The sequence below is a fragment of the Flavobacterium segetis genome (assembly GCF_900129575.1).
In the GTDB taxonomy this organism is placed as follows: Bacteria; Bacteroidota; Bacteroidia; order Flavobacteriales; family Flavobacteriaceae; genus Flavobacterium; species Flavobacterium segetis.
The window spans coordinates 57672-115342 of record NZ_FQWE01000007.1; the positions used below are offsets into that span (position 1 = coordinate 57672).

Here is a 57671-nt window from a genome sequence, read left to right on the forward strand (position 1 = left end):
TTAATACCTCTTCACTATCGATTTGCTTTTTAAAAAGTTCAAAAAATTTCTTAACAAAGACTCGAAAGAGAAATAGTAAAACAAATGTTATGACAAAATTGATAATTAAACCCGGAACAAGATATATTTTTTTTCCAAAAATTAAATAACTAGAGTAATTAAAAACGACTAAAACTAAAATGGAAGATGTTGTAGCCAGCAACAATTTTATCACATCAATGAAAGAAGAATGACGAATAATTCCGGAATAAGTTTTAAAGATTAAAAAAAAGACTGTATTGACAATGATAATTATTCCAAACCTTACTGGAACAGATAAAGTACTGTAAAACTCAACTTGCAAGTTTTTTACAATTGTGTAAGTAATAGTATTTGCCAAAATTAAAATTACTACATCAATACAGAAAATTATCCATCTGGGAAGATATTCAAGACTAAGAATGTATTTTTCTAAAAATTTTCTGCCAATAAAATCTGTAGCATTATTCATTGTAGCATTTTTTTTTATTTTGGGTTGATTTGCTTTCATGAATAGAATTGAAATGCTTTGTACTAATTTTTATCGTTTGCAAATATAATTCAATTTATTAAAAGTACGATAGCTGCTTGATTTTACTTACGATTTATATTAAATTTATTACTATTTTACGCCTTCCATAAGAATTTAATAAAAATAATTTTTGTCGTTGATTTTACAATACTCTGAAACACAAATTAGTCAACGTAAGTTTTTAAATAAATGTATAAAGATAAATTGCTATCATTTATCCTAATGGCTTTCATTGTAGTTTGTAGACTTATAATCGTCCATCTACCCTATCTCCTAGAACACCTTTCACATCATATAAAATACTGTTTGGATTTTGCAATTGACCCATATCAAGTTCAAAAAATGCAGTATGAGCAACACCTAATACAACTGCATCAAATTTTTGATTGGGAAGTTCTTGAGTGGTTTCTAATTTATATTCTCGCTGTACAGCAGCAGGATCTGCTAATGGATCATAAATTGTAACTTTTATACTGTAATCAGCCAAAGCTGTTATAACATCGATAATTTTAGTATTGCGAACATCAGGACAATTTTCTTTAAAAGTGATTCCAAGCATTAATAAAGTTGCTCCATTAACAACAACACCTTTTCGGATCATTAGTTTGACAATTTGAGAGGCCACGTATTCTCCCATACTGTCATTTAAACGTCGGCCTGCTAAAATGATTTCAGGATGATAACCCAATTCCTGCGCTTTTTGTGCTAAGTAATAGGGATCAACTCCTATACAGTGACCACCAACCAAACCAGGTTTGAAAGGAAGGAAATTCCATTTCGTGGCAGCTGCTTGTAATACGGCATGTGTATCAATATTCATCAAATTGAATATTTTAGCTAATTCATTGACAAAAGCAATATTGATATCACGTTGCGAGTTTTCTATCACTTTTGCCGCTTCTGCCACTTTTATTGATGGTGCTAAATAGGTTCCAGCAGTAATAACAGATTGGTACAAGTCATCTATTTTCCTTCCTGCTTTAGGGGTAGAACCGGAAGTCACTTTTAATATTTTATCTACGGTATGTTCTTTATCTCCCGGATTTATTCGCTCCGGAGAATAACCTACATAAAAATCAATATTGAATTTCAATCCTGAAATGCGCTCTAAAACAGGAACACATTCCTCCTCAGTCACTCCTGGATAGACCGTTGATTCATAAATGACAATGTCACCTCTTTTTAAAACTATACCAACAGTTTCACTAGATTTATATAATGGCGTTAAATCAGGGCGGTTATTTTTATCTACCGGTGTGGGTACAGTTACCACATAGTAATTACATTCTCGAATATCATCAATGCTTGTGGTACAATACAAACCATTAGAAATTACGGGTTCGTCTACTAAAACATTTTTAAGCGTATCCGAATCAATTTCTTGAGTAGTGTCTATTCCTTGTTTTAGTTCAGCAACCCTGTTATGATTAATGTCAAACCCTACAACAGCATGCTTGGTAGCAAATAATCGCGCTAAAGGCAAACCAACATATCCAAGACCAACAACTGCTATTTTTATTTTTGATTCCATGTATTTTAAGGTCTAAATGATCTTGTATTCGTAATTTTTTCAGCGAACTAATCAAAATAAGTTATTAGTTATCAGCCGCTTTGATGCAATAAGTGTATACTATTTCCAAACAAGTAATAAGTTGACAATAATCATCAATCAATAAAAGACTCTGAAAATAATACACTTTAATGAGTCGTTTACAACTATTAAAAAGTATCTTTTTTCTTCATTTTTAAAACGCATCCTAGAGATTCTAAAACTAGAACATAATGTGTTTTATTTATTTCTTGTACAATTGCTTTTTGTTTAGAAAATGGTCCTGATTCTAATTGTATTGTATCACCAATTTTAATCGATTCTACTAAAACATCATTCCCATCAGCACCTTCTAGCCATTTTTTAATAACGCTAATTTCTTCATCTTTAACAATAGCAGGTTTACCCAACCAGAATAAGTAACGCACTACACCAGAGGACTGGAATACTAAATTACGTTGTGCTTCTTGCAGTTGAACAAACACATAGGAATTAAAAAGAGGCACTTGTACCTTTTTCTTTCGGTCCGTCCATTGACGCACTTGTGTGATAATTGGACAATAGCACTCAATTCCACTTTTCAACAATTGCTCTGCTACTTTCTTTTCCCATTTGGGTTTTGTATACACTACGTACCAGTTCATAGGATTATTTTTTATTGTTTTCTGTTTTCGGTTGTCTGTTTTCTGTTTTCAGTTGTCGGTTTTCTGTTGTCGGTTGTCTGTTTTCTGTTATCGGTTTTCTGTTGTCTGTTTTCTGTTTTCTGTTTTCTGTTTTCTGTTATCCGTTATCGGTTGTCTGTTGTCTGTTTTCTGTTATCCGTTATCGGTTGTCTGTTGTCGGTTTTCTGTTGTCTGTTGTCTGTTTTCGGTTATCGGTTATCGGTTCTCTGTTTTCTGTTATCCGTTATCGGTTCTCTATTGTCGGTTCTCTAATGCCCGTTTTCGGTTGTCTGTTTTCGGTTGTCTGTTTTCGGTTGTCCGTTCTTTAATGCCGTTTTTAGAATGTTGTTGAGAAAGTACATTTACCCGGTTAATAATATTTACGGATAACAGATAACTCATAACTGATAACCGTTTTCTGTTGTCGGTTCTCTGTTGTCGGTTCTTTAATGCCGTTTTTAGACTGTTGTTTTTAGACTGTTCTTGAGAAAGTCCATTTACCCGATTAATAATATTTACGGATAACAGATAACTGATAACCGTTCTCTGTTTTCTGTTCTCTGTTTTCTGTTGTCTGTTGTCTGTTATCGGTTCTCTGTTGTCGGTTCTTTAATGCCGTTTTTAGACTGTTGTTTTTAGACTGTTCTTGAGAAAGTCCATTTACCCGGTTAATGCTATTTACGGATAACTCATAACTGATAACCGTTGTCTGTTGTCTGTTTAAATTTACGTATGGTGACACTTAATTTAGTTGTTAGAGAAACACAAATCGTAATTTCAGAATACTCAAAACAGAAAACCCATAACCCATAACTCATAACTCATAACTCAGAACCGATAACTCTTTACTCAAATTTATTCCAGTTATTTTCAACATAACGCAAAAAAGAAAATAATTTAGCTCCCAGAATATCATATTCTTTTTGAAGTAGATTTAATTCAATCGCTAAATCCGGATAAAGAAATGCTAATTTTTCTAAGTGACAAATTGTTTCTAAATTACTAGCATGCGAATAAGTAAGAAACTTAATAAAGTCCATTTTATATCTTTTTCTGCCGTATCCCTCCACTATATTAGTAGCCACCGAATCCGCCGATCTTCTTATTTGACTTCCTAATTCATATAATTCATGTTTTGGCAACTTTAATGAAAACCCATGAGTTCGATAGAATAAAGACAACGATAAATTATAGATATCTAAATCTTTGTAGCTTTTCATATTTTTACTGTTTTGCTTTATTTTCTGTTGTCGGTTCTCTGTTGTCGGTTCTCTGTTGTCCGTTGTCTGTTCTCTGTTTTCTGTTTTCTGTTGTCTGTTTTCTGTTGTCTGTTTTCTGTTGTCTGTTGTCTGTTGTCCGTTGTCTGTTGTCCGTTGTCTGTTCTCTGTTGTCTGTTTTCGGTTGTCTGTTTTCTGTTGTCGGTTCTCTGTTGTCGGTTCTTTAATGCCGTTTTTAGAATGTTGTTGAGAAAGTCCATTTACCCGGTTAATGCTATTTACGGATAACAGATAACTCATAACCGTTGTCTGTTGTCTGTTTAAATTTACGTATGGCGACACTTAATTTAGTTGTTAGAGAAACACAAATCGTAATTTCAGAATACTCAAAACAGAAAACCCATAACCGATAACTCATAACCGATAACTCATAACCGATAACTCATAACCGATAACCGATAACTCATAACCGATAACAGACAACTTCTACCTCAAATTATCCCAGTACCATTTTACTGCTTCTTCTAATCCTTCTTGCATTGAAAATCTTGGATGGTAACCCAACAAATTTTTCGCCTTCTCTATACTTGCTAATGAATGCGGAATATCACCAGCTCTATTGGGTCCATATTCTATTTTTACGTTTGCTATATTTGGATCATAAACTGCTAAATATTCCTTGAGATAGTCGAGTAAATTATTCAATGTATTTCTATCACCAAAAGCAGTGTTATAAACAGTATTAATGGCTTCAAGATTAGATGTTGCCATTGCGAGCTCATTCATCTGGATTACATTATCGATGTAGGTAAAATCTCGAGAATAATTACCGTCACCATTTATTTTTGGACTTTCATGTTTCATTAATTGCATCACAAACTTCGGGATAACCGCAGCATAAGCACCATTAGGATCTTGTTTCCGACCAAAAACATTAAAGTATCGCAGTCCAATAGTCTCTAAACCATAGGTTTTACTGAAAATTTCAGCGTAGAGTTCGTTTACATATTTAGTTATAGCATAAGGCGAAAGTGGCTTTCCTATAACTTCTTCCACTTTTGGTAATAACTCAGAATCTCCGTAAGTAGAAGAACTTGCAGCATAAATAAAGCGTTTCACTTTCTCATCTCTTGCCGCTACTAACATATTTAAAAATCCCGATACATTAACATCATTTGTAGTTACAGGATCCTTCAAGGATCTTGGTACGGATCCTAAAGCAGCTTGATGCAAAACATAATCGACACCTTTTACAGCCGTTTCACAATCAGCAGCGCTTCGAATATCCCCTTCAATCAAAGTGAAATTAGGATTTTTTATGTATTCAGCAATATTGTGCCTATGACCCGTAGCAAAATTATCTAGGCACACTACTTTATTTCCTTTTGATAAAAAATATTCGCATAAGTTAGAACCTATAAATCCAGCTCCTCCAGTTATTAATATTACGTTTTGTTTCCCTAGTTCCATCTGCTTTTTTTTAAAAAATCTATCAAAATAAACTTACTTTTTTACTATTTTTTTTACGATCTTATGATATAAATTTTCTTTTTTATCCTCTTCATAATATCCATTTGCATAGGATCCGTAGCCATATCCTGTGCCGTATTTTGCCTTATTTTCTAAGCCATTCAAAATAATGCTGGTATTATTTAACTCACCGCGCTTCACACGATTATTCAATAGCGTAATCATATCTTTTTTAGTGAAATTTTGTCTAACAATATAAAGTGTAACATCACTATATTGCACAAGTTCAAGCGCATCAGATACTAATCCAACAGGAGGTGTGTCTAAAATTATATAATCATATTTTTTCTTTAATTCCTCGATTAGCTCTTTCATTCGCTCACTGATAATCATTTCAGAAGGATTAGGCGGCACAGGACCTGATAAAATCACATCTAGAAAGGGAATGTGCGTTTTATTTATAATTTCATCAACTGTTTTTTGCTTAATTAAGTAATTCACTACTCCAACTTCTTTGGATAAATTAAATTCGGCAGCCAGTTTAGGCTTTCTTAAGTCAAGTCCTATAATTACTGTTTTTTTCTCGCTCAAGGCAAAAACGGTAGCGATGTTTATAGAACAAAATGTTTTTCCCTCACCACTTATAGAAGAAGTTATCATTAAAGTTTTAGCGCCATCAACATTTTGCTGTTTGTATAGAAATTGCAAAGAAGATCGAATTGCCCGAAATGATTCTGACAATGCTGATTTTGGTTTTTCAAAAACTGCTAAATCGGTACTTTCTTTATTCACACCAACAACTCCTATCAAAGGAATTTTTGTCATCTTGCTAATATCCTCAACATTTTGAACTGAATTATTAATAAAGAAAATAGCGAACACAAATAGCAACGGAACCAGTATTCCTAAAAATAAAGCTAAGACATAATTAACTGATGTTTTTGGACCAATTAGTCCGCCACCTACATCTTTTGCAGGGTCGATAAAATGAACATCTGATAAGTTTGCCGCCTTTACAATATCTGCCTCGCTTCTTTTTTGAAGAAAAGTACTATAAATATTATCACTTAAATCATATTTCCTCTTAATCTTTATTAATTCCTGCTGATCCTCCGGAAGCTGCTTTATTGTACTTTCTGTTTCATTTATTTTGCTACTAACCAATGCTAAATCGTATTGCAGCGATGATTTTGCAGTAGCAATATTTTCTAGAAGCACATTTTTAATCGCTTCCATTTGGTTATCAAAATCTTTAAAAATCTTTTCGCTTTTTACCGCATAAGCCATTTCTGAACGCTCCGTTGAAAGCGCAATCAGTTTTGAAACATTTACAACAATATTTGGATCTTCTATTCCAGCAACAGAAGGTGCAGGAAGTTTTGTATAATTTACACTGTTTTTGAGATAGACTTTTAACGAATTATAATACGCCATTTTGCGATTTACTTCGTCTTTTTTAACATCAAATTCCAAAATTTGATCAGAAAATTTAGCACCACCGTCCTCTACGTCGTAAATATTTTTTCCTTTTCTAAAAGTTTTTAACTCGTTCCCAGTTTCCTTTAATTGGGATTCCATCGCTATTAATGTACTGTCAATAAAAGCAATTGTATTTGTTGCAAATTGGTTTTTACTATCCAATTGTCGCTTAATAAGCATTTTCACCGTCGAGTTTAAGTATTCGACCATGCGTGCTTTATTAGTTCCCTGCATTCCGAGCGTAATAATGGATCCGCCTTTATCATCTCCACGAACATTTATTCCCTTATAACTAGAGACCGTTCCGTCAAAATCACTAAAACTTACGAAATACTCATTTCCTTTATAGAATCCAGGATTATCATTGATTTGTAATTGCCAATTTAAAAAAGGAAGTGCTACTTTTTCTCCTACTTTATATCTTTTTACAAATTCACCTATTGCAACAGCGGTATTATTGTAAGTATTGTTAGAATAAGTAACTGTGGAAACGCTAGGATTTTCAAACGGAATCCTGATTTCATACTCATTTTCGCTTAGGAATTTAATCCCTATAAGTGCACCTGCGAGTTGTGCTTTGGATTTATCGATAGTAACATAAAAAGGAACAGTTCCGTAACCATCTACTAAATTATATTCTCCTTGAACAAGATAATTGATATAATACTGTAATTTATCAACTACTAACTCGTTGTGTGAGCGCGATTGTAAAGTCGTAGAAATTGATTGAACTTGATCAGACGTTCCGCCCCAATTGAAAACTAAACTTGTATTTGAAGTAAAAAGCGGATTGCTTTCCTCTTTAACTGCAATCAAAGTTTCCATACCATAGATTTTTTCCTTGCGTATGTTAACTTGATACGCAATTGTAAAAGCAATTAATAAACTAAGTAAAAACCACTTCCAATAGCTGGCAATTTTAATTAAAAATCCTTTGAAGTCGAAGCTAACCTGATTTTCAAAAATAGAAAAATCTTTTATATCTAACATTTTAATACTTCAGTTTTAATTTCTTAATAGTAAAAAAGTTGTAGTAGCTAGAGACAGTAAAGTAATAATTGTCCCAAGTGATTCAATACCTGTTTTTCCAGTTCCCCACGTTTTTTGTTTTAATGGTTTGATATAAATATAGTCATTAGGCTGCAAATAGAAATAAGGTGATTTCATTACATTTATATCCGTCAAATCAAGATCATGCATTTCAACTCCAGTTGGTGTTTTTCGCATTATTGTTACTGCTTTTCTATTTCCTGTGATTGTGATATCTCCCGCATTTGCTATAGCTTCCATAATAGTTACATGCTCTTGAAATAAACTTTTTGTACCAGCAGCACCTATTTCTCCATTGATTGTGTAGCGAAAACCAGCTAATTTAACCGTAACAAAAATATTCGCTTCCTTGTTGAAATATTCTGCTAGTAATTGCTTTTCAATACGCAATCGCACTTCATCAAGTGTGTATCCTATTACGTTTAATTCTCCTAAAACTGGAATTCGAATAGTACCATGATCATCAACTGTAAAACCATCAAAATACAATCCAGATTCCGACTTACCGCCAGTGGCATCGCTTGTAGTTGAAAAAATACTGACTAATTTTGGATCAATTGCTTTAATGGTAATACTTAAAACATCATTAGTTTGCAATCGGTAAGGCTTTGCTCCAACTGCGGCAATAGCAGCATCAGGGAATGAACCTTCCTTTTTTTGAAGATAAATTAAGTCATTTGTGGAAATACAAGAAGTAGATAACGCACTCATCACCATCAACAAATAGAGTCCAAATCTGCTCATCTTTACTATTTTATAATAACAAATATAGCTTTTCAATTGTAAAATAAAAGCACCGTTATTCTTAATTTTTTTTTAATTGTTTTTGAATCCTTTTTCAAACGGAATTCTGTGTAAAATGCTTCTACCAAGCGTAACTTCATCCGCAAATTCTAACTCGTCTCCCACAGCAATTCCTCTTGCAATTGTAGAGATTATTATTTCACTATCAGTAATTTGTTTATAAATATAAAAATTAGTGGTGTCCCCTTCCATAGTTGAACTTAATGCAAAAATTATCTCACTTATATTCCCTGATTTTACTTTCTCTACTAAGGATATTATGTTTAGTTGGCTTGGGCCAATGCCATCAATAGGAGAAATTTTACCACCTAACACATGATAAATCCCTCTAAACTGTCCAGTGTTTTCAATTGCCATTACATCGCGAATATCCTCTACAACGCATATTATCTGATGATTTCGATTTTTGTTTGCACAAATCTCACACATTACACTATCAGAAATATTATGGCAGCTTGCACAGTACTTAATATCTTCACGCATTGCTACTAAGGCTTGCGCTAAAAAACCGGTTTGTTCCTTAGGTTGTTTTAATAAATGTAAAACCAATCGCAATGCTGTACGCTTCCCTATTCCGGGCAATTGCGACATCTCATTCACTGCTTTCTCTATTAATTTTGAAGAAAATTCCATAACTGCAAAAGTAGTCAATTTGGAAATTAGATATTTTTAAAAAAAGTAAAGATTTTAAAAATACTGTGGATATTTAAAAAAAGATTTAGAAGTTAGATTTTGAATTATAAATACAGGTTTTACTGATCAAGAACATAAAAAAATAATTCAAGAATGTATTTACTTGAACAAAAATTAATCAGAAAAAAAAGACTAGAAAAAAAAAAAACAGTTTGTTGATTCAAAAAATAAATAAAATCATATGATAGGATATTGCTTTCAAAAAAATAATGAAAAGCCTCGTTTTAAAATATGACTGTCACTATTTTTTACTTCAAATTCAAGACAAATTTTTTAGATAACTAAGTCGGTGCATAAAACAATAAAAATTTAATTGGAATAGTACGTATCGAAATTAGTACAGTTACACACTATTCAAAGTAATCTTACGTTTCATTACTAATAAAACATTAAAAAAAAAATTATCAGAAGTGATTAACAAACGGTTGCATTTCATGATACAAACAGCTCTTTATCACAATCCAATCGTTATACCAAATCACCAATAATTTTCTCGTCTAGAGTTAAATAATTTTGTACAAACTATTAGATTATAAATAAAAAATCAATAAAACTCTTCTCTCCTAATACTGATTTGTGCTTAATAAAACCAAAGTACAAGCAACTTCAACCTTAATATCATTTAGTTTCAATAACTGATAAAATTCTGGGTTTTCTGTACCAGGATTAAAAATAACTCGCTTCGGTTTAGTTTCTACTATATAGTTGTAATAATCGCGCTGGCGAGTAGGATTTAAATATAAAGTTACGGTATCTATGTTTTTTAGCGGAAACGCTTTTGTCTGGATTTTGATTCCAGCAACCTCACCAGCATTTTGACCTAATGCAAGTACCGAGTGTCCTTTATCAACTAACATATTGATTGCCTTAAAAGCATATCTTTCAGGTTTAGTTGTCGCGCCTAGGACTAATGTCTTTTTATTCTTTATCATTTTTTTTCAATTGTGTTTTACAAAAGTAAGCAAAAAGGATAATCTTTTCTTCATTTACGATGGTAGTTGTGGCAGTAATAAAAACAGTAGCGTAACACTCAAAATTAAAAAAAGAGTATTTTTGCAGTATTAAAATGAAAATATGGATTTATTTATTTATTTATTTGTTGCTCTTTTTTCAGTTTTAAATCCTATTGGAACTGTGCCAATATTTGTTGGACTTACTCAAAATGACACCAAGAAAGAGCGTTCTAGAATTTCATTGTGGACAGCAATTAATGTATTTATTATCCTAATTGTGTCCTTTTTTATAGGGCAATATGTTTTAATTTTCTTTGGAATTAGTATTGATGCGCTCAGAATTGCTGGAGGAATAATTATCGTAAACTCAGGATTTTCATTGCTTTCAGGTAAATTCACTAAAAAGCGTGGAATTAGTAAAAAAGCTGAAACTGATGCTCAAAAAAGAAATGACATTGCTCTAACTCCACTTGCAATTCCTATGCTTGCAGGACCTGGTTCCATTTCTTTATTGATCGCTTTTTATCAAGAGCACAATGAAACTATGGAAATTATAATATCTTCATTTGCAATACTTGCCATTGCATTTACTATTTTCATCATTCTTAGAAGTGCTCATTATTTAGCGAAAATTCTAGGTGCTTCCGGAATTGTTGCAATTTCTAGAATTGTAGGATTTATTGTAATCGCAATTGGAATACAGTATATTGTAAGTGCTATAATTAATATTATAAAAACTAATTTATAATAAAAAAAACTCTAATAAGAATTTAATTCCTGTCAGAGCTTTTTAGTTTAGTTTTTTGGTAAGAAAATTTCAGCCATCATGCATCGAGCACTTCCGCCGCCGCAGGCCTCTACTGTGTCTAAGCTTGAACTTAATATTTCAGCATGTTTTTCTAATTGTTCAATCTGTTTTGGCGTTAAGCTCTGATGGGCTGCAGCGCTCATAATTACATATCGTTTATCATTTGCCCCAAGTACTTCAAGCATATTTCCCGCAAAATTATTCATTTGAGCTTCAGTGATGATAATTATCTCTTTGCTATTTTCTTTTAAATTGTCAAGAACCATTTTACGTTCCTTCTTATCATCAATGCAATCCGAACAAATTACAGCAAAGGTCTCACCCAAACACATCATCACATTTGTATGATAGATCAGTTTACGTTCACCATCAACTGTCTGAAAGGCTTCAAAAATCACTGGCGCATAATCAAAATCCTCACAAAATTCAATAAATAATTCTTCATCAGCTCTTGGCGATAATGCACAATATGCTTTACTATTCCCACGATCTAAAAGCAGACTTCCGGTTCCTTCGAGAAAAAATCCGTCTTCTTCGGCTGAAGTATAATCAACAATATTTTGAATTACAAATCCTTTCTCTTCTAAAAGATCAAGAATTTCCTCACGTCGTTCCTGCCGACGGTTTTCAGCAAACATAGGATATAAAGCCACATCACCATTTTGATGGAATGAAATCCAGTTATTTGGAAAAATGCTGTCTGGTGTGCTTGGTTCTAAAGTATCATCTACTACAGTTACATCGATCCCTACAGCTCTTAACTTTTGGACGAACGTGTCAAATTCTTGCTGCGCCTTTGCATTTACGGTTGCTGGTAAAAGTCCGTCCAATACTTTTTGATAATAATTATTAATGGCCGTTTGCTCATTCATTCTAAAAGCAACTGGCCGAATCATTAAAATTGAATTTGTTGTTTGTTTCATATCTTTTACCCAAGTAAGGGAATTATTTATTGTTACTTTATTATTCTTTTATAACTGGATGTTGCTTAATCTTCTCTAATTAAAGGAAGAGTAGAGCATCTCAGCAAACCTTCCTGCTTAGCAATTTCCGAATATGGTATTTCTTCTACGAAAAAATCATTTTCACGTAGCCAAGAATTGAGTCTACTGAAATTCTTTTCGGAGACGACAACATTAGAATCGATTGAAAAAATATTTGAATTCATATTATACATCTCGTCTCTTGTAATCTCAAAAATGTTTTCCTTTCCAAAAAGATTAATTAAAAATAAATAATCTAATTCCTCCCGAAATCCACCTTTGTAAATTATGGCTTTATCTTTTCCCACTGGCTGAAAACAACAGTCTAAATGCAATGCATTATCACGAGCTTCTATTTTAGATTTCACAAGATCAAAATCTTTAACAATCTTATCCGGAAATAAATTTTTAATATATTGAACTCCTTCCTTATTCGTTCTTGCCGTAATATAGTCTTTATAATCACTTCCTTTATAAGTTCCAATAAAAATATACTCATTCCACAACATTACATCGCCGCCTTCAATATGCACCTCCACCGGCGGACGAACTACTTTTTTAGGATTTATCTGGTCAACCACATATTGAATTGCATCTAATTCTCGCTCACGATCAGGTAAAATATTTGATTTCACAAAAATGTCACCAATCACGAAACCTATATCTCTGGCAAATATTTGATTGCACTTTACTATGTTTTTCGGTCGAAAAACTTTTACATCATACTTTTCCAAAACTTTAATAAAAGCCTCCATTTCGTTTACCATGTCAATTTCTAGAGGATATGTACCTGCTAAGATATGTTCCAGAGATTTTGGATCATAAGCTTCAGCTACTTTTGGAGTTGGCCCGCAATCAGTAGCTGAACCTAGGACGACAACTTTTAACTTGGATGTTTCATCACTCACATTTAACTCTAACATACTTTTAGCTTTTTGCTTTAAACAAATATAAAAAAAGCTCCACAATTTTGTGAAGCTTTCAAATTTGAATTTATCTATTCTCAGATACTTTAAAATCTCTTAATGGATGTCCTGTGTAAATTTGTCTTGGTCTTCCAATTGGTTCTTTGTTTTCACGCATTTCTTTCCATTGTGCTATCCAACCTGGCAAACGACCAATAGCGAACATTACGGTAAACATATCAGTCGGAATTCCTAAAGCTCTATAAATTATTCCAGAATAGAAATCGACGTTTGGATATAATTTTCTTGAAACGAAGTACTCATCTACAAGAGCTGATTCTTCTAATTTCTTAGCAATAGCAAGAATGGGATCGTTAACTCCTAAAGTTGATAAAACTTCATCCGCAGCTTTTTTAATAATTTTTGCTCTTGGATCGAAATTTTTATAAACTCTATGACCAAAGCCCATTAGTCGGAATGGATCATTTTTATCTTTGGCTTTAGCCAAATATTTATCAGCATCACCACCCGTTTTATGAATTTCTTCTAACATTTCAAGAACTGCTTGATTTGCTCCTCCATGTAATGGTCCCCAAAGTGCAGAAACGCCTGCTGAAATCGAAGCAAATAAACCCGCATGTGATGATCCTACCATTCTAACAGTAGATGTAGAACAATTTTGTTCGTGATCAGCATGAAGAATGAACAATTTATCTATAGCGTCAATCACTATTGGATTTGGAGTATAAGGCTCTGTTGGCAATTCAAACATTAAGCGCATAAAATTTTCTACATATCCTTTCGTATTATCGTAATAGTTCAAAGGATAACCCATACTTTTTCGATATGTCCAAGTAGCAATCACTAAAAACTTAGCCATTGTTTTGCAAACGGCATCGTACATTTCTTTCTCATTCTCAACATTTACTGATTTAGGATTAAATGCAGTTAATGCACTAGTTAATGCAGCTAAAACTCCCATTGGGTGTGCTGTTTTAGGAAAACCATCAATGATGCTTTTCATTTCCTCATTAACTAAAGTGTGTCTTGTGATGTCTTTTTCGAATTGATTTAATTGAGTTGCAGTTGGTAGTTCACCAAAAATTACTAAATAGGAAACTTCAAGGAAGTGACCCTTTTCAGCTAAATCTTCAATTGAATATCCTCTGTACCGTAAAATCCCTAATTCTCCATCTAAGAAAGTTATTTCGCTAGTACATGAACCTGAATTTTTGTAACCTGGATCGAGAGTTATCATTCCTGATAAATCACGTAATTTGCTAATATCGATACCAACTTCTTTTTCACTTCCTATAACTACAGGAAGTTCAAATTTCTGACTATCAACCTCTAATATTGCTGTTTTTGACATAGTATAATTGAAATAAACTTTAAAAATAATAATTTAACAAATCTAAGGAATTAAAGAACAAATAAAAAGAGAATAGCGCAATGATTGTGTTAAATATAATAAAAAAAACCGTTCTTTTTGAGAACGGTTTTTTTACTGTAATTCAAAAACTTATTTTATTTTGAATGCTTTTTTTCCAGGAAAGTAAGCGGTGTCACCAAGTTCCTCTTCAATACGTAAAAGTTGATTGTATTTAGCCATTCGATCAGAGCGGGAAGCAGAACCTGTTTTTATTTGTCCACAGTTTAGTGCTACTGCTAAATCAGCAATTGTATTATCTTCTGTTTCTCCTGAACGATGAGACATTACACAAGTATATCCAGCATTTTTGGCCATATTTACAGCCGCTATTGTTTCCGTTAATGTACCAATTTGGTTTACCTTAATAAGGATTGAATTTGCAATACCTTTATCAATTCCAGTTGCAAGACGCTCCACATTGGTAACAAATAAATCATCTCCAACTAATTGTACCTTATCACCAATTTTCTCAGTCAACAATTTCCATCCATCCCAGTCATTTTCGTCCATTCCATCTTCAACCGATATAATAGGATACTTAGCAACTAATTCAGCTAAATATTCAACTTGCTCCGCAGATGACCTGATTTTTCCTGTCTCCCCTTCAAATTTAGTATAATCATATTTTCCATCAACATAAAATTCTGCTGCTGCACAATCTAATGCAATCATTATTTCATCTCCAAAAGTATAACCAGCATTTTCAACGGCTTGTTTAATTGTATCAAGAGCATCCTCAGTTCCTCCAGCAAGATTTGGTGCAAACCCGCCTTCATCACCTACAGCTGTAGATAATCCTCTATCATGAAGTACTTTTTTCAAACTATGAAAAATTTCAGTTCCCATTTGCATTGCTTGCGTAAAGGAAGTTGCTTTTACTGGAAAAATCATAAATTCCTGAAAAGAGATTGGCGCATCAGAATGCGAACCACCGTTAATGATATTCATCATCGGAACTGGTAACGTATTAGCTGAAACACCACCTACATAGCGGTATAAAGGTAAACCTAATTCGTTAGCAGCAGCTTTTGCGACCGCAAGAGAAACTCCTAAAATAGCATTAGCACCTAAATTTGACTTATTTGGAGTACCATCTAAATCGATCATCATTTGATCAATTAAATTTTGTTCAAAAACAGAAACTCCTAAAAGTTCCTCAGCTATATGAGTATTAACATTTTTTACCGCATTTAAAACTCCTTTTCCTAAATAGGCTTTTCCTCCGTCACGCAACTCAACTGCTTCATGTTCGCCAGTTGAAGCACCAGAAGGTACTGCTGCTCTACCTAAAATACCATTGTCAGTAATTACGTCTACTTCAATAGTAGGATTTCCTCTGGAATCAAAGATTTGTCTTGCGTGAATTTTAATAATTATACTCATAATGCTAGTTTTTTAAATTTAAAATACAAATATATCCTATCTTTTTGAATCATTTTATGAAAACAATATATCTTATTAACGAAAACGTTGTAATTGTATTTAAAATTATTTTATAGATCGGAAAGATAAATTGAAATAAAAATCAATTAGCAACCGGTTTCTGTAAGTTACATAATAAAAAGGGATGACTTTGAAAAAAAGTCATCCCAAAAATGATAAGATTAATAAATTAAAAATCTAATTTATTGATTTTATATTCTCAATAAATTGATCGAATAAATAGGAAGAATCGTGAGGTCCAGGACTAGCTTCCGGATGGTATTGAACTGAAAAACAATTTTTATTTTTCATACGCATGCCGGCTACAGTACCATCATTAAGATGTAAATGCGTTATTTCTAACTCCGAATTTTTTTCAAGTTCTTCTTTGTTTACAGCAAATCCATGGTTTTGAGAAGTGATTTCGCCATTACCAGTAATAATATTTTTAACGGGATGATTGATTCCTCGATGACCATTAAACATTTTGTAAGTCGAAATTCCATTTGCTAAACCGATAACTTGATGCCCAAGGCAAATTCCGAATAAAGGATTGTTTTTTTCCAAAATGTCTTTAGCAACTTGAATTGCTCCAGCAAGTGGCTCAGGATCTCCCGGTCCATTAGATAAGAAATAACCATCTGGACTAAAGGATGCTAAATCTTGATAAGTCGAATTATAAGGAAACACTTTTATGTAACAATCTCTTTTAGCTAAATTCCGTAAAATATTCATTTTAATACCTAAATCAAGAGCAGAGATTTTATAAGCCGCATTTTCATCTCCGTAAAAATATGGGCTTTTTGTAGATACTTTTGAGGCAAGCTCTAAACCATTCATGTCTGGAACTTTAGCTAACGCTTCTTTCAACTGTTCAACTGAACTACCGTCAGTACAAATTACTGCATTCATCGCACCATTATCTCGAATATAACTCACTAACGCTCTAGTATCAACATCAGAGATACAAATAAGATTCTGCTTTATGAAGTAATTCTCTAAGCTTCCTGAGGAATCTGTTCGTGAATCGTTAAAACTAAAATTTTTACATATTAATCCTGAAATTTTAATACTGTCTGATTCGACTTCTGAATCATTAACGCCATAATTACCAATATGTGCATTAGTAGCAACCATAAGTTGACCATAATAAGAAGGGTCTGTAAAAATTTCTTGATACCCTGTCATTCCAGTATTGAAGCATACTTCACCAAAAGTAGTCCCACTTATTCCAATAGATTTACCATGAAAAATTGTTCCATCACTCAGTAAGAGTATTGCACTTTGTCTTGTTGTGTATTTCATTTGTGTAGTTGTAAATGTTGAGGGATTTAACAAAACTCGACCTGCGAGCTTCAGTTGTAGTTAATTGTGATACAAATTTAATTGATAAAAATAGCGAAAGCAAAAAAAAAAAATATAATTGAATACAATAGTGCAATAAGATGAAGTACAAATAAAGCGCATCTAACATCAGGAATGTTTTTCACCTGAAATAGCTACCTATACTCCTAAAAAAAAATCAAAAAAAAAGGATAAACTATAAATAGCTTATCCTTAAATTTATTGAATGATTATCTTCATAACTATTCAGCTGTGTCCGTACTTGTTTCAGTTTCAGCAGCTGGAGCTTCAGTAGCTTCATCTGCCTTTTTAGATTTAGCACCACGACGGCTTTTCGCTTTCTTAACTTCTTTTTTTCCTCCATTATAAAGTTCATTGAAATCAACTAATTCGATCATTGCCATATCAGCATTATCTCCTAAACGATTTCCAACTTTAATGATACGTGTGTATCCACCTGGACGATCACCTACCTTAGCAGCTACATCTCTAAACAAGTCAGTTACAGCATACTTGCTACGTAAATAAGCAAAACAAATACGACGATTGTGTGTGGTATCTTGCTTTGATTTAGTTATTAACGGCTCAACAAATTGTTTAAGCGCTTTTGCTTTAGCAACAGTAGTGTTAATACGTTTGTGCTCAATTAGAGAACAAGCCATATTAGCTAACATAGCTTTCCTATGTGAAGTCTGTCTGCTTAAGTGATTGAATTTTTTTCCGTGTCTCATGACGTGTTTTTTAATACTTTCATCTTGATACTATCCATTCTGGAGATCAAAATATGAAGTAATTTATTCTTTATCTAATTTGTATTTTGCTAAATCCATACCGAAATTTAAATTTTTAACTGCTACAAGTTCATCAAGCTCAGTTAAAGATTTTTTACCAAAATTACGGAATTTCATTAAGTCATTTTTATTGAACGATACTAAATCACCAAGTGTATCAACTTCAGCCGCTTTCAAGCAATTTAATGCTCTAACAGAAAGGTCCATATCAACAAGCTTAGTTTTAAGCAATTGTCTCATGTGCAATGATTCTTCATCATACGATTCTGTTTGTGCAATTTCGTCAGCCTCAAGTGTAATTCTTTCGTCAGAAAACAACATGAAATGATGAATAAGAACTTTTGCAGCTTCTGTAAGGGCGTCTTTTGGATTGATAGAACCATCAGTTTTAATCTCAAAAACTAATTTCTCATAATCTGTTTTTTGCTCTACACGAAAGTTTTCAATCGTGTATTTTACATTTTTTACAGGAGTAAAAATTGAGTCTGTAAATATAGTTCCAATTGCAGCATTTTGTTTTTTATTCTCTTCAGCAGGAACGTAACCTCTACCTTTTTCAATTGTTAAATCGAAATTAAGTTTGATTTTACTATCTAAATTACAAATTACTAATTCTGGATTCAAAACTTGAAAACCTGAAATAAATTTTTGAAAATCACCAGCTGTTAATTGATCTTTACCTGAAACAGAAATAGTAACTGATTCATTGTCTATATCTTCAATTTGACGTTTGAAACGTACTTGTTTAAGATTAAGAATAATTTCGGTAACGTCTTCAACAACTCCTGCTATAGTAGAAAACTCATGATCTACACCTTCTATACGAACCGATGTAATTGCATAACCTTCTAGTGCTGAAAGCAAAACTCTTCTAAGTGCATTACCAACAGTCAATCCATAACCAGGTTCTAAAGGTCTAAACTCAAATTTACCTTCAAAATCGGTTGAATCGATCATGATAACTTTATCGGGCTTCTGAAAATTAAATATTGCCATAAATTTCGACTAAGTCAATTATTATTTGTTGTACAACTCTACGATTAACTGTTCTTTAATATTTTCTGGGATTTGAAGTCTAGCAGGTACAGTAACGAAAGTACCTTCTTTAACGTCGTTATTCCAAGTAATCCACTCATAAACATGACTAGAATTAGATAAAGAACGCTCGATAGCATCTAAAGATTTAGATTTTTCACGAACAGCAACTTTATCACCTGGTTTCAAGTGATAAGAAGCGATATTAACTACATCACCGTTAACAGTAATGTGTCTGTGCGATACCAATTGTCTAGCACCTCTTCTAGAAGGAGCAATACCCATTCTAAAAACTACGTTGTCTAGTCTCGCTTCACATAATTGTAAAAGAACTTCACCAGTAACACCTTTAGTTGCAGATGCTTTTTTAAACAAACCTCTAAATTGCTTTTCCAATATTCCATAAGAATATTTAGCTTTTTGCTTCTCCATCAACTGGATAGCATATTCAGATTTTTTTCCTCTTTTTTTAGCCATCCCGTGTTGTCCAGGTGGATAACTTCTTCTTTCGAATGCTTTGTCATCTCCGAATATTGCTTCGCCAAATTTGCGAGCAATTCTAGTTTTTGGACCAGTATATCTTGCCATTTCTAAAATTATTAAGGTAGAGATTATGAATTCAGGTCATATCCTTCGATAATCGTGTATTCTACCTAGTTATACTTAAATATATTATTAAACTCTACGTCTCTTTGGAGGACGACATCCGTTGTGAGGCATTGGAGTAACATCGATAATCTCTGTAACTTCAATTCCACCGTTATGCAAAGAACGAATCGCAGACTCACGTCCGTTTCCTGGTCCCTTAACATAAACCTTAACTTTTTTCAATCCAGCTTCAAGAGCTACTTTACTACAATCTTCTGCTGCCATTTGGGCTGCGTATGGAGTGTTCTTTTTAGAACCCCTAAAACCCATTTTTCCAGCTGAAGACCAAGAAATAACTTCGCCTTTTTTATTTGTCAAAGAAATAATGATATTGTTAAAAGTAGCAGAAATATGAGCTTCTCCCGTTGATTCAACGATAACTTTACGCTTTTTTGCAGTTGCTTTAGCCATATTACTTATTATTTAGTTGCTTTTTTCTTGTTAGCAACAGTTTTTCTTTTACCTTTTCTTGTTCTAGAGTTGTTTTTAGTTCTTTGTCCTCTTAACGGAAGACCAGATCTATGACGGATACCTCTGTAACATCCAATATCCATTAAACGTTTGATGTTTAAAGAAACTTCAGAACGCAATTCTCCTTCAATTTTGAAAACACCAACAGCTTCACGAATTGCTCCGATCTCGTCATCATTCCAATCTTGAACTTTTTTGTCTTGGCTAACTTGAGCTTTTTCTAAAATCTCAATAGCTCTACTTTTTCCTAATCCAAAGATGTAGGTAAGTGCTATAACACCTCTCTTATTTTTTGGGATATCTACCCCTGCTATTCTTGCCATAATTATCCTTGTCTTTGTTTAAATCTAGGATTCTTTTTGTTTATTACGTACAATCTCCCTTTTCTTCGCACAATTTTGCACTCGGGACTTCTCTTTTTTACTGAAGCTCTAACTTTCATTTTGAATATCCTTTAATATCTATAAGTAATTCTTGCTTTTGACAAATCGTAAGGGCTCATTTCTAGTTTCACTTTATCACCAGGTAATAATTTGATGTAATCCATACGCATTTTTCCAGATATATGTGCTATTACAATATGTCCATTCTCTAATTCTACACGGAACATGGCATTTGATAATGCTTCAATGATCGATCCGTCTTGTTCTATTGCTGATTGTTTTGCCATAAAGTTAAGCTACTGCCTTTCTATTTTTACCACTCTTCATTAAACCATCATAATGTCTATTTAACAGATATGAATTGATTTGCTGCATTGTATCTATGGCAACACCAACCATAATTATTAGTGACGTACCTCCAAAAAACATTGCCCAAGACTGCTGAACATCCATAATACTTACAATGATCGCTGGAAATACAGCAATTAAAGCTAGAAATAAAGATCCTGGAAAAGTTATCAAAGACATCACTTTGTCAAGATAATCAGACGTTTCAACCCCTGGTCTAATACCAGGAATAAAACCACCGCTTCTCTTTAAGTCATCTGACATTTTGTTTGTAGGAACAGTAATGGCTGTGTAAAAGAAAGTAAATACAACTATTAAAGTTGCGAAAACCAAATTATACCAAAAACCAAACATGTTACTAAAAGCACCCACGACAGACTGTGATGCATCTGATTTAGATAATCCTGCTAAAGCAGCCGGAATAAACATAATTGCTTGCGCAAAAATAATTGGCATTACACCTGAAGCATTAAGCTTTAATGGAATCCATTGTCTATTTCCATTTAACATGTCTTGTTCAAAATCACCTGATGTAGTGCGACGAGCATATTGAACAGGAATTTTCCTAACCGCCATAACTAATAAAACACAACAAATAATAACTAACAACCAAACAATTATTTCAATAACTAATAACATTGGACCACCATTATTATTGGTAACTCTTGTTGTAAATTCTTGAATAAAAGCCTGTGGCAGTCTAGCCAATATCCCAACCATAATCAACAATGATATACCATTACCAATTCCCTTATCAGTAATTTTCTCTCCTAACCACATGGCAAAAATCGTACCTGTCACTAAGATAATAACTGAAGAAAATAAGAATTCAAAAGAATTGAATCCCAATAAAAATGCATTACTAGGTAATGTTCTATATAAATTATAGATGTAAGTTGGACCTTGGACTAAAGTAATTCCTATTGTCAACCAACGAGTGATTTGATTAATCTTTTTTCTACCGCTTTCTCCATCACTTTGCAATTTTTGTAAATAAGGAACCGCAATTCCCATCAACTGAACCACAATCGAGGCAGAAATATATGGCATAATTCCAAGAGCGAAAACTGACGCTTGTGAAAATGCACCTCCAGTAAACATGTCAAGAATTGAACCAATTCCTTCTTTGGTTTGCCCAGCTAAATTACCTAACTGTGTAGCATCAATACCCGGAAGGGTTACTTGAGCACCAAAACGATAAACTAAAAGTAAACCTAATGTTATTAAGATTCTATTTTTTAATTCTTCAATTTTCCAAACATTACTTATTGATTCAATAAATTTCTTCATATTAATAGAAAAATTACATTGTTACAGCTTCTCCACCAGCAGCTTCAATAGCGGCTTTTGCAGTAGCAGTAAATTTGTGAGCGGTTACTTTTAATTTTGCTTTCAGTTCACCTCTACCTAAAATCTTAACGATTTCATTTTTAGTAGCTAAACGATTAGCAACGTAAACTGTCATATCAACAGTATCTTTAATAACACCATTATCAACTAAAAGTTGAAGTGTATCAAGATTTACACCTTCGTAATCTTTACGATTGATGTTTGTAAAACCAAACTTCGGTACACGTCTTTGAAGTGGCATTTGCCCACCTTCAAAACCAATCTTTTTAGAATAACCAGAACGAGATTTTGCTCCTTTGTGTCCTCTTGCAGAAGTACCACCTTTTCCAGAACCTTCTCCTCTACCTAACCTTTTATTTTGATTGTGTGTAGAACCTTCAGCAGGTTGTAAGTTACTTAAATTCATAACAGTATTTGTTATTTAGCTTCTTCAACAGAAACTAAGTGTTTAACTTTATTTATCATCCCAAGGATTGTAGGGTTTGAATCATGCTCTACAACTTGTCCCATTTTACGTAGACCTAAAGCTTCTAATCCTCTTTTTTGAGTAAGTGGACAATTGATTTTGCTTCTAACTTGTTTTACTAATAATTTAGCCATAATTTCCTTGAATTAACCTTTAAAAACTTTTTCTAAAGAAATACCTCTTTGTTTTGCAACAGCATAAGCACTTCTCATTTGTAATAAAGCATCAAAAGTTGCTTTCACTACGTTGTGAGGATTTGAAGATCCTTGTGATTTAGATAATACATCATGAATTCCTACTGATTCAAGAACTGAACGAACAGCTCCACCAGCAATAACTCCGGTACCATGAGAGGCAGGAATTAAGAATACACGTGCACCACCAAATTTACCTTTTTGTTCGTGAGGAACTGAAAGACCATTTAAAGGAATTTTTACTAGATTTTTCTTAGCATCTTCTACTGCTTTCGCAATTGCTTCAGAAACATCTTTAGATTTACCTAAACCATGTCCAACCACTCCATTTTCATCACCTACAACTACAATAGCAGAAAAACCAAAAGCTCTACCACCCTTTGTAACCTTAGTAACACGATTTACACTTACCAAACGATCTTTTAATTCAAGACCACTTGGCTTTACTAACTCTACATTCTTGTACTTACTATTAGACATACTATATTAGAATTTAAGTCCAGCCGCTCTTGCGCCTTCCGCTAATGATTTAATACGACCGTGATATAAATAACCTCCTCTATCGAAAGTTACTACATCAATACCAGCTTTTAAAGCTTTCTCAGCAACTAGTTTTCCAACTGCTGTAGCCACTTCAATATTCGTACCGTTACCTATTTCTTTTTCTCTTGAAGAAGCTGCTAGTAAAGTAACACCGTTTACGTCATCAATAAGTTGAGCGTAAATTTCTTTGTTACTTCTAAATACAGATAGCCTTGGATTTGTAGCAGTACCACTAATCGTCTTTCTAATTCTGAATCTAATTCTTTGTCTTCTTTCAGGTTTTGTTAATGACATAATCTTATTTTTTAAGCTGATTTACCTGCTTTTCTTCTTAATACTTCACCTACGAATTTAACACCTTTTCCTTTGTACGGCTCTGGCTTACGGAAACCTCTGATTTTCGCAGCTACTTGACCTAAAAGTTGTTTGTCAAATGATGTTAATTTAACTATAGGGTTCTTACCTTTTTCAGATATTGTTTCTAAAGTAACTTCAGGAGCAATTTCTAAAACAATATTGTGAGAGAATCCAAGTGCTAAATCTAATTTCTGTCCTTGATTTGAAGCTCTATAACCAACTCCTACCAATTCTAAAGACTTAGTAAAACCGTCTGTCACACCTATAATCATATTATTGATTAACGATCTGTATAATCCGTGTTTTGCTCTTTGGTCTTTGTGATCCGACGATCTTTCAACTTGAACTTGATCGCCTTCAACTGTAACAGTAACGTCCGAAAACTCCTGATTTAGTTGACCATTTTTTCCTTTTACTGTAATAATACCATTAGCAACTTCAACAGTTACTCCAGCTGGTATTGTTACCGGGCTTTTACCTATTCTTGACATCTTTATATAGTCTTTAAATTAGTATACGTAACAAATTACTTCACCACCTACGTTTAATTGTTTTGCTTTCTTTCCAGTCATTAACCCTCTAGAGGTTGACACGATAGCAATACCTAATCCGTTAAGAATTCTTGGGATAGATGAAGAACTTGAATATTTACGTAAACCTGGTTTACTAATTCTTTGGATATCTTTAATTACTGACTCTTTAGTATCTTTATCATACTTTAAAGCGATCTTGATTGAACCCTGAACAGCGTTGTCTTCAAATTTGTAACTCAAGATATAACCTTGATCAAATAAGATCTTAGTTATTTCTTTTTTTAGATTAGATGCAGGAATTTCAACAACTTTGTGGTTTGCAGCCACAGCGTTACGAACTCTTGTCAAATAATCGGCAATAGGATCTGTATACATTTGTATTAATTTGCGGTTTTGGTTTTCTTTAAGACGATCTTATTGAACCTTAAACCAATTTATAAATATTAATGATACAGACAAAACGTGAGTTAAGTCTGTATCAGCACGTAATAAAATTACGTCTTACCAAGATGCCTTTTTAACACCTGGAATCAATCCGTTATTTGCCATCTCACGAAATGTAACACGTGAAAGACCGAACTGACGCATATAACCTCTTGGTCTACCTGTTAATTTACAACGATTGTGCAAACGAACTGGTGAAGCATTTTTCGGTAACTTTTGCAAACCTACGAAATCTCCAGCTTCTAACAAAGCTTTTCTTTTCTCAGCATACTTAGCTACTGTTTTTTCTCTCTTAACCTCGCGGGCTTTCATTGATTCTTTAGCCATGTCTTAATTCTTTTTAAAAGGTAATCCTAATTCTGTTAATAGAGACTTTGCTTCTTTATCCGTTTTTGCAGATGTTACAAAAGTGATATCCATTCCTGATATTTTGTTTACTTTGTCAATATCAATTTCTGGGAAAATGATTTGCTCCAAAACACCAAGATTATAATTACCTCTCCCATCAAAACCAGTAGCTTTAATACCACTGAAATCTCTAACACGTGGTAGTGCAGAAGTAACAAGTCTATCTAAAAACTCATACATTCTTTCACCACGTAAAGTAACTTTTGCTCCAATCGGCATCCCTTTTCTCAATTTGAACGACGCAACGTCTTTCTTAGAGATAGTAGATACTGCTTTCTGTCCAGTGATCTTCGTTAACTCATCAACTGCATAGTCAATTAGTTTTTTATCAGATACAGCTGCACCAACTCCTTTACTTAAAACGATTTTTTCCAATTTTGGAACTTGCATTACGTTTATGTATCCGAATTCCTCTTTAAGAGAAGCGATTACTCTGCTCTTATATTCTTCTTTTAGTCTAGGTATATACGCCATTACTACAATACTTGATTAGATTTTTTTGAAAATCTTACTTTCTTATCTCCCTCTACTCTAATACCAACTCTAGTTGTTTCCTTAGTTTTAGGATCAATTAAAGAGATATTAGATATTTGTATAGAAGCTTCTTTCTTTACAATACCACCTTGAGGGCTTTTCGCACTTGGTTTAGTATGTTTACTAACCATGTTTACACCTTCAACAATTGCTTTGTTTTTGTCTTTGTACACACGTAACACTTTACCTTCAGCACCTTTATGGTCTCCAGCAATTACTCTTACGATGTCACCTGATTTTATTTTTAGCTTTATCATCTTAAAAACGAATTAAAGCACTTCTGGTGCTAATGATACAATTTTCATGAATTGTTTTTCACGAAGTTCTCTTGCTACTGGCCCAAAAACACGAGTTCCTCTCATTTCCCCTGCAGCGTTCAAAAGAACACATGCATTGTCATCGAAACGAATATAAGAACCATCAGCTCTTCTCACCTCTTTTTTGGTACGTACAACAACTGCAGTTGAAACAGCTCCTTTTTTAACGCTTCCGTTAGGTGCCGTATCTTTGATAGAAACTACAATTTTGTCACCAACAGAGGCATACCTTCTTTTGGTACCTCCTAAAACACGGATAGTTAAAACTTCTTTTGCTCCCGTATTATCTGCTACTTTTAATCTTGACTCTTGTTGTACCATAATTATTTAGCTCTTTCTAAGATTTCAACTAACCTCCAACATTTAGTTTTACTTAAGGGACGCGTTTCGCTAATCCTTACGGTATCTCCAATGTTACAGTCGTTCATTTCGTCGTGTGCGTGATACTTTTTAGTTTTCAACACGAACTTACCGTATAATGGGTGTTTTACTTTACGTACTTCAGCAACAACAATAGACTTATCCATTTTGTCTGAAGTAACAACACCAATTCTCTCTTTTCTTAAATTTCTTTTTTCTTCCATCTTTCAGCAGACTACAGTTATTGTAACTCTCTTTTAGTAAGTTCTGTAGCTAATCTTGCAACCACTCTTCTAGCACTTCTAATTTGAAGCGGATTTTCGATTGGTGAAATAGCGTGAGCCATTTTTAGATCAGCGTATGTTTTCTTAGACAAGCTAAGCTTTTCTTGCAACTCTGCTGCAGAAAGATCTTTTATTTCTGATTGTTTCATAATATAATATAGATTATGCTTCGAAATCTCTAGCAACAACGAACTTGGTTTTTACTGGAAGCTTTTGAGCCGCAAGACGTAACGCCTCTTTTGCAACTGACAAAGGTACTCCTCCAACTTCAAACATAATTCTTCCGGGTTTAACAACAGCAGCCCAATATTCAACGGCTCCTTTTCCTTTACCCATACGTACCTCAAGAGGTTTCTTAGTAATTGGTTTGTCTGGAAATATTTTGATCCATAATTGTCCTTCTCTTTTCATAAAACGAGTTGCAGCGATACGCGCAGCCTCAATTTGACGAGAGGTTAAGAACATTCCATCTTCATGTACAGATTTAATACCAAACATTCCATTAGAAAGTTCATGCCCTCTTTGAGAGTTTCCTTTCATTTTACCTTTTTGTACCTTACGGTATTTTGTTCTTTTAGGCTGTAACATTTTTCTTTAATTTAAAAATTTACTTTCGTTTACGAGCATCTGGTTTACCACCTTTGTTAAAAGGTTTTCTATCTCCTCTAGGAGAATCGCCACCTTTACCACCACCAGTACCAGATTGTTTTTTGTCCATTCCAGCAAGTGGAGAAAGATCTCTCTTTCCATAAACTTCACCTTTCATGATCCATACTTTGATACCCATTCTACCGTAAGTAGTGTGAGCTTCAGCCAAAGCATAATCAATATCAGCTCTGAAAGTTGATAGAGGAACTCTTCCCTCTTTGAAACCCTCTGAACGAGCCATCTCTGCACCATTCAAACGACCAGAAATCAAAACTTTGATACCTTCAGCGTTCATACGCATAGAAGCAGCAATAGCCATTTTGATCGCACGTCTGTAAGAAATACGGCTTTCGATTTGACGACAGATGCTTGTAGCAACTAGATACGCGTCAAGTTCAGGTCTTTTAATTTCAAAGATGTTAATTTGAACCTCTTTGTCAGTAATTTTTTTAAGTTCTTCTTTCAACTTGTCTACCTCTTGTCCACCTTTACCGATAATGATACCAGGTCTAGCAGTAGTGATAGTAACGGTTACAAGTTTTAAAGTTCTCTCAATTATTACTTTTGATACACTAGCTTTTGATAAACGAGCATGGATATACTTTCTGATTTTATAATCTTCGGCAAGTTTATCACCATAATCATTTCCACCATACCAGTTTGAGTCCCATCCTCTGATGATACCAAGTCTATTTCCAATTGGATTTGTCTTTTGTCCCATCTTGTATTAAATTGCTTGTGTGTTATTAATAGATCCAAGCACGATTGTTACGTGGTTAGAACGTTTTCTAATTCTGTGAGCACGACCTTGTGGAGCTGGACGAAGTCTTTTCAACATCATTCCACCATCAACTGTTATCGTTTTAACAAATAAACCAGCTTCTTCCATATTAGCTTCAGGGTTTTTAGCTTGCCAATTGGCAATTACAGATAAAACCAATTTTTCTAATTTTCTTGAAGCTTCTTTAGAACTAAATCTTAAGATGTTCAATGCTCTCTCTACCTTCTGACCTCTTACCAAGTCCGCTACTAAGCGCATTTTTCTAGGTGAAGTAGGGCAGTTATTCAATTTCGCGAAAGCAATAGACTTATTAGCCTCTTTTCTCGCATCTGCTGTTTCTCTTTTACGAACTCCCATTGCTTCTTATTTTTTACCTTTATTTTTTGCTCCAGCATGACCTCTAAAAGATCTAGTTGGTGAAAATTCTCCTAATTTGTGACCTACCATATTTTCTGTTACGTAAACTGGTACAAATTGACGACCGTTATGAACTGCGATAGTCTGTCCAACAAAGTCTGGAGTAATCATAGAAGCTCTAGACCAAGTCTTTACCACTCCTTTATTTCCACCAGCTATGTTTTCTTGAACTTTCTTGTCTAACTTATAATGAACAAAAGGTCCTTTTTTTAATGAACGTGCCATATCTTATTATTTCTTTCTACGTTCTACGATATACTTGTTACTCGGGTTTTTCTTAGAACGAGTTCTATAACCTTTTGCTGGTATTCCATTTCTTGAACGTGGATGTCCACCAGAAGAACGTCCTTCACCACCACCCATTGGGTGATCGACAGGGTTCATTGCTACAGGTCTTGTTCTCGGTCTTCTTCCTAACCATCTAGATCTACCAGCTTTTCCTGATACAACTAATTGATGATCTGAATTAGATACTGCTCCAATTGTAGCCGAACAAGTCAACAAGATTAATCTTGTTTCACCAGAAGGCATTTTGATTGTAGCATATTTTCCATCTCTTGCCATTAATTGAGCAAATGTTCCAGCAGAACGAGCAATTACTGCCCCTTGTCCTGGTCTCAATTCGATACAAGAAATTACAGTTCCTAATGGAACTTTGCTTAAAGGTAAAGTATTACCAATTTCAGGTTGAGATTCTGGACCAGAAACTAATTTCTGACCTACTTTCAATCCGTTTTGAGCAATAACATACGTTTTCTCACCATCAGCATATGCCAATAATGCGATAAATGCAGTACGATTTGGATCATACTCAATAGATTTCACTGTAGCTGGAATTCCTTCTTTTGTACGTTTGAAATCAATGATACGATATCTCTGCTTGTGACCACCACCCGTATAACGCATGGTCATCTTTCCTTGACTATTTCTACCACCAGAGTTTTTTATCGGCGCTATCAAAGAGCGTTCCGGCTTATCAGTTGTAATGGCGTCATAACCATTCACAACTCTAAATCGCTGACCTGGGGTAATAGGTTTTAATTTTCTTACTGACATTTTTCTATCTTAGATATTGTTGTAAAAATCAATTGTTTCTCCTTCTTGTACTTGAACTATTGCTTTCTTAATTGCATTAGTCTTTCCACTGATTAGACCACTTTTAGTGTATTTTGTAGTTCTATCCGGTCTTACGTTCATCGTGTTAACACTCAAAATCGTTACACCATAAGCAGCTTCAATAGCCTTCTTAATTTGTACTTTATTTGCTTTTTTGTCAACAACGAATCCGAAGCGGTTTAAAACTTCACTTTCTTTGGTTACTTTTTCCGTTACTATAGGCTTAATTATAATACTCATGTCCTATTATTTACTTAAATTTTCTTCAATTATTTCTAAAGAACTCTCTAAAAGCACTAAATTATTAGCGTTTAATATAGCGTAAGTGCTTAATTCCAAGCTACTTACAACACTAGAGCCCTTTAAATTCCGTGAGGACAAATATACATTTTTATTGGTATCACCCAATACAAATAGAGACTTTTTATTTTCTAACTCTAAAGCTTTCAAAACGTTAATGAAATTTTTAGTGTTTGGCGCTTCAAAACTAAAATCTTCTAGTACAATTATGTTAGACTCTTTTGCTTTGATTGAGAAAGCAGATTTTCTAGCCAAACGTTTCAAGTTTTTATTCAATTTAAATGAATAACTTCTAGGTCTAGGTCCAAAAACAGTTCCACCACCTTTAAACAATGGGTTTTTAGCAGATCCTGCACGAGCAGTTCCCGTCCCTTTTTGTTTTTTAATCTTACGAGTAGATCCAGCAACTTCAGCTCTTTCTTTAGCCTTGTGCGTTCCTTGACGTTGATTAGCAAGATATTGCTTTACATCAAGATATACTGCGTGATTGTTTGGCTCTATACCAAATACTGAGTCAGAAAGTTGAACTTTTCTTCCAGTATCTTTTCCGTTGAAATCTAATACTTTTGCTTCCATTACTTCTGAATGATTACATAAGAGTTGTTATGACCAGGAACACATCCTTTTATAACAAGTAGGTTCTTTTCAGCCACTACTTTTAAAACTCTAAGGTTTTGAACTTTTACATTGTCTCCTCCCATTCTTCCAGCCATACGCATTCCTTTGAATACTCTAGATGGATAAGAAGAAGCTCCTACAGAACCTGGTGCTCTTAAACGGTTGTGCTGACCGTGAGTTGCTTGTCCAACACCACCAAAACCGTGACGCTTAACAACCCCTTGAAAACCTTTACCTTTAGATACACCTTGTACATCTACAAACTCTCCTTCAGCAAAAATAGAAACATCAATAAGATCTCCTAATTTTTGTTCAGTTGCAAAATCTTGAAATTCAACGACTTTTTTCTTAGCTACAGTTCCAGCTTTTTTAAAGTGACCTAAGGCCGCTTTAGTGGAATGTTTCTCGTTTTTGTCATCGAAACCAAGTTGCAACGCTTCATACCCGTCAACACCTTTGGTTCTGACTTGGGTAACAACACATGGACCAGCTTCGATCACGGTACAAGGAATATTTTTCCCGTTCTCGTCGAAAATGCTAGTCATGCCGATTTTTCTACCAATTAACCCAGACATAAATATTAATTAATGATTACTAAAATTCCCTTCAATTTAAAAACTACAGTTGTTTTCAAACAGGGAGTGCAAAAGTAGAGATTAAAATTGGATATACCAAACAGTTACAAAAATTAAATAGTTCATTATCATAATTCAGCAGATTGAACATTAAATTAGTTTATAAAATTCTTTGTTAAAAGACACTGAACCGACAACTTTAGAAAAATATATTATTAAAATCCTAAGCTTAAAATAACTACCACAAGCGCAGCGCATAACGCAACTTATAAATTCCTCCCTTGATATAATTGTGCTAAATATTGCATCACTACCAAAAAAAAAGCGAAACATTAATGTCTCGCTTTTTTAATTAAATTTATATTTAATTATACTTTGATCTCTACTTCAACTCCGCTTGGCAATTCAAGCTTCATTAATGCATCAATAGTTTTTGATGAAGAGGAATAAATGTCGATCAATCTCTTGTATGACATTACTTCAAATTGCTCTCTCGCTTTCTTGTTAACGTGTGGAGAACGCAATACTGTGAAAAGTTTTTTGTGAGTTGGCAAAGGAATTGGTCCCGTTACTACTGCACCTGTACTTTTAACCGTTTTTACAATCTTCTCAGCAGACTTGTCTACCAACATGTGATCGTAAGATTTCAATTTTATTCTGATTTTTTGACTCATTTTCTTAAAGATTAAGCGTTTCCTTTTGCTTTTTTGATTACTGCTTCTGAAATATTAGAAGGTGTTTCAGCGTAATGCGAAAATTCCATTGTAGAAGTAGCTCTTCCAGAAGATAATGTTCTTAATGTTGTTACATATCCAAACATTTCTGATAAAGGCACATCTGCTTTTATAGTTTTTGCTCCATTTCTATCGCCCATGTCATTAACCTGACCTCTACGACGGTTGATATCACCTACGATATCACCCATGTTTTCTTCTGGTGTAATAACTTCCATTTTCATGATTGGCTCAAGAATTACAGCTCCCGCAGCTTTAGCGACTTCTCTGTATCCCATTCTCGCTGCTAATTCAAATGACAACGCATCTGAATCGACAGGGTGGAACGATCCATCCGTCAAAGTTACTTTTAAACTATCCACTTGATATCCTGCTAAAGGACCTGTTTTCATAGCTTCTCTGAAACCTTTTTCTACTGAAGGAATATACTCTTTAGGAACGTTACCACCTTTTACAGCATTCACGAATTGTAACCCATTAGGTATCTTTCCATCAACTTCATCAGCCGGCTCTAGTTTAAATACGATATCACCGAATTTACCACGACCACCTGATTGTTTTTTATATGTTTCTCTATGTACAGCAGATTTTGTAAAAGCTTCTTTGTATTCAACTTGAGGCTCACCTTGATTTACTTCAACTTTAAATTCGCGTCTCATTCTATCTACTAAGATATCCAAGTGAAGTTCACCCATACCAGAAATAATGGTTTGACCCGAAGCCTCATCTGTTCTAACTGTAAATGTAGGATCCTCTTCAGCTAACTTCGCTAAAGCCATACCCATTTTATCAACGTCAGCTTTAGTTTTAGGCTCAATTGCAATACCAATAACTGGTGCAGGGAATTTCATCGACTCTAAAATAATTGGGTGTTTTTCATCACACAATGTATCTCCAGTTTTGATATCTTTAAATCCAACAGCAGCTCCAATATCCCCAGCTTCGATAAAATCGATAGGATTTTGCTTGTTAGCGTGCATTTGATAAATACGCGAAATTCTTTCTTTATTTCCTGAACGTGTGTTCAAAACGTAAGAACCTGCATCTAAACGTCCTGAATAGGCACGGAAAAAAGCTAAACGACCTACAAATGGGTCAGTTGCTATCTTAAATGCTAAAGCAGCAAAAGGTTCAGCAACAGATGGCTTGCGTAGAATTTTCGTTTGATCTTCTTCTAGCAATTCAGCATCATCAGGATGAATTCCTTCGATACCTTCTTTGTCCATAGGAGATGGTAAATATTTACATACTGCATCCAACATGAATTGAACTCCTTTATTTTTGAAAGAAGAACCAGCAACCATAGGAATGATAGCCATATCCATAGTAGCAGCTCTTAAAGCAGTGTTGATTTCCTCTTCTGTAATAGAATCAGGATTCTCCATATACTTATCAAGCAAATTCTCATCATAATCAGCTACCGCTTCGATAAGGATATCTCTGTATTCTTTAACTTCGTCAATCATATCAGCAGGGATCTCTACAACTTCATAAGTTGCTCCCATTCCTGCATCATCCCAAACGATAGCTTGGTTTTTAACTAAATCCACTACTCCCTTGAAATCATTTTCCTCACCAATTGGCAAAGTGATCGCAACAGCATTAGATTTCAACATATCTCTTACTTGTTGACAAACGTTCAAAAAGTTAGCCCCTTGTCTGTCCATTTTATTAACGAAACCAATACGTGGCACTCTATACTGATCTGCAAGTCTCCAGTTCGTTTCTGATTGTGGTTCAACACCATCAACAGCACTAAATAAGAAAACTAAACCATCAAGAACACGTAAAGATCGATTTACTTCAACAGTAAAATCTACGTGACCTGGAGTATCAATAATATTAAAGTGATACGGTATAGATTCAGGCAAAAGCTTTCCTTGTGTAGTTGGAAAATTCCATTCACAAGTAGTAGCAGCAGAAGTAATTGTAATACCTCTCTCCGCCTCTTGCTCCATCCAGTCCATTGTTGAAGCTCCATTATGTACTTCACCAATTTTATGTGTTTTTCCTGTATAGAAAAGTATACGCTCTGTTGTTGTTGTTTTACCAGCATCAATGTGCGCAGCGATTCCAATATTTCTTGTATATCTTAAGTCTCTAGCCATTTCTTAGAAATTAAAATCTAAAGTGAGAGAAAGCTTTGTTAGCTTCTGCCATTTTGTGAGTATCCATTCTTTTCTTAACAGCAGCACCTTCTTCTTTAGCCGCAGCTAAACATTCTGAAGCTAATCTTTGAGCCATAGATTTTTCATTTCTTCTTCTTGAATAAAGTATTAACCACTTCATTGCCATCGAAATTTTTCTATCTGGTCTAATTTGCATCGGAATTTGGAATGTAGCTCCACCCACTCTACGACTACGTACTTCTACGTGAGGCATAACGTTAGTTAAAGCATCTTTCCATATTTCTAATGACGGTTTTTCTGCATCTTGTTTTTTAGACTCAATGATGTCAATAGCATCATAAAATACTTTAAACGCTGTCGATTTTTTTCCATCCCACATTAAGTTGTTCACAAAACGTGTTACCAGTTGATCATTAAATCTTGGATCTGGTAAAAGTGGTCTTTTCTTTGCCGCTCTTTTTCTCATGTCTTTTTGTTTAAAAAAAGTCGAAATGCCATAACGTCCAAAAGTCTTAAAGCTTCAATAAATGATCTTTTGACTTTCGACTTTTGACTTTTGACTAATTAATTACTTCTTTGCTTCTTTTGGGCGTTTAGCTCCGTACTTAGATCTTCTTTGCGTTCTTCCTGCTACTCCTGATGTATCAAGCGCACCACGAACGATGTGATATCTAACTCCCGGTAAATCTTTTACCCTTCCACCCCTAACTAATACTATCGAGTGCTCTTGTAGATTGTGTCCTTCACCTGGGATGTAAGCATTCACTTCATTACCATTTGTCAAACGTACACGCGCTACTTTACGCATTGCAGAGTTTGGTTTTTTAGGTGTTGTAGTGTAAACACGCGTACAAACCCCTCTTCTTTGAGGACAAGAATCTAAAGCAACCGATTTACTCTTCTTAGTTATCTGAGTTCTTCCTGTTCTTACTAATTGTTGAATTGTTGGCATAATTAATACTAAAAATTTCTTATTATATTAAATTCCCGCTTTTTACGGGGTTGCAAATGTAGAAAATAATTTTTACTTGACAAACGTTACAACAGGAATTTTTTTTGAACTAATAATTTGTTTTACAATAGAATATTGAAAAATAACTAAAATTATTACAAATTTGACTTAATACTTACATAATTTAGTGACTAATTAGCTTATTATGTAGTTTGATAATTGCATTAAACCACGGATATTTGCGTTAGAATTTAATATAAGTCACAAATTTGAAAACAATTATTCTCCTCCTTTATTTTTTAATGTTCACCTGGAATATGTCCGCACAAGATTATCGATTGCAGATAAGTGGAAAAAGCACAGCAGAAACTAAAGTAATTGATGCTCTCTTCTACACGAAACGACACCTAGACATTAAGTCAATTAACACCGAAGTGACTAACTTATCGTTTAGACTTTCTAAGATGGGATACATAGATGTAAAAATAAATCCTTTACAAAGAGCCACTGATTCACTTTTTGTGACCGCATTGTCTTTAGGACAAAAAATTGATTCTATCTCTATAAACGTTAGCGATGATCAGTTAAGTTTTTTAGGAATGAAAAAAAAAAATGATGTGCCATATTCCCTAGTAGATAATTTCCTAAAAGAAATAATTCAAAAATTAGAATTCAAAGGATATGCTTTAGCAAGCATTAAATTAATTAATGTAGAGCGAATTAACAACAAATTACGTGCAGACCTAAAATTAGAAGTTGACAAAAAAAGAATTCTTAACAATATCACAATTCGTTATCCCGAAAATAATTACAACTCGAAATTTCCCGTTGGTCATTTTAAACAAATAAAAAAAAAATACAATAATGCACTCTTTAATAAAAAGACACTTGCCACCATATATGATGATTTTGAAAAATTTAGTTTTGTTAATCAAATAAAATATCCTGAAATATTATTTACTAAGGACACTACGACAGTATACGTTTATTTAGAAACAAAAAATTCGAATACATTTGACGGTTTTCTTGGATTTTCCAATAATGAAAATAAGAAAATAACTTTAACTGGATATTTAGATGTCACTTTAGAAAATAGTATCGGAAATGGCGAACAAATTTCTATTTATTGGAAAAGCGACGGAAATAATCAAAAAACTTTTAAAGCAAGCCTCGAGCTCCCCTACCTATTTAAAAGTCCCATTGGTTTTAAAGGCGAAATTAATATTTTTCGACAAGATTCAACTTTTCAAAACACTAACACTGCAATTGACTTAAGTTATTACGTTAACTATTCATCTCGATTCTATTTGGGTTACCTGACCACTCAGTCAAGCGATATTCAAAATTCAGTAGATGTTTCAATAAGCGATTTTAATAATTCGTTTTTACGCACCACTTTCGAATTTACTAAGTTAGACAACGATCACACTCTGTTTCCAATAAAAACGAAATTTCATGGGCGCTTCGGCATTGGGAAAAGAAAAATCAATAATTCTTTACAAGATAATGAAAACACACAAATAGCAATCAACATTAATGCGATTCACAATTTTTATTTAAACAAAAGCAACTCTATATATATTAGCACCCAAAATAATTATTTGAAAAGTAATCGTTACATTTTTAATGAATTATTTAGATTTGGAGGTTTCAACAGCGTCCGTGGTTTCGCAGAAAACAGTTTACAAGGCTTCTTGTCATCAACTATACAAACAGAGTATCGCTATTTGATTGCACCAAGTCTATATGTTCATAGTATAGTAGATTATTGTGTGTTCCAAAATAAAACAGAATTCGAAAATACTAGAACGACAGAAAAATTATTAGGCTTAGGTTTAGGAATTGGAATTCAAACTAAGAATGGCTTACTTAAATTAGCAATAGCAAATGGCCGAGCTAAAAAGCAAGAATTTACACTTTTGAACGCAATTGTACATATAAGTTATCAGCTTAAATTTTAGAAATATATCAAAAATAGCTTTCGGTTATTAGGAAAGTTAACAAATTATTAAGAAGTTTGTAATATAAAATCAAAACATACTAAAATGAAATTAAAATTAAATGGATTCTTAATGCTTTTGTTAGCATTAGTAGCGCAAATTACATTTGCGCAGGAGAGAACCGTTTCAGGTGTTGTTTCTGATAACGCTGGTCTACCTCTTCCGGGGGTTAGTGTATTAGTAAAAGGAACGCAATCTGGAGCGCAAACAGATTTTGATGGAAAATTTTCCATTAAAGCTTCACCTAATCAGGTGTTAATATTTAGCTATATTGGCATGAAAACACAAGAGTTAACTGCAACATCAACTAAAATTAATGTTAAATTACTCAATGAGTCAGTTGAACTTGAAGGTGTAGTAGTAACGGCATTAGGCATTAAAAAGCAAGAAAGAGCATTAGGTTATGCCACTTCTGTCGTTAATACTGATGAAATTATTAAAGGTGGAAATCAAAATTTCGTGAATGCACTTGGTGGAAAAGTAGCTGGTTTGCAAGTAATTGCATCTGGTGGAGCACCTGGTCAAGCAAGTAGACTAGTTATTAGGGGTGGTAATAAATCACTAACTAACTCAAATGAGCCACTTTACGTAATAGATGGTGTGCCAATTTCGAACTCAAATGACGGTAATGGAAACACAGTTACTGGTTTTGCAAGTCCAAACAGAGCTTCTGATATTAATCCTAATGACATTGAATCTGTAACAGTTTTAAAAGGTTCTGCAGGCGCTGTACTTTATGGAAATAGAGGTTCTAATGGAGTAATTTTAATAACTACTAAATCAGGAAAGAACAATAGTGGAGAACCAGTTATCGAATTTACTAGCCAAGTTGCTGTAGATGAGGCTTTAGTTTTACCTGATTATCAAACAGAATTTGCTCAAGGTAATAATGGTGTAACTTATGCTGAAGGCGGATCTCGTTCTTTTGGACCAAGAATAACTGGACAGACAGTTAATAGTGCAGGAGCAGGAGCGGCGAGAGGATTAGGTCCTCAGTCAATTCAGTTAAAAGCTTTCAATCCTAGAAAAGATTTTTTAAACACTGGGTTTACAAACAATAACAATATATCATTGTCTAATTCGTCTGATAAATATAGTATGTTTGTTTCATTAGGAAACTCTAATCAAACATCCATCATACCTAATCAGGGCTTTAATAAAATTAACGCTCGTTTCAATGGTAATTATAAATTTAATGACAAATTTTCTGCAGGAATAAATGTCTCATATAATATTTCAAACGGAGATTTACCATTTACAGGTCAAGATGGAAACAATCCAATCTTTGCATTATTTCACACTCCAGTATCATGGAACTTGTCAGGATACGGGTATGAAAGACCAGATGGTAGACAAATCAATTCACGTGGTGGATCTTTTGACAACCCTTTTTGGACGGTAAATAAGAATTCTGCAGTTACAGATAGTAGAAGATACATAATGAGTGTTAACCTTGCCTATGACGTTGCAAGCTGGATGAAGATTAATTATCGCTTAGGTAATGATAACTTAATTGATAACAGAAAAATATTTAGAGATAAAAATAGTGGAAGTGCTCCTCAGGGTTTCTTATCATTTGATGATGTAACAAGAAATGAAATTACATCAACATTGACTTCAACATTTAACAAAAAATTTGCTGATAAATTTGAGGCGACTTTGTTAGTTGGTCAAGACATTAATACAAGAACATTTAGACAAAGCATAATTACAGGATCTCAATTAGTTTTACCAGGTATTCAAAACACTAATAATATACAAACTTTCGATCCAGCTTTCAATCAAACAACTAAACGTAATTTAATTGGTGCATTTGGAAACTTAACGTTAAGTTACAACAATTATTTATTCTTGGATGTAGTTGGACGTAATGAATGGAGTTCGACTTTACCTCAGGAAAATAGAAGTTTCTTTTATCCAGGAGCGAGTGCATCATTTATATTTTCTGACGCTTTAGACCTAAAAAGCGATTTATTAAACTATGGTAAAATAAGAGTTGGTGCATCCAAAACTGCAAGAGATGCTGGCGTTTATTTAACGCAACAAACATTTCAGTTAGGGCAATTTGCTGATGGTTTTACAGATGGTATTACTTTTCCATTTAATGGACTACCTGGCTACACAGTTGATAACTTAATAGCAAATGCAAAACTTAAACCGGAATTCACAACAGAATATGAAGTAGGTATCGAATTAAAGATGTTTAAAAATAGACTTGGTTTAGACGCATCTTTTTTTAAAAATGTTAATACAGGTGGAATTATACCGCTTGATATTTCACCAGCAACTGGTGCTCAAAACACAATAATCAATAGTGGAGAAACTAATTCTAGAGGTGTAGAATTATCTTTACGTGGAACCCCAATTGAAATAAAAGATTTCAGATGGGACATCAATGTAAACTTTAGTAAAATTAAATCAAAAGTAGATCAAACATTCCCTGGAATTGATAAAATATTTTTAGGAGGATTTGCAGGAAATCCAGCAATATTTGCTGTGAAAGATGAAAGATACGGAAGTATTATTGGCTCAGGCTATGCAAGAAATACAAATGGTGCTATACTTACAGATGATGATGGATATCCATTATTTGAAGATGGTAAAAATCTTGGTTATGTAGAACCAGATTGGACTGGAGGAGTTACTAATACTTTTACTTATAAAAATCTTTATGTTTCAGCGCAGATTGACACACGCCAAGGTGGTTACATTTATAGCGGTACTGAGGAATTATTAGATTTCTATGGCGTAACTGCCAAAACAGCAAGCAGACAAGAAGATTACACATTTCCTGGAGTAAATGAAACAACAGGAAGTGCCAATAACGTAGTTGTAAAGCGTGATGCTGTATGGTACGGTAGCGCATACCCTAACGAAGAATATGTCTATGAAAACAATTGGGTAAAATTAAGAGAAGCTTCAATAGGTTACACATTTAAACTTAAAGACAAACGTATAAAAGCTTTAGACGTAAGTTTTTATGGACGTAATTTAGCTTTGTGGACAAAAATACCACACATAGATCCAGAATCTAGTTCTTTTGGAACTGGCAATGCTCAAGGTGTATCCCGATTTGCTTTTCCAACAACAAGAACTATCGGTTTTAATCTAAGAGTTCAATTTTAAAAATTAATACTATGAAAAAAATAAAAATGTTTAATGAATTGATTCAAACAAAAAAAATCTTTGTTGGAATTCTTTCAGGAATGTTATTTCTATCCTCATGTACTAGTGAACTAGATATAAATAAGGATCCCAATAATCCAACTGAGGTACCAAATTCAACTTTACTAGCCTCAGCAGAAGTTAACTTAGGTTATATTATCGGGGGCGAGGCAACACGTATGCCATCAAATATTGTTCAATATTATGCTGGACATAGAGGCCAACCAAACGAATATGCACGTTATGATATTACTCCTTCGTCTACAGACGGTTTATGGACTAATATGTACAATGTATTAATTGACTTAAAAGCAATTGAAGATAATACAACCGTTACAAACGATAAGTTGTATTTAGGAATTTCACAATTACTTCAAGCATATTCATTTAGTGTGTTAACCGATGCTTTTGGTGATATTCCTTACTCAAATGCATTGAAATTATCATTAAATCTTACTCCGTCTTACGATAAGCAGGAGAATATTTATGATGGTTTATTATTAACTATAGATAAAGGAATTGCTAACGTAACATCTAATTCTGGAGCTAATCCCGGAGCAGCCGATGTAATATATGGAGGCTCAGCAACAAAATGGATTGCATTTGGTAACTCTTTAAAATTAAGATTATTAAACCACCTCAGTTTAAGAAGACCAGCAGTTGCGCTAACATTTTTACAGACTAATCCAACTGTAATATCGTCATCTACTAATGATGCTAAAGTTGTATTTGGAATAAGTGCATCAAACGCTAATCCTATTTACCAGTTTGATATCTTATCAGGAAGAAAAGATAATGCAGTTGCTAACACAATTGTTAATAAAATGAAAGCTTTATCAGATCCAAGGATACCTGTCTATTTTAGACCATTAGGAGCTCTAAGTCCATTCGCGGGACAGTACCTAGGTAATACGCCAGGTGATGATACTGATGATGCTGGTGAAAATTTATTTTCAAGAACTGGGTCAGCGTATGCTTCAACAAATTCACCTGTTATATTAATTAGTGCAGCAGAGGTTAACTTTATTAAATCTGAGATATATTTTAGAGCAAGTGACGCCATTAACGCCGCAACAAATTATAACAGTGCTATTACGCAAGATTTAACTTCATTAGGACTTGCAACAACCGCAACGACATATCTAGCTAACCCTTTAGTGACCTATAACAATACTTTGCAAAGGATCATGGAGCAAAAATGGATAACAATGTTCCAAGGAGCATACGAGTCTTTTGTTGATTATAGAAGAACAGGATTTCCAGTTCTTACTCCTTCGATTAATAATAGAACTAGTAATGCAATTCCAGTAAGATTATCTTACCCACAAATAGAAATTAATGTCAATACAGCTTCACTTCAAGCGGGACCTGGCATACCATTACCGTATGTCTCATTAAGTAATAAAGTTTGGTGGGATCTTTAATTAGCCATCAAATTCAAAAACCATCAGCAATGCTGATGGTTTTTTTTTTAAATGATATTAACTCACTTTCATTAAAATTTTCGATTTTTAATGACATCATTAAAGCGCACAAATCCTAATTATATTTTTCCATCCTAAAATATGTATTTATTCTGTTAATTTTGATTACCATGACTCTACATTTAGTTTAGAAATAGATAGATGTATAACCGTAAATGTAACAATTAAAACAAAATAGATTCTGATTATTGCCAAAGCAACTGAATTTCTTAAATTTCGATTATGATGATATCAGCAAAAACCTTCTTCAAAAAAATCGTTGATAATACCTTTCTACTACATAACTTATAAATAATTATATATATAAAAAGCATAATTTTCTATCATAAAATTGACTAATACACAAAAAAAGTAACAATTTGTGTAAATAAAAATGAGTAAAGCACTCAAATTTGCTAAAAAATGTTAAAACAACAATAAAATTAGGGAAATTAACAAATTATTATGAAGTTTGTCAAACTAATTCAAAATATTATAAAATGAAATTAAAATTAAATGGATTCTTAATGCTATTACTAGCATTAGTAGCGCAAATTACTTTTGCGCAGGAAAGAACCGTTTCAGGAACTGTTTCTGACAATGCAGGTTTACCTCTACCTGGGGTAAGTGTATTAGTAAAAGGAACTCAATCTGGAGCACAAACTGATTTTGATGGAAAATTTTCCATCAAGGCATCGCCTAATCAAGTATTGATATTTAGCTATATCGGTATGAAAAGTAAAGAAGTAGCAGCAACGTCTTCGAATGTTAATGTTAAACTGCAAAACAACGCAATTGAACTAGAAGGAGTAGTAATAGTTGGAGCTTTAGGGATTAAAAGAACTAAAAATTCATTAACGTCTTCTACACAAATAGTAGCTAGCGAAGAACTTACTCAAGCTGCTAACCCTAACGTGGTGCAGTCTTTAGTTGGTAAAGTATCTGGTCTTCAAATTAACAAATCATCAAGTGGCGTTAATGGAACAAATAGAATAGTATTAAGAGGTTCAAGATCTATTACCGGAAACAATGAAGCTTTAATAGTTATTGACAACGCAATATCTTCGTCAAATGTTTTGCAACAATTACCTCCTGAATTAATTGAAAGCGTCAACGTTATAAAAGGAATGCAAGGAGCTGCACTTTACGGTGAACAAGGAGTTAACGGAGTAATTATAGTTACTACCGTAAAAGGAAAAGAACAAGGGAAAATTACAGTGAATGTAAATTCAGCTATCGATTTTGAGACAATAGCTTTTATGCCAAAAACTCAAAGAAAATATGGTCAAGGATGGGACGGAGTTCACTATCCCGAAGAAAACGGATCTTGGGGACTGCCTTTTGATGGCGTGTTGCGACCTACAGGTTTACCGCAAGCGGACGGACTTGAATTTCAAAGACCCTACTCTTTCGTAAAAGACAATGTTAAGAACTTCTACCAAACAGGTACTACCTACCAAAATGGATTTTCTATAAACGCAGGAACTTCAGACTCCTACGCTTTATTTTCTGCAAACAAAGTAAAGACAGAATTTGTTGTAAACGGAGATGTACTTGAAAGAAATAGTTTTTTATTCAAAGCAGGAAAAAAAATAGGAAAACTAAGCATTGATGGTAACGTTAACTATAATTATCAAAAATCTAGCGAAACTTCTTCAGATTTACTTGACGATTTAATTCAGACTGCTGGAAATGTTGATGTAAGTTTGTTTAAAAAATCTGGAAATGAAGGTAATTACACAATATACTTTAAAAATCCATATTGGACAACAGATAATAATCGTAATGACTCTAGAAGAACATTTATAAATACCATCGCTGCTTTAAAGTACGATATTAATAATAACATAAATGTTACTTACACAGGAAATTTACAGTTCACCAATAGAGATACACAATCTCACATCAATCAGTATAGAGAAACTGCAGCTTTAACAGGAGCAGGAGCTAATAGAAATCAAACTTCTGAATATTTTGCTAGTCAATCCTCTTTAAGAACTTATTATGGAGATTTGTTAGTGAATTTTGACTATGACTTGACGGATGATTTGAGTTTAAAAGCCAATATTGGAAGTAACATGCAAGATCGTAATTACAGAATTACTTCACAAGGAGGACAAAATTTAGATATACCAGGATGGTATCACATTAATAATGTACTGAGTCCAGCAAATCCATCTAATTTAGATAATAGATCTCAAAAATCAAATCGTGCTTCTGTTTTAGCCAATGTTGATTTAGGATATAAAAACTACTTATTTTTAAATCTTACTGGCAGAAACGATTGGACTTCTGTTTTATCAAGTGCGAATAACAACTTTTTTTATCCAAGTGCTGGGGTATCTTTTATACCAACTTTAGCTTTTGAAGGATTAAAAAGCGAAACTTTTAATTATTTAAAGGTATCTGCTAACATTGTTAAAGTAGGAAATTCATCTTCTATTCAACCTTACGCAACCTCTGAAATTGGTGTATTCCCAACAGGATTTCCTTACGGACAATTAGGATCATACATCATCAACCAAAGACCGACTGATAAAAACATCAAACCTGAATTTGTAACTACAAAAGAAGTTAATATCAGCATTGGATTATTCAACAATAGAATTACAATTGACGGATCAGCTTATTTATCAGATACGAAAGATTTGATCACAGCGGCTACTGCCTCTTCTGCATCAGGATTGGCTACTTCTCAAAGTAATATTGGAGATATGACTACAAAAGGTCTAGAAATTGACTTAGGTTTTGTACCTATAAAAACTGAGAATTTTAAATGGGACATGAGAACAAGTTATTCTACGAATAAATCAGTTATCAATTCACTTGCCGCTGGAGCAAATGAAATTAACCTATTATCTGACGCTGCAACAGGAACTGGAATTTTTGCTCAGGTAGGAGAAGAATTTCCTTTAATTAAAGGAACTACATTTTTAAGAGATGACAATGGAAGTATTATTGTAAACCAGTTTGGACTTCCAACAAGATCATCTTCAAACTCAATTTTAGGGAAGTCAACTCCTGATTATATTTTAGGTTTATCAACCTCATTTGAATTCAAGGGAATCAGATTATCCGCAGTTATGGATTATAGAACAGGTCACCAGATCATTTCTGGAACTAAATACGATTTAACTTGGCCAGGACGTTTAGTAGAGTCAGCTGATTTTGATAGAGAAGTTGGTTTTATTTTACCAAATTCTGTAGTTGAAACTGGATCAGGATCTGGAATATACACTCCTAACACTTCTGTTTTTTCAGCAGCTGGTTATGATCCAAACGGAATTATTGATTATTATGGAACTTTGAGTAGAGCTGGAGAGCACAACGTTATTAACGCTACCGCTTTCAAAGTGAGAGAACTTGCTTTAAGTTATTCTATACCAACTACTGTAATTGAGAAAATTGGACTAACTTCACTAAGATTTGGTATAAATGCAAGAAACCCATTTACTGTTTTAGCAAAAAGCAATAAGGGTTATACTGACCCAGAAGCATCTGATAGTACTGCCAACAATGGTAACGGTCTAGGATATTCAGGAACAGGACAGTATCCAAATACAAGAACTTTTGGTGGAAGCATCAATTTAACATTCTAAATTAAAAAGTATGAAAAAAATATTTTTATTAATAGCAGTAGCAGCGGTATCACTTACATCATGTAGTGACTACTTAGCAGACAACACCAATGTAAATAGTCCATTAGAAGAAGCACTTCCGCCAAGACTTATTTTACCTGGTGCGCAATCACAAGCATTCAGAACACAAGCTATAAACATGAATCGTTTAGGTAGTGTAATGACAAATGCATGGGGAGGTAATATTTACCAATTTACAAATCCATTACAAGTAGAATATTCTTACAACTTTGACAACAACACCTACGCAGCAGTATGGGATGGATTGTACAGAAGTGTAAATAACTTTCAAAAGATAATTGAAACTCCATTAGAGAATCAAGGCAACTTTATCGCTATATCGAAGATCATGAAAGCACACTATATGCAATATATTGTCGATTTATATGGAGATTCACCTTACTTTGAAGCGTTCAAAGGACAAGCTAACCTAACACCAGCTTATACAGATGACGCAATAATTTACAAAGAATTAGTTAAAGAATTAGAAGAAGCACGCGCTCTTATTCAAAACCCGTCTTCTACAGCAGAAGGTGTCGCTACTGATGTTGTTTTCAACGGAGATATGAGTAAATGGCTTAAACTTGCAAACACTATCGAGTTAAGAATTCTATTAAGACAAAGCAAATTAACTGACGCTACAACTACAAATTATTTAAATAGTAAATATGCAACTTTACAAGCTTTGAATAACTTTGTTGATGCTGATGTATTGATTAATCCTGGATATTCATCTAGTAATGATGCTAAGCAAAGTCCTTTCTTTAGCTCATTCGTTAGAGATGCAGCAGGTGCCACTACTAACACTACATATACCCTATTTACTTCATCAAAACATTTTGCAGACGTATTAAATGGTGAAACTGGTGGTCCCACGGCTGGAATTGTTGACCCTAGAAGATCTAGACTTTGGACTCTAGTGGCAGGAAAAGTAGTAGGTACAGACCAAGGCCAAAAACCAGTTCCTGGTCAAAATAACACATCAAATCCTACTTCTCGATTTGGAGTAGGTTTAACTAATTATGTCGGAGCAAATACCGCAGAGAGAACCGCAGCAGGATCAGCAAAAGCAGGGGTATTAATGTTACTTTCTGAAAGTAAATTTCTTCAAGCAGAAGCAGTTCAAAGAGGATTCTTAACGACTGGTATAGCTCAAATTTTATTCAACGAAGGAATTCAAGCTTCATTTACTTACTTGGGAGCTAACATTGGAACTTATGCATTGCAAATAGAAGCAGCTCCTGGTTTTGGGTGGTCAGCATCGACAAATAAAATTCAAGCAATTTTAACACAAAAATGGATCGCATTGAGCGGAATTCACGGCATCGAAAATTACATTAATTATACAAGAACTGGATTTCCAGTAATTCCTGGCTCAATTAATGGTTTCAACTTACAACCAACTAGACCAAAAAGACTGATTTATCCATTGTCAGAGTACAATGCAAATTCAGGTAATGTACCTGTCTTGACATCTGCTCAAATTACGACGCAAGGACCTTTCTGGTATGTCCCATAATTAATGTGATAATTTAGTTACTAAGAAGCTGTTCCATTGTGGACAGCTTTTTTTTGAATAAACTTTATGTTAAAAAATAAAATATAAAGTATCATTTACAATCGTGAAACCTGAAAATCCGTATCGGTTAACATTAGAATTCCTCTACAAATAAAAATATGCAGACCTGGGCAGAGATATAGTAACAAATTAAATCTTTAAAACCATCAGCACTCGCTGATGGTTTTTTTTTATATATTTGCAGCATGGAAAAAGAACATCAAATATTTGGAATCAGGGCAATCATTGAAGCCATTCAAGCTGGCGCAACAGTAGACAAAGTTTACATTCAAAAGGAAGCGAGTAGTGAACTGATGAAAGACTTAATGAAAGTGATGAAAAGAGGAAACATCAATTTTTCCTATGTTCCTATTGAAAAGTTAAATAGATTGACACCTAACAACCATCAAGGTGCAGTGGCGACTATATCACCGATCTCTTTTTTCGATTTAGAATCACTTATAGAATCCGTTATTGAAAATGGTAAAAAACCATTGTTTCTGATATTAGATCAAATATCTGATGCTCGTAATTTTGGAGCTATAATACGAACGGCAGAATGTACGGGAGTAAATGGTATAATTGTTCAAAAGGCAGGATCAGCACCAGTAAACGGAGATACAGTTAAAACTTCTGCAGGTGCAGTATTCAATATACCTATTTGTAAAGTAGAACACATAAAAGATGCTATTTTTCTTTTACAAGCTAGCGGTATTAAAACCATAGCAGCAACTGAAAAAACAGACAAAAACATATATGATTTATCATTAAATGAACCTCTTGCAATCATCATGGGTTCAGAAGATCGCGGTGTAAATCCATCCGTTTTAAAAATTGTAGATGAGAAAGCTAAATTACCGATGTTTGGAACAATAGGGTCTCTTAATGTTTCTGTGGCTTGTGGTGCTTTTTTATATGAAGCTGTGAGACAAAGAAATTAAGATTTAAGATCGCTGATTAGCATCCCAACGTTTCGGGATTGATTTCATATTAAAAAACGAATTAAGACTCTGGCTTTGATTCGTTTTTCTCATTTGGTATAACTATATAATTTACAGTAACATCTGATGTAAAATATTTAATAATAGACTCTTCCTCTATTACGACAGGTATATTGACAAAATTACCACAATCATCAAAACGCTGCATAAATTTATCATCTATAGGATTGTAATTTGGTTGTTCCCATTCATATTTCGGCAATTTTTTATACTCTTTCGTTTCTAGAAAAAAAGTTAAAATTAACCCCGTTAACAACCCTGATAAATGACCTTCCCACGATATAGAATTTCTCCCTAATATATCTGGAGTTGGAAAAATATACCAGACAAGTCCCCCATAAACTATAATAACAGCTAGCGATAACGCAACAAGACGATTATGTTTTGTTTGAATTCCCTTAAAAAACACAAAACTAAATAAAACGTAAATAAGACTACTTGCGCCAATATGATAACTATCTCTCCCTATTATCCAAGTTAAAGAACCAGAAAGCAACACTCCAATGAAAATAACATAAATCGATTGCTTAGGATAAAAAAATTGTAGCGCTGCTAATAACGCAAATAATGGAACTGAATTATTATATAAGTGTTCAAAATCGCCATGAATAAATGGACTGAATACTATTCCTTGCAAACCAGAAAGCGTACGCGGATAAATACCGTTTTGTGTAAAGTCGAAATGAAATCTAATGTCCAACCAAAAAACAAACCATAATAAAATTACAGAAAACAGCGGTAATAAAACTACGGCATTAGTAAACTTAAAATTTTTGTCCATTAGTAAAAGATAATATAAGTGTTATTCAAAAACTAACCCAAATATAAGAATTTGCTAAATTGTCATATTCCTTAAGGTAATTAAAAAAATTAGTTCCTTTGAAACAATCGTAATGTGTTAACTTAGCTTTATCACAGCGATTTACTTGCTATTACTAGTGACTGAAATATTAGCTTATAACGTTCATTAATACTCATCCAGATATTCCTCTCTAATTTCGTTTAAAACAAGAGAAAACTAATAAAAAAATAAAAAACAAATGGAAGCACCACTTGCCGAGCGTATACGTCCACAAAAACTGGAGCAATACATTAGTCAATCTCATTTAGTTGGGCCAAATGGTTCATTAACAAACCAAATAGGAAAAGGCATCATACCTTCACTCATTTTTTGGGGGCCTCCCGGAACTGGAAAAACGACTTTAGCACAAATAATTGCCCAAGAATCTAAACGTCCCTTTTTTATATTAAGTGCTATTAATTCAGGTGTTAAAGATATTCGTGAGGTAATCGAGAAAGCGAAGCAAAGTGGAGGGTTATTTACTGCAAAAAATCCAATTTTGTTTATTGATGAAATTCATCGTTTTAGTAAATCGCAACAAGACTCTCTTCTTGCAGCTGTGGAGAAAGGATGGATCACGCTCATTGGTGCCACGACTGAAAATCCGAGTTTTGAGGTCATACCTGCATTGCTATCTCGCTGCCAAGTTTATGTATTAAATCCTTTTACAAAAAGTGACTTGGAATCTTTATTGCAACGAGCAATGACTACCGACACCCTACTATCTACAAAAAATATAAAATTAAGCGAAACAGAGGCTTTACTGAGGCTTTCAGGTGGTGATGGACGTAAGCTACTAAATATTTTTGAATTAGTGATAAACGCTTCTGATGAAGACGAAATTACTATAACAAATGATCTTGTATTTAAATTAGTACAGCAGAATACTGTTCTTTATGACAAAACAGGAGAGCAACATTATGACATTGTTTCTGCTTTTATAAAATCAATTCGTGGAAGCGATCCAAATGGCGCTGTTTATTGGCTCGCCAGAATGATTGAGGGAGGCGAAGACGTCAAATTTATTGCCAGAAGGATGTTAATTTTAAGTAGTGAAGATATAGGAAACGCAAATCCAACAGCTTTCATAATGGCCAACAATACTTTTCAAGCTGTGAGTACCATAGGTTATCCAGAAAGTAGAATTATTTTAAGTCAATGTGCTGTATACTTAGCGACATCTGCTAAAAGTAATGCTTCCTACTTAGCTATAGGAACGGCACAGCAACTCGTAAAACAAACTGGTGACCTAGCTGTTCCCATCCATTTACGTAACGCACCAACCAAGTTGATGAAAGAATTAGGTTATGGTGAAGAATATAAATATTCCCACGATTACACTAATAATTTTGCCGAGCAGGAATTTTTACCCGAAGCAATTAGTAAAAAACCGATTTACATACCCGGCAATAATTCAAGAGAAAATAGCATTCGTGAATTTCTAAAAAATCGATGGAAAGACAAATACGGATACTAGGCAATCAAAATAGTTTATTTGCTGATAAAGTTGTTAAGATACCATGCGTCTTATATTATTATCTAAAATATGGCATGCTAAAGAGCAACATCCTCAATTTTGAGCATCTCGTAATAATACCTCCCTCATTTTATGTAAAGTATTGTCATCCAAAAAATGATTATTATAAAACAAACCTTTTATTTCTTTTAAAGCACTTAAATCCTCTAACGGATTTTTATCTAAAATAATAAAATCAGCAGCCTTTCCAACTTCAACTGTTCCAAAGTCTTCGTTAAAAAACTTTGGGAAATTAGAGTTGCCATTTTCAAAATACTATAATTACTAATGTTTGCATTTTTTACTAATTCCATTTCACCCAAAACATTAAAACCAGTAATCATATACTTTGATGAAGCATCAGGACTTAGAATCATATTAACGCCAGCTTGATCTAATTGCTTGATGATTTTATATTTATCCTCGGCTCTTTTCATCTCCCGAATAACTTCACTTTTATAGGCTTCGTCTCCTATTTTATCTCTGTACTCGATTGTAGACGCAATCCAATCATTCATTTTAGTTTTCGAAACAAATTCCATTCCGCGCAAATCTTTCAATTCTGAAATAGAGTTTCTACCCGAACCTATATCATACCAAGAAAGCGTTGGACAAATCGTGATATTATTTCTTTTTAGCAATTCGATTCTGTCAGTAATCATTTCTACAGATTCACCAGCAAGTCCCCCTAAATATTCAAACGCTCTATAATTTGAATTGAATATCGTTTTATCTGATACTTTATCTCCTGCGGTAACAACTGGAAAGTGTCCTCCAATTACCATTTTATATTTTTTGCAAGCAACATCTAAATTCGTAAAAGTAGCCGCACTTTTAAGACTTAATATTTTAATAAAATCAAATTTATTCTCTTTAGCTTTCTTTACAAATGATTCTATTTGCTCCTTCGTTAAATCGTCATTTCTAGTAATGGTTGGCGGAGATAGATATAACTTTGGGTAAAATCCATCAGGTGTATTAAACTTTTTTCGCCATTCTGTGTGTTGCCACTCTCCCCGCATCGAGCGTAATTTCGTTACACCATTAATCAAATTAAGCTTTAATACTTGCTCCATTTCCAACTCAGATGCAGGAAAGTGTACATGGGCATCAGCAAGCGAAGGCATTATATACTTTCCAGATCCGTCAAAAAATAGAAAATCTTTTTCTTTTAATTTTTTAGATTTCTTAATTGAAATAATCTTCCCGTTTTGAATTTTCACATCTTGATTTTCTAAAATCTTATTATTTTTCATTGAAATAACGGAGATGTTTGATAGTAATAATTTGTTAACTACACCTTCTTTACTTTGAGCAACTGAAATAACAGCTTGAATAATAAATACTACAAGAAAGAATTGTTTCATAAAAAGTTAATTGACTAAGTAATTAATAAACGAAGTATAAATTAGTTAAACACTTGCTTTAAAATTTGATTGCTACTTTTTCAGAAATCATTTTATCATTTTGATAAAATTCAAAATACCACTGATTTTCTTTTAAAATAAGAGAGCCTTGTATGGCATCTTTTATTGCAATGAAAGAATTTGGCTGTGATGTTTTCATTAATTTCATTATTACTTTTGGAGTACTATCAATTAACTGAAATCCAGTTGGCGTTGCCTGAGCATATAGCAAATTAGGGTCTTTGACATCCACAGCAATTATGGGAAGTGTCGTTGACACATTTACAGAAGGACTAGCCGCTATTTGAGTCATCACTTTTGATTCTGTTTTTAAAATGGCACCAGTAAATTTATATTGTAGCTCATAAATTGATTTGAAAGCGTCATTCAAAGCTTCCATGTATGCAAGGGAATAATCCTTTTGTTTACTCTTACCGACCCTTGTTTTAAAGATCAACTTATCATTACAATCCTTTAATGTCACATATAACTTAGTTACTAAGAAACCACTTTCTTTTTCTACATCTGCATAAAGTAGGGAACAACGATCATTATATTCAACCGGAAAATTTTCATTTTTATAAAAAGTGACAAAACCTGCCTTGTTGAGATTAAATTTGGTTATCGTATTTAATCGATATTGATTTTCACTTTTTAAAAAGTTGTATTGTAAGGGAACAATAACAGCTTTATAATCATTAATGGACTGAGCATACGTGAGACTAGTTAGTAAAGTGACTAATAATAAAAATAATTTTTTCATAATCTATAAATATTTTTTAAGTTCCAATAAATGATTTATTTGTTTAATGTGCGGTTCCACTTCTACACTTGTTTCATTAAAAAAGAAAGCCTCTAATCCTGCATCGAGTGCCCCTTGTACGTCAGCATCTAAACTATCTCCAATCATAATACTGCTTACTTTATTAGCTTTAGCCAAATCTATAGCAAAATCAAATATGATCGGATTTGGCTTTTTTACACCTGCCATCTCAGAATTAGTGATAGTTTTAAAATATGCGCCTATTTCGGAATTGTTAATTTTCTTACGTTGTACATCCGCAAATCCGTTTGTTATAATATGCAAATTATAATTTGGTTTCAAATATTCTAACAATTCAATCGTACCTTCAAATAGATGATTGTTTTCTGGTAAAAGGTGAATATACTCATTAGCAATTTGCTCTATTTCATGATCAGAAATAGGATAATTGATTGCATCAAATGAATCTTTTAGTCTATTATATCTTAGTTCGTCATGAGTTATCTCGTCATATTGAAATAATTTCCAACAAGCCTGATTAATTGGAACGTATTTTTCGATAAAATCCACTATCTTAATTTCGGGATGTTTTTTATCAAAAATACGTTCGAACGTTAGGCCCGAGTTTTTATCAAAATCCCATAAGGTGTGATCTAAATCAAAAAAAACATCTTTTATATGTGTATACTTCATTTTTATATTTTAAAAAATTCCCTCGTCTACAAAACTGTAATAACTAGTTTCAGTGATTATAACATGATCTAACACTTTTATTTCTAAACTGTCTCCTGCTATTTTTAATTTTCTTGTAATTTGTTTGTCGGCATCGCTTGGAACTAAAGTTCCCGAAGGATGATTATGGCACAAAATTAACCCTGTAGCTCCCATTTCAAGCGCTGTTTTAAAAACTAATCTAACATCTACTAAAGTTCCAGTCATTCCACCCTTGCTTAACTGAGATTTTGAAATTACTTTATTTGAATTATTTAAATAGATAATCCAAAATTCTTCATGCGGCAACTCGCCAATAATAGGTTGCATGATCTCAAAAATAATTTTGCTCGACGTGACTTTTTTTAACTCGACAACATCCTCAGTTCTTCTGCGCCTTCCTAATTCTAACGCTGCAATAATCGAAATTGCTTTGGCTTCTCCTATCCCTTTAAACTGCATAAGTTGCGACAAAGAAACTTTGCCTAATGCATTTAGATTATGATCTACACTGGCTAAAATTCGTTTACTCAAATCAACTGCTGATTCATTTCTACTACCTGATCCTATCAATATCGCAATCAATTCTCCATCACTTAAAATACTTTTGCCTTTTAGCATTAACTTTTCTCGTGGTTTATCCTCTTCAGACCAATTGGTAATAGGGAAAAAGGAATTTTCAGCCATAACATTGATTTTAAACTAATTTATGAAAATAATTTTAGTTTACAATTAAATTCTTCACCTCGTCAAAATTTAAACCTCCATAATTACCAGAACTCATTAATAACAAAGCTGAATTCTCAAAGTTTTGTTCAAATAAAAAATCTTTAAATTCTTTAGGGTTCGTATAAATTATTAGGTCTTTACGATTAAAAGCAGTAGCAATCTGGTTAAAAGTCACTTCTTCTAATTGTTTAATTTTTACAGCATCTGGCGAATAAAACACAACTGCTTTATCTGCATATTGCAATGCACCTTCATATTCCTTTAAAAATTCAGCATTGAGACTACTATAGGTATGAAGTTCTAAACAAGCAATTAAAGTACGATTAGGATATTGTTCTTTTACAGCCTTAGTAGTCGCCGCTACTTTACTTGGCGAGTGCGCAAAATCTTTATAAGCGACTTTATTATTGCCTTCAGCTATTTTTTCTAAACGTTTTGATGCTCCTTTAAAACTGGAAATTGCTTCATAAAAATCAGCTTCATCAACACCCATGTTTTGACAAATCCATTTGGCTCCAGCCAAATTATTTAAGTTATGTGCTCCAAACACTTCAATTGGCATATCGCCCTCAGGTGTTGCAAGTAATGTAATTCCATCCTGCACTGAATATTGTGGAGTGTGATAAGCCATCTTTCGAATAGGATTTGTCGCCGCTTCAGCAACACGTTTTACCTCAGGATCCTCTTCATTGTAAACTAAAATACCACCATTTGTAATTTTGCCAATAAAAATTTCAAATTGCTCTAAATAATTTTCATACGTTGGGAATACATTAATATGATCCCAAGCGATACCAGAGATTAATGCAATATTAGGTTGGTATAAATGAAATTTAGGTCTCCTATCAATTGGAGAAGACAAATATTCATCTCCTTCTAAAACTATAAAATCATTTTCTTCAGTGAGGTGAACCATAGTATCAAAACCTTCGAGTTGAGCGCCTACCATATAATCTACAGTAATATCGTGATATTGCATCACGTGTAAAATCATCGATGTTATCGTAGTTTTTCCGTGAGAACCACCTATTACAACACGAGTTTTATTTTTAGATTGTTCATATAAATATTCAGGATAAGAATAAATTTTAAGTCCTAATTCCTGCGCTTTTATCAATTCAGGATTATCCGCTTTGGCATGCATTCCTAGGATAATTGCTTCAATATTCTTTGTTATTTTTTCAGGAAACCATCCTAGTTCTTCTGGTAGAATTCCCTTATTAGATAACCTTGTTTTCGAAGGTTCAAAAATTGCATCGTCACTACCTGTAACTTGATAACCTTTATTGTGTAATGCTAAAGCGAGATTGTGCATTGCACTACCGCCTATTGCTATAAAATGTAGCCGTAGCTCCTCAAACCCAGATGAGGGAACAACTCCATTAATGTTGATATTACTATTCATAATTTAATTTATGATTATTGGGATTTAGTGATCTTTTTAGTCTAATGTTTCTTTTAAAAAATTATGAAGATTTTAATTGCTTTGCCTTCTCCGCATTTTTCATCTTGTAAACATATAGGTTATATAATTTCTGATAAGCTGTTTTTGACTTTGTAAGTGCGAATGCTTTTTTATATTGCTTTTCAGCACTATCGTATCTCTTAAAGTATTCATCTATATGTCCTCTTGACAAAAAACCGTCCACTGGAGATAATTGGGCGAGCTCATTAGAATATTTAATGGCTTTAGATTCACTGCCACCTATAATTCCGGGAAGTTGTAGATACAATTCAATCAAAGCCCATCGCGCTTCAATATGTTTTGGATTTAAAGTCACTGCTTTTAAGAAAGACTCTTTGACTTCATCAATCATGCCTAGCGCTTTAAATTTATTAGATTCTTTGGCTTTCATTCCTAGTGCACCTCCATATTTATAAAAATAATCAGCTTCAGAAGGCTTGATATCTTTCAGCCTTTTGTAATACATAATTGCTTTGTCCCAAGATTTATCTTTTCCAGCAATATCTCCTAAATACTCAATTGTTTTTAAATCAGAAGGATTGGCTTTTAACAAAGTCTCAAAAGAAGTTTTTGCTTGCTCATATTTTCCTAATTCAAATAATTTTTCTGCATTTTCAAAATTAGTTTGAGACCAGATTACCATTGGAAGAAATATTAAAAAATAAAATAATTTTTTCATGTTTCAAAAATAACGAAATTAATTAGTGAATTCTAATTTCGTTTTAAAAGCTTTAACTAAAAAAAGCCCCTTATCTTGCTTTAATTTCAAGATAAGAGGCTTTTAATTGTTAATAGAGAAGTTTATCTCATAATTGTCATTTCATCAATAATGTTTTTAGCACCAGCATATTTGTCAATTATCCAAAGTACATAACGAATATCTATATTAATGGTTCTTTGTAGTTTCTTATCAAAGATCACATCTCCAGCCATCGCTTCAATATTTCCGTCAAATGCTATTCCCGTAAGTTCTCCTTTTCCATTTAGTACTGGCGAACCTGAATTTCCTCCAGTAATATCATTATCAGTTAAGAAATTTACTGGCATATAACCATCCTTATCTGCATAATCTCCAAAATCTTTCGCTTTATTAAGTTCTAATAAACGAGCTGGTAAATCAAATTCAGCATCTCCTGCTTTATACTTTTTAACCATACCTGTCATTGTGGTATAATTATTTACAGTGGCATCATTTCGTTTATCTGCTGGCAAAGCACGTACTTTTCCATAAGTTAATCGCAATGTTGAATTAGCATCAGGATATTGAATAGAATTCATTTTAGATTCGCGTAATCCTGCAACAAGATTGCGAAATGCAATTGCAAAATCGTCATCTGCTTTGGTTTGTTCTGGAGTTCTAGCTCTCATTTTGGTCATTAATTCATTTGAAATAACGTATAAAGGATCGCTTGTGATACTTTCTGGTTTTGGCTCTTTCATAAATGCCAAAACACTCTGTTTAGTAGCAAAAATACTTTTGGTGACAGCCATGTCTACATAAGAAGTGAAATTACCTTTATTTTCCTCTTTTATTTTAGCAACAGCTTCAGGTAGTCCATACCCATTTCCTTTTGAAGTGTATAAATTTAATTGAGCTGCAAAAACATCTTTTTCTAAGGGCGCATAAAATTTTCCATAAACATTATCAATTAATTGATTCAATCTAGGAAGCATTTCTTGTCTTTTTTCTTCATTTTCTTTATAAAATGAAATTAGCGCATTTCCTAAATTAGCTGGAGCAGCGCCGTAAGAGGCTGTTCTCATTAATTGAGATAAATAATTATCATGGCGCATTTTCAAATTTGTTTGAGCGTAATAATCGTTTATGGTAGTAATTACAGAACCATATTTAGCTTTATTTTCTTTCTTGTTTGCCCAAACATTGAATTTAGCTTCTTCTTTTGCTTTAGTTTTCGCCGTTCCCGCTTTTGTCAAAGCATCAATCATTCCTTGACGGTTTTTCCAGTAATTAGCTGTTGAAGCATACTTTGAAGCATATTCTAACTTTACTGTTTCATCTTTATTCATGAACTTCTTCATGACATCCATACCCGTTTTTGCACCTTCAACCCAAGCAGGATAAGCATACTGAACATTTTGCTCAATTCCACCTGCAGGCATCCATCGATTGGTACGACCTGGATAACCTAAAATCATTGCAAAATCATTTTCTTCAACACCTTTTAAACTTATTGGTAAATAATGTTTTGGTTTTAAAGGCACGTTACTTGTAGCATATTCTGCTGGATTTCCATTAGCATCAGCATAAACTCTAAACATAGAGAAATCAGCTGTGTGTCTTGGCCACTCCCAGTTATCAGTATCACCACCAAATTTCCCCAAGCTCTCTGGAGGTGT

64 protein-coding genes (2 of these 64 cut by a window edge) are annotated in these 57671 nt (G+C 33.5%); 8 read left to right on the plus strand and 56 right to left on the minus strand.

What is annotated here, in order from left to right; translation table 11 throughout:
* From BUA99_RS11145 to BUA99_RS11190, 11 genes are all read right to left on the minus strand, one after another.
* On the minus strand, window positions 1-490 hold the start of the coding sequence (locus tag BUA99_RS11145; protein ID WP_143151756.1) for a polysaccharide biosynthesis protein. The gene continues 1448 nt to the left of window position 1, outside the view; the window shows 490 of its 1938 coding nt (coding positions 1-490); its start codon is at window positions 488-490; the stop codon falls past the left edge of the window.
* A gap of 307 nt (window positions 491-797) precedes the next feature.
* Window positions 798-2081, minus strand: a complete 1284-nt coding sequence (locus BUA99_RS11150; RefSeq protein WP_072992242.1) for a nucleotide sugar dehydrogenase — start codon at window positions 2079-2081, stop codon at window positions 798-800.
* 188 nt (window positions 2082-2269) lie between these two features.
* The gene (locus tag BUA99_RS11155) at window positions 2270-2743 is read right to left on the minus strand and encodes a UpxY family transcription antiterminator (RefSeq protein ID WP_072992244.1); all 474 of its coding nucleotides are present in this window, start codon (window positions 2741-2743) and stop codon (window positions 2270-2272) included.
* A gap of 273 nt (window positions 2744-3016) precedes the next feature.
* On the minus strand, window positions 3017-3163 hold the full coding sequence (locus tag BUA99_RS15135; RefSeq protein WP_159430948.1) for a hypothetical protein: 147 nt from the start codon (window positions 3161-3163) through the stop codon (window positions 3017-3019).
* Between the two features lie 103 nt (window positions 3164-3266).
* The gene (locus tag BUA99_RS14990; RefSeq protein WP_143151758.1) at window positions 3267-3503 is read right to left on the minus strand and encodes a hypothetical protein; all 237 of its coding nucleotides are present in this window, start codon (window positions 3501-3503) and stop codon (window positions 3267-3269) included.
* Window positions 3504-3606: 103 nt separating this feature from the next.
* Complete coding sequence (locus BUA99_RS15390) at window positions 3607-4278, minus strand: four helix bundle protein (protein ID WP_234972962.1); 672 nt, start codon at window positions 4276-4278, stop codon at window positions 3607-3609.
* A 186-nt stretch (window positions 4279-4464) separates the two neighbouring features.
* Window positions 4465-5448, minus strand: coding sequence for an SDR family oxidoreductase (locus BUA99_RS11170; RefSeq protein ID WP_072992246.1), 984 nt, complete (start codon window positions 5446-5448; stop codon window positions 4465-4467).
* A 33-nt stretch (window positions 5449-5481) separates the two neighbouring features.
* Window positions 5482-7917, minus strand: coding sequence for a polysaccharide biosynthesis tyrosine autokinase (locus BUA99_RS11175; RefSeq protein WP_072992249.1), 2436 nt, complete (start codon window positions 7915-7917; stop codon window positions 5482-5484).
* A 15-nt stretch (window positions 7918-7932) separates the two neighbouring features.
* Entirely contained in the window at window positions 7933-8721 is a 789-nt protein-coding gene (locus BUA99_RS11180) for a polysaccharide biosynthesis/export family protein (protein WP_072992251.1), read from the minus strand.
* 72 nt (window positions 8722-8793) lie between these two features.
* The gene (recR, locus tag BUA99_RS11185) at window positions 8794-9414 is read right to left on the minus strand and encodes a recombination mediator RecR (RefSeq protein ID WP_072992254.1); all 621 of its coding nucleotides are present in this window, start codon (window positions 9412-9414) and stop codon (window positions 8794-8796) included.
* Window positions 9415-10037: 623 nt separating this feature from the next.
* Window positions 10038-10403 carry a CoA-binding protein gene (locus BUA99_RS11190; RefSeq protein ID WP_072992464.1) on the minus strand — a complete coding sequence of 122 codons (366 nt, stop codon included), beginning with the start codon at window positions 10401-10403 and terminating at the stop codon, window positions 10038-10040.
* Window positions 10404-10548: 145 nt separating this feature from the next.
* On the opposite strand from BUA99_RS11190, the gene BUA99_RS11195 reads away from it, so the two are divergent.
* Window positions 10549-11175 (plus strand): MarC family NAAT transporter, encoded by a 627-nt coding sequence (locus BUA99_RS11195; RefSeq protein WP_072992257.1) that lies wholly within the window; start codon window positions 10549-10551, stop codon window positions 11173-11175.
* A 47-nt stretch (window positions 11176-11222) separates the two neighbouring features.
* Here BUA99_RS11195 and ctlX read toward each other — a convergent pair whose 3' ends face one another.
* The 37 genes from ctlX to rpsL form a co-directional block, all read right to left on the minus strand.
* Window positions 11223-12158: a citrulline utilization hydrolase CtlX gene (gene ctlX, locus BUA99_RS11200; protein ID WP_072992260.1), complete on the minus strand. Its 936-nt coding sequence runs from the start codon at window positions 12156-12158 to the stop codon at window positions 11223-11225.
* A gap of 65 nt (window positions 12159-12223) precedes the next feature.
* Window positions 12224-13141 (minus strand): dimethylarginine dimethylaminohydrolase family protein, encoded by a 918-nt coding sequence (locus tag BUA99_RS11205; protein WP_072992261.1) that lies wholly within the window; start codon window positions 13139-13141, stop codon window positions 12224-12226.
* Window positions 13142-13211: 70 nt separating this feature from the next.
* Window positions 13212-14495 (minus strand): citrate synthase, encoded by a 1284-nt coding sequence (locus BUA99_RS11210; RefSeq protein ID WP_072992263.1) that lies wholly within the window; start codon window positions 14493-14495, stop codon window positions 13212-13214.
* 150 nt (window positions 14496-14645) lie between these two features.
* Window positions 14646-15938 carry a phosphopyruvate hydratase gene (gene eno, locus BUA99_RS11215; protein WP_072992265.1) on the minus strand — a complete coding sequence of 431 codons (1293 nt, stop codon included), beginning with the start codon at window positions 15936-15938 and terminating at the stop codon, window positions 14646-14648.
* A gap of 237 nt (window positions 15939-16175) precedes the next feature.
* Window positions 16176-17282, minus strand: a complete 1107-nt coding sequence (carA, locus tag BUA99_RS11220) for a glutamine-hydrolyzing carbamoyl-phosphate synthase small subunit (RefSeq protein ID WP_072992266.1) — start codon at window positions 17280-17282, stop codon at window positions 16176-16178.
* Between the two features lie 281 nt (window positions 17283-17563).
* A complete protein-coding gene (gene rplQ / locus BUA99_RS11225) occupies window positions 17564-18052 on the minus strand; it encodes a 50S ribosomal protein L17 (RefSeq protein ID WP_072992268.1) in 489 nt (162 codons plus the stop codon).
* 63 nt (window positions 18053-18115) lie between these two features.
* Window positions 18116-19108: a DNA-directed RNA polymerase subunit alpha gene (locus tag BUA99_RS11230; RefSeq protein WP_072992269.1), complete on the minus strand. Its 993-nt coding sequence runs from the start codon at window positions 19106-19108 to the stop codon at window positions 18116-18118.
* 21 nt (window positions 19109-19129) lie between these two features.
* Window positions 19130-19735, minus strand: a complete 606-nt coding sequence (gene rpsD / locus BUA99_RS11235; RefSeq protein ID WP_072992271.1) for a 30S ribosomal protein S4 — start codon at window positions 19733-19735, stop codon at window positions 19130-19132.
* 87 nt (window positions 19736-19822) lie between these two features.
* Complete coding sequence (rpsK, locus tag BUA99_RS11240; RefSeq protein WP_024981527.1) at window positions 19823-20206, minus strand: 30S ribosomal protein S11; 384 nt, start codon at window positions 20204-20206, stop codon at window positions 19823-19825.
* A gap of 8 nt (window positions 20207-20214) precedes the next feature.
* On the minus strand, window positions 20215-20589 hold the full coding sequence (rpsM, locus tag BUA99_RS11245; RefSeq protein ID WP_072992272.1) for a 30S ribosomal protein S13: 375 nt from the start codon (window positions 20587-20589) through the stop codon (window positions 20215-20217).
* A 2-nt stretch (window positions 20590-20591) separates the two neighbouring features.
* On the minus strand, window positions 20592-20708 hold the full coding sequence (gene ykgO, locus BUA99_RS11250) for a type B 50S ribosomal protein L36 (RefSeq protein WP_008992256.1): 117 nt from the start codon (window positions 20706-20708) through the stop codon (window positions 20592-20594).
* Window positions 20709-20720: 12 nt separating this feature from the next.
* Window positions 20721-20936 carry a translation initiation factor IF-1 gene (gene infA / locus BUA99_RS11255; RefSeq protein ID WP_072992274.1) on the minus strand — a complete coding sequence of 72 codons (216 nt, stop codon included), beginning with the start codon at window positions 20934-20936 and terminating at the stop codon, window positions 20721-20723.
* A 4-nt stretch (window positions 20937-20940) separates the two neighbouring features.
* Window positions 20941-22287, minus strand: a complete 1347-nt coding sequence (secY, locus tag BUA99_RS11260; protein ID WP_072992276.1) for a preprotein translocase subunit SecY — start codon at window positions 22285-22287, stop codon at window positions 20941-20943.
* A 13-nt stretch (window positions 22288-22300) separates the two neighbouring features.
* A complete protein-coding gene (gene rplO, locus BUA99_RS11265; protein WP_072992279.1) occupies window positions 22301-22753 on the minus strand; it encodes a 50S ribosomal protein L15 in 453 nt (150 codons plus the stop codon).
* Window positions 22754-22764: 11 nt separating this feature from the next.
* Entirely contained in the window at window positions 22765-22947 is a 183-nt protein-coding gene (rpmD, locus tag BUA99_RS11270; RefSeq protein ID WP_027310825.1) for a 50S ribosomal protein L30, read from the minus strand.
* A 12-nt stretch (window positions 22948-22959) separates the two neighbouring features.
* Window positions 22960-23487: a 30S ribosomal protein S5 gene (gene rpsE / locus BUA99_RS11275; protein ID WP_072992282.1), complete on the minus strand. Its 528-nt coding sequence runs from the start codon at window positions 23485-23487 to the stop codon at window positions 22960-22962.
* A 6-nt stretch (window positions 23488-23493) separates the two neighbouring features.
* Window positions 23494-23844, minus strand: a complete 351-nt coding sequence (gene rplR, locus BUA99_RS11280; protein WP_039110219.1) for a 50S ribosomal protein L18 — start codon at window positions 23842-23844, stop codon at window positions 23494-23496.
* Window positions 23845-23855: 11 nt separating this feature from the next.
* A complete protein-coding gene (gene rplF / locus BUA99_RS11285; RefSeq protein ID WP_072992285.1) occupies window positions 23856-24398 on the minus strand; it encodes a 50S ribosomal protein L6 in 543 nt (180 codons plus the stop codon).
* Between the two features lie 18 nt (window positions 24399-24416).
* On the minus strand, window positions 24417-24815 hold the full coding sequence (gene rpsH, locus BUA99_RS11290) for a 30S ribosomal protein S8 (protein ID WP_072992287.1): 399 nt from the start codon (window positions 24813-24815) through the stop codon (window positions 24417-24419).
* 126 nt (window positions 24816-24941) lie between these two features.
* Window positions 24942-25211, minus strand: a complete 270-nt coding sequence (rpsN, locus tag BUA99_RS11295) for a 30S ribosomal protein S14 (RefSeq protein WP_007136553.1) — start codon at window positions 25209-25211, stop codon at window positions 24942-24944.
* A gap of 3 nt (window positions 25212-25214) precedes the next feature.
* Window positions 25215-25766 (minus strand): 50S ribosomal protein L5, encoded by a 552-nt coding sequence (rplE, locus tag BUA99_RS11300; RefSeq protein WP_072992290.1) that lies wholly within the window; start codon window positions 25764-25766, stop codon window positions 25215-25217.
* A 2-nt stretch (window positions 25767-25768) separates the two neighbouring features.
* The gene (gene rplX, locus BUA99_RS11305; RefSeq protein WP_072992292.1) at window positions 25769-26083 is read right to left on the minus strand and encodes a 50S ribosomal protein L24; all 315 of its coding nucleotides are present in this window, start codon (window positions 26081-26083) and stop codon (window positions 25769-25771) included.
* Between the two features lie 12 nt (window positions 26084-26095).
* The gene (rplN, locus tag BUA99_RS11310; protein WP_026717863.1) at window positions 26096-26464 is read right to left on the minus strand and encodes a 50S ribosomal protein L14; all 369 of its coding nucleotides are present in this window, start codon (window positions 26462-26464) and stop codon (window positions 26096-26098) included.
* Window positions 26465-26466: 2 nt separating this feature from the next.
* A complete protein-coding gene (gene rpsQ, locus BUA99_RS11315) occupies window positions 26467-26727 on the minus strand; it encodes a 30S ribosomal protein S17 (protein WP_072992295.1) in 261 nt (86 codons plus the stop codon).
* A gap of 17 nt (window positions 26728-26744) precedes the next feature.
* On the minus strand, window positions 26745-26936 hold the full coding sequence (gene rpmC, locus BUA99_RS11320; RefSeq protein WP_072992298.1) for a 50S ribosomal protein L29: 192 nt from the start codon (window positions 26934-26936) through the stop codon (window positions 26745-26747).
* 13 nt (window positions 26937-26949) lie between these two features.
* Window positions 26950-27375 carry a 50S ribosomal protein L16 gene (gene rplP / locus BUA99_RS11325; protein ID WP_007803637.1) on the minus strand — a complete coding sequence of 142 codons (426 nt, stop codon included), beginning with the start codon at window positions 27373-27375 and terminating at the stop codon, window positions 26950-26952.
* Between the two features lie 19 nt (window positions 27376-27394).
* Window positions 27395-28156 carry a 30S ribosomal protein S3 gene (gene rpsC / locus BUA99_RS11330; protein WP_072992300.1) on the minus strand — a complete coding sequence of 254 codons (762 nt, stop codon included), beginning with the start codon at window positions 28154-28156 and terminating at the stop codon, window positions 27395-27397.
* 6 nt (window positions 28157-28162) lie between these two features.
* Entirely contained in the window at window positions 28163-28573 is a 411-nt protein-coding gene (rplV, locus tag BUA99_RS11335) for a 50S ribosomal protein L22 (RefSeq protein WP_066081038.1), read from the minus strand.
* Between the two features lie 6 nt (window positions 28574-28579).
* A complete protein-coding gene (gene rpsS / locus BUA99_RS11340; RefSeq protein ID WP_007136562.1) occupies window positions 28580-28858 on the minus strand; it encodes a 30S ribosomal protein S19 in 279 nt (92 codons plus the stop codon).
* A 6-nt stretch (window positions 28859-28864) separates the two neighbouring features.
* The gene (gene rplB / locus BUA99_RS11345; protein ID WP_072992303.1) at window positions 28865-29689 is read right to left on the minus strand and encodes a 50S ribosomal protein L2; all 825 of its coding nucleotides are present in this window, start codon (window positions 29687-29689) and stop codon (window positions 28865-28867) included.
* A gap of 9 nt (window positions 29690-29698) precedes the next feature.
* The gene (rplW, locus tag BUA99_RS11350) at window positions 29699-29989 is read right to left on the minus strand and encodes a 50S ribosomal protein L23 (protein WP_066081040.1); all 291 of its coding nucleotides are present in this window, start codon (window positions 29987-29989) and stop codon (window positions 29699-29701) included.
* Between the two features lie 6 nt (window positions 29990-29995).
* Window positions 29996-30625: a 50S ribosomal protein L4 gene (gene rplD, locus BUA99_RS11355; protein WP_072992305.1), complete on the minus strand. Its 630-nt coding sequence runs from the start codon at window positions 30623-30625 to the stop codon at window positions 29996-29998.
* Window positions 30625-31242: a 50S ribosomal protein L3 gene (gene rplC / locus BUA99_RS11360; protein ID WP_072945403.1), complete on the minus strand. Its 618-nt coding sequence runs from the start codon at window positions 31240-31242 to the stop codon at window positions 30625-30627. Before rplC ends, rplD begins: the two co-directional genes overlap by 1 nt.
* 368 nt (window positions 31243-31610) lie before the next feature.
* Window positions 31611-31916 carry a 30S ribosomal protein S10 gene (gene rpsJ / locus BUA99_RS11365; protein WP_011963470.1) on the minus strand — a complete coding sequence of 102 codons (306 nt, stop codon included), beginning with the start codon at window positions 31914-31916 and terminating at the stop codon, window positions 31611-31613.
* An 11-nt stretch (window positions 31917-31927) separates the two neighbouring features.
* The gene (gene fusA, locus BUA99_RS11370) at window positions 31928-34084 is read right to left on the minus strand and encodes an elongation factor G (protein ID WP_072992308.1); all 2157 of its coding nucleotides are present in this window, start codon (window positions 34082-34084) and stop codon (window positions 31928-31930) included.
* A 10-nt stretch (window positions 34085-34094) separates the two neighbouring features.
* Complete coding sequence (gene rpsG / locus BUA99_RS11375) at window positions 34095-34571, minus strand: 30S ribosomal protein S7 (protein WP_035668130.1); 477 nt, start codon at window positions 34569-34571, stop codon at window positions 34095-34097.
* Window positions 34572-34673: 102 nt separating this feature from the next.
* Complete coding sequence (rpsL, locus tag BUA99_RS11380; protein WP_007136570.1) at window positions 34674-35057, minus strand: 30S ribosomal protein S12; 384 nt, start codon at window positions 35055-35057, stop codon at window positions 34674-34676.
* Between the two features lie 317 nt (window positions 35058-35374).
* On the opposite strand from rpsL, the gene BUA99_RS11385 reads away from it, so the two are divergent.
* The 6 genes from BUA99_RS11385 to rlmB all read left to right on the plus strand — a co-directional run bounded on the left by BUA99_RS11385 (window position 35375) and on the right by rlmB (window position 47822).
* Window positions 35375-37018, plus strand: coding sequence for a BamA/TamA family outer membrane protein (locus tag BUA99_RS11385; protein ID WP_159430949.1), 1644 nt, complete (start codon window positions 35375-35377; stop codon window positions 37016-37018).
* Between the two features lie 84 nt (window positions 37019-37102).
* Window positions 37103-40183, plus strand: a complete 3081-nt coding sequence (locus BUA99_RS11390) for a SusC/RagA family TonB-linked outer membrane protein (protein ID WP_200778666.1) — start codon at window positions 37103-37105, stop codon at window positions 40181-40183.
* A gap of 11 nt (window positions 40184-40194) precedes the next feature.
* A complete protein-coding gene (locus tag BUA99_RS11395) occupies window positions 40195-41646 on the plus strand; it encodes a SusD/RagB family nutrient-binding outer membrane lipoprotein (RefSeq protein ID WP_234972963.1) in 1452 nt (483 codons plus the stop codon).
* 539 nt (window positions 41647-42185) lie between these two features.
* Window positions 42186-45284, plus strand: coding sequence for a SusC/RagA family TonB-linked outer membrane protein (locus BUA99_RS11400; RefSeq protein WP_143151759.1), 3099 nt, complete (start codon window positions 42186-42188; stop codon window positions 45282-45284).
* Between the two features lie 10 nt (window positions 45285-45294).
* Window positions 45295-46842: a SusD/RagB family nutrient-binding outer membrane lipoprotein gene (locus BUA99_RS11405; RefSeq protein ID WP_072992312.1), complete on the plus strand. Its 1548-nt coding sequence runs from the start codon at window positions 45295-45297 to the stop codon at window positions 46840-46842.
* A 245-nt stretch (window positions 46843-47087) separates the two neighbouring features.
* Window positions 47088-47822, plus strand: a complete 735-nt coding sequence (gene rlmB / locus BUA99_RS11410; RefSeq protein WP_072992315.1) for a 23S rRNA (guanosine(2251)-2'-O)-methyltransferase RlmB — start codon at window positions 47088-47090, stop codon at window positions 47820-47822.
* 61 nt (window positions 47823-47883) lie between these two features.
* Here the strand turns inward: rlmB and BUA99_RS11415 are convergent, their stop codons facing one another.
* A complete protein-coding gene (locus BUA99_RS11415) occupies window positions 47884-48663 on the minus strand; it encodes a rhomboid family intramembrane serine protease (RefSeq protein ID WP_072992318.1) in 780 nt (259 codons plus the stop codon).
* Window positions 48664-48922: 259 nt separating this feature from the next.
* Here BUA99_RS11415 and BUA99_RS11420 point away from each other — a divergent pair, with 259 nt between their 5' ends.
* Entirely contained in the window at window positions 48923-50200 is a 1278-nt protein-coding gene (locus BUA99_RS11420) for a replication-associated recombination protein A (RefSeq protein WP_072992323.1), read from the plus strand.
* Between the two features lie 221 nt (window positions 50201-50421).
* Here the strand turns inward: BUA99_RS11420 and BUA99_RS11425 are convergent, their stop codons facing one another.
* The 7 genes from BUA99_RS11425 to BUA99_RS11455 form a co-directional block, all read right to left on the minus strand.
* Complete coding sequence (locus BUA99_RS11425; RefSeq protein ID WP_072992328.1) at window positions 50422-51606, minus strand: hypothetical protein; 1185 nt, start codon at window positions 51604-51606, stop codon at window positions 50422-50424.
* A gap of 58 nt (window positions 51607-51664) precedes the next feature.
* Window positions 51665-52408 (minus strand): protein-tyrosine phosphatase family protein, encoded by a 744-nt coding sequence (locus BUA99_RS11430; protein WP_072992331.1) that lies wholly within the window; start codon window positions 52406-52408, stop codon window positions 51665-51667.
* Between the two features lie 3 nt (window positions 52409-52411).
* Complete coding sequence (locus BUA99_RS11435; RefSeq protein ID WP_072992333.1) at window positions 52412-53101, minus strand: YjjG family noncanonical pyrimidine nucleotidase; 690 nt, start codon at window positions 53099-53101, stop codon at window positions 52412-52414.
* Between the two features lie 9 nt (window positions 53102-53110).
* Window positions 53111-53806 (minus strand): RadC family protein, encoded by a 696-nt coding sequence (radC, locus tag BUA99_RS11440; protein WP_072992336.1) that lies wholly within the window; start codon window positions 53804-53806, stop codon window positions 53111-53113.
* Between the two features lie 34 nt (window positions 53807-53840).
* Complete coding sequence (locus tag BUA99_RS11445) at window positions 53841-55253, minus strand: UDP-N-acetylmuramate--L-alanine ligase (RefSeq protein ID WP_072992339.1); 1413 nt, start codon at window positions 55251-55253, stop codon at window positions 53841-53843.
* A 61-nt stretch (window positions 55254-55314) separates the two neighbouring features.
* Window positions 55315-55992 (minus strand): tetratricopeptide repeat protein, encoded by a 678-nt coding sequence (locus tag BUA99_RS11450; protein WP_072992341.1) that lies wholly within the window; start codon window positions 55990-55992, stop codon window positions 55315-55317.
* Window positions 55993-56114: 122 nt separating this feature from the next.
* On the minus strand, window positions 56115-57671 hold the 3' portion of the coding sequence (locus tag BUA99_RS11455) for a S46 family peptidase (RefSeq protein WP_072992343.1). It continues 588 nt past the right edge of the window; only the last 1557 of its 2145 coding nucleotides appear in the window; the start codon falls outside the window, past its right edge; the stop codon is at window positions 56115-56117.

Coding starts and splice junctions, on each gene's coding strand:
- BUA99_RS11420 (WP_072992323.1), top strand. CDS start 48,923: ATGGAAGCACCACTTGCCGAGCGTATACGTCCACAAAAACTGGAGCAA.
- BUA99_RS11205 (WP_072992261.1), bottom strand. CDS start 13,141: ATGTTAGAGTTAAATGTGAGTGATGAAACATCCAAGTTAAAAGTTGTC.
- BUA99_RS11445 (WP_072992339.1), bottom strand. CDS start 55,253: ATGAATAGTAATATCAACATTAATGGAGTTGTTCCCTCATCTGGGTTT.
- ykgO (WP_008992256.1), bottom strand. CDS start 20,708: ATGAAAGTTAGAGCTTCAGTAAAAAAGAGAAGTCCCGAGTGCAAAATT.
- rplV (WP_066081038.1), bottom strand. CDS start 28,573: ATGGGAGTTCGTAAAAGAGAAACAGCAGATGCGAGAAAAGAGGCTAAT.
- radC (WP_072992336.1), bottom strand. CDS start 53,806: ATGGCTGAAAATTCCTTTTTCCCTATTACCAATTGGTCTGAAGAGGAT.
- BUA99_RS15135 (WP_159430948.1), bottom strand. CDS start 3,163: ATGAGTTATCTGTTATCCGTAAATATTATTAACCGGGTAAATGTACTT.
- eno (WP_072992265.1), bottom strand. CDS start 15,938: ATGAGTATAATTATTAAAATTCACGCAAGACAAATCTTTGATTCCAGA.
- BUA99_RS15390 (WP_234972962.1), bottom strand. CDS start 4,278: ATGAGTTATCTGTTATCCGTAAATAGCATTAACCGGGTAAATGGACTT.
- BUA99_RS11425 (WP_072992328.1), bottom strand. CDS start 51,606: ATGAAACAATTCTTTCTTGTAGTATTTATTATTCAAGCTGTTATTTCA.
- rplF (WP_072992285.1), bottom strand. CDS start 24,398: ATGTCAAGAATAGGTAAAAGCCCGGTAACAATACCAGCTGGAGTAACT.
- BUA99_RS11150 (WP_072992242.1), bottom strand. CDS start 2,081: ATGGAATCAAAAATAAAAATAGCAGTTGTTGGTCTTGGATATGTTGGT.
- rplN (WP_026717863.1), bottom strand. CDS start 26,464: ATGGTACAACAAGAGTCAAGATTAAAAGTAGCAGATAATACGGGAGCA.
- rplC (WP_072945403.1), bottom strand. CDS start 31,242: ATGTCTGGGTTAATTGGTAGAAAAATCGGCATGACTAGCATTTTCGAC.
- BUA99_RS11405 (WP_072992312.1), top strand. CDS start 45,295: ATGAAAAAAATATTTTTATTAATAGCAGTAGCAGCGGTATCACTTACA.
- rplP (WP_007803637.1), bottom strand. CDS start 27,375: ATGTTACAGCCTAAAAGAACAAAATACCGTAAGGTACAAAAAGGTAAA.
- BUA99_RS11390 (WP_200778666.1), top strand. CDS start 37,103: ATGAAATTAAAATTAAATGGATTCTTAATGCTTTTGTTAGCATTAGTA.
- rpsD (WP_072992271.1), bottom strand. CDS start 19,735: ATGGCAAGATATACTGGTCCAAAAACTAGAATTGCTCGCAAATTTGGC.
- BUA99_RS11175 (WP_072992249.1), bottom strand. CDS start 7,917: ATGTTAGATATAAAAGATTTTTCTATTTTTGAAAATCAGGTTAGCTTC.
- rplR (WP_039110219.1), bottom strand. CDS start 23,844: ATGTCATTAACAAAACCTGAAAGAAGACAAAGAATTAGATTCAGAATT.
- BUA99_RS11155 (WP_072992244.1), bottom strand. CDS start 2,743: ATGAACTGGTACGTAGTGTATACAAAACCCAAATGGGAAAAGAAAGTA.
- rpmD (WP_027310825.1), bottom strand. CDS start 22,947: ATGGCTAAATTATTAGTAAAACAAGTTAGAAGCAAAATCAATTGTCCA.
- rplB (WP_072992303.1), bottom strand. CDS start 29,689: ATGTCAGTAAGAAAATTAAAACCTATTACCCCAGGTCAGCGATTTAGA.
- rplW (WP_066081040.1), bottom strand. CDS start 29,989: ATGAGTATTATAATTAAGCCTATAGTAACGGAAAAAGTAACCAAAGAA.
- BUA99_RS11435 (WP_072992333.1), bottom strand. CDS start 53,101: ATGAAGTATACACATATAAAAGATGTTTTTTTTGATTTAGATCACACC.
- rpsQ (WP_072992295.1), bottom strand. CDS start 26,727: ATGGAAGAAAAAAGAAATTTAAGAAAAGAGAGAATTGGTGTTGTTACT.
- rpsE (WP_072992282.1), bottom strand. CDS start 23,487: ATGTCTAATAGTAAGTACAAGAATGTAGAGTTAGTAAAGCCAAGTGGT.
- BUA99_RS11195 (WP_072992257.1), top strand. CDS start 10,549: ATGGATTTATTTATTTATTTATTTGTTGCTCTTTTTTCAGTTTTAAAT.
- BUA99_RS11450 (WP_072992341.1), bottom strand. CDS start 55,992: ATGAAAAAATTATTTTATTTTTTAATATTTCTTCCAATGGTAATCTGG.
- BUA99_RS11230 (WP_072992269.1), bottom strand. CDS start 19,108: ATGGCAATATTTAATTTTCAGAAGCCCGATAAAGTTATCATGATCGAT.
- rpsC (WP_072992300.1), bottom strand. CDS start 28,156: ATGGGACAAAAGACAAATCCAATTGGAAATAGACTTGGTATCATCAGA.
- BUA99_RS11180 (WP_072992251.1), bottom strand. CDS start 8,721: ATGAGCAGATTTGGACTCTATTTGTTGATGGTGATGAGTGCGTTATCT.
- rpsS (WP_007136562.1), bottom strand. CDS start 28,858: ATGGCACGTTCATTAAAAAAAGGACCTTTTGTTCATTATAAGTTAGAC.
- rplO (WP_072992279.1), bottom strand. CDS start 22,753: ATGAATTTAAGTAACTTACAACCTGCTGAAGGTTCTACACACAATCAA.
- fusA (WP_072992308.1), bottom strand. CDS start 34,084: ATGGCTAGAGACTTAAGATATACAAGAAATATTGGAATCGCTGCGCAC.
- rpmC (WP_072992298.1), bottom strand. CDS start 26,936: ATGAAACAATCAGAAATAAAAGATCTTTCTGCAGCAGAGTTGCAAGAA.
- BUA99_RS11395 (WP_234972963.1), top strand. CDS start 40,195: ATGAAAAAAATAAAAATGTTTAATGAATTGATTCAAACAAAAAAAATC.
- BUA99_RS11400 (WP_143151759.1), top strand. CDS start 42,186: ATGAAATTAAAATTAAATGGATTCTTAATGCTATTACTAGCATTAGTA.
- rplE (WP_072992290.1), bottom strand. CDS start 25,766: ATGGCGTATATACCTAGACTAAAAGAAGAATATAAGAGCAGAGTAATC.
- rplD (WP_072992305.1), bottom strand. CDS start 30,625: ATGGAAGCAAAAGTATTAGATTTCAACGGAAAAGATACTGGAAGAAAA.
- rlmB (WP_072992315.1), top strand. CDS start 47,088: ATGGAAAAAGAACATCAAATATTTGGAATCAGGGCAATCATTGAAGCC.
- BUA99_RS11415 (WP_072992318.1), bottom strand. CDS start 48,663: ATGGACAAAAATTTTAAGTTTACTAATGCCGTAGTTTTATTACCGCTG.
- carA (WP_072992266.1), bottom strand. CDS start 17,282: ATGAAATACACAACAAGACAAAGTGCAATACTCTTACTGAGTGATGGA.
- rpsJ (WP_011963470.1), bottom strand. CDS start 31,916: ATGAGTCAAAAAATCAGAATAAAATTGAAATCTTACGATCACATGTTG.
- secY (WP_072992276.1), bottom strand. CDS start 22,287: ATGAAGAAATTTATTGAATCAATAAGTAATGTTTGGAAAATTGAAGAA.
- ctlX (WP_072992260.1), bottom strand. CDS start 12,158: ATGAAACAAACAACAAATTCAATTTTAATGATTCGGCCAGTTGCTTTT.
- rplQ (WP_072992268.1), bottom strand. CDS start 18,052: ATGAGACACGGAAAAAAATTCAATCACTTAAGCAGACAGACTTCACAT.
- rpsM (WP_072992272.1), bottom strand. CDS start 20,589: ATGGCAAGAATAGCAGGGGTAGATATCCCAAAAAATAAGAGAGGTGTT.
- rpsH (WP_072992287.1), bottom strand. CDS start 24,815: ATGTATACAGATCCTATTGCCGATTATTTGACAAGAGTTCGTAACGCT.
- recR (WP_072992254.1), bottom strand. CDS start 9,414: ATGGAATTTTCTTCAAAATTAATAGAGAAAGCAGTGAATGAGATGTCG.
- BUA99_RS11210 (WP_072992263.1), bottom strand. CDS start 14,495: ATGTCAAAAACAGCAATATTAGAGGTTGATAGTCAGAAATTTGAACTT.
- rpsN (WP_007136553.1), bottom strand. CDS start 25,211: ATGGCTAAAGAATCAATGAAAGCCCGCGAGGTTAAGAGAGAAAAAACA.
- rplX (WP_072992292.1), bottom strand. CDS start 26,083: ATGATAAAGCTAAAAATAAAATCAGGTGACATCGTAAGAGTAATTGCT.
- BUA99_RS11385 (WP_159430949.1), top strand. CDS start 35,375: ATGTCCGCACAAGATTATCGATTGCAGATAAGTGGAAAAAGCACAGCA.
- rpsG (WP_035668130.1), bottom strand. CDS start 34,571: ATGAGAAAAAGAGCGGCAAAGAAAAGACCACTTTTACCAGATCCAAGA.
- BUA99_RS11170 (WP_072992246.1), bottom strand. CDS start 5,448: ATGGAACTAGGGAAACAAAACGTAATATTAATAACTGGAGGAGCTGGA.
- BUA99_RS11430 (WP_072992331.1), bottom strand. CDS start 52,408: ATGAAAAAATTATTTTTATTATTAGTCACTTTACTAACTAGTCTCACG.
- infA (WP_072992274.1), bottom strand. CDS start 20,936: ATGGCAAAACAATCAGCAATAGAACAAGACGGATCGATCATTGAAGCA.
- rpsK (WP_024981527.1), bottom strand. CDS start 20,206: ATGGCTAAAGCAACTGCAAAAAAGCGTAAAGTTATCGTTGAATCAACG.
- rpsL (WP_007136570.1), bottom strand. CDS start 35,057: ATGCCAACAATTCAACAATTAGTAAGAACAGGAAGAACTCAGATAACT.